The sequence below is a fragment of the Neorhizobium sp. SOG26 genome (assembly GCF_003491345.1).
GTDB lineage: Bacteria > Pseudomonadota > Alphaproteobacteria > Rhizobiales > Rhizobiaceae > Neorhizobium > Neorhizobium turbinariae.
In genome coordinates, this window is record NZ_CP025512.1 from 2,581,261 (window position 1) to 2,633,827 (window position 52,567).

Genomic DNA, 52,567 nt, shown 5'->3' on the forward strand with positions numbered 1-52,567 from the left:
ATTGTGAAGAATGGCGAAATCACAGCAAGGGAAGCAACCAACACACCAGCTCCCAGCCCCAAAAACAGCGCGGCGAGATAAGCCGAAACGGCGGACTGCACGTCAGAGGGCCAGGGGTCGTCGCCAAGAACGAGCAGGACACCGATCATGAAGACCAGCGTCAGAATACCCCCGATGGCCTCCAGGTATGCCCTGGCGAAGACGATATCGAGGAGCCTGACTATCGGGAAGGACATCATCTGGCGGTTATTGACTACTGAAACAGCCATGTAGCGAGAGACATACGAAAACAGGAGCGTCGGCACCAGGCCTGTCGCGAAGAACACGTTCAGGCTCTCACCATAGGGCGCGCGCCGGCCGGTGAAATTATAGATGGCCAGGAGCACAAGCATATGCACCAGGGGCCAGAGAGACGTAACAAAAAACCCCAGGCCGTGATTAAAAAACCGGGTCCGGATGTCTCTCAGAACGACCGCCGTCATCACATGGTACTTCTGGGAGAACGCTTGCCGCAGGGTATTCGCACCCTTCTTGTGTGCCAGTGCCGTCATAGACCATTCCGTCTTGCCTGATCGAGGGGCCTCCGTCGAAGGGTGACCGCCCGCTGCGTATCCGTTACCCGTTTGTCATGAATATGAACAGCATCTTCATAGGGGCGGCGAATTTCAATAGGGCCGTCGCTGCGACCTGCCCAACGGTACCCATGCTCGCATTGGAGGTGACCGCGGGTATTTTCCTGTTGCCGGTCGCCGTCCTGGCTTCGGCGTTCGGCTATCTTGATGTTTCGTTGATCATCCTGTCCGGAGGGGTTTCGCCATAGGCCACGGCGTGCTGCATCGGGTGCAGCGACGGGTGAAACAAGCCCGGAAGGATGAGGGTGACCGATAAACCATCCTGCTCAAAGTAGAGTTCAGGATTGGCGGCGCGACAGGAAGTCCACGGTGCCGGTGCTAGCCTCCAGCTGCTCCACTCCGAGCGGCGTTAAGCGCGGCGGTTCCTCTGGGGTGCAGAACCCGAAGGCGGTCAGTTGCATCAAGCAGATCATCTGAACGACGCCGGTTCGCCGCGGGACCTGGCCGGCAACCATGCGTAACGTTTCGATCTCTTCGGGAATCAACTCAGTCATCAGTTCCTCCACGGCCTAGATAGGCTCGCGGCGACCCCAGTCAATTCCACATCATCGGAGAACATCATGAACGTCACCGTACAAGCGGTGCAGCGGTCAATGGTGGGCGAGGGTGAATCGCTGCTTGCGCCTATGCACGAGCGGTGTCTTGCGACGCTGCATGATCTGGGTACGGCGAGCTTCGTAAGAAGAGAGTGCGGTTTCCTCTTCGAACTGCCGCTGATAAGCGCGGGACCGGAGCCAGATCGATGCCCCAACCATCAGCACAAGCGCGGCAATAGCGCCTGCGAACACTGAAAGTACGACGAGCAACGTAGTCATAGGCTCCACCTGGGATTTGTCTCGTCATCTAACAATACCAAACACGCCGTTTTGTTCACGGCAGCACTTCTATCCTGCCTCTACATCTAAAGGACGAACATCATGACTGTGCCCATCACGGCGCAGCAAATCCGCACGGCTTCCAAGGCCGCGGGGAGTGCTGCCAACCTGCAATCTGTTTTGACCTCTCTCGATCGATACGGTGCCGATGTTGGCCTCGATCGCCTGCACCGCCTGGTTCACTACCTCGCGCAGCTCATGCACGAGAGCGGGAGCTTCAAGTTCGACAAGGAGATCTGGGGCCCGACGCCAGCGCAACAGCGGTACGATACGCGCACCGATCTCGGCAACACGCCTGAGAAGGATGGCGACGGATTCCTGTACCGTGGCCGTGGCGCGATCCAGATCACCGGCAAGTCGAACTACACGCAGTTCCGCGATTGGTGCCGAAAGAAGGGCTATAACCCGCCTGACTTCGTGGCTCAGCCGGACTTGGTGAACACCGACCCGTGGGAAGGGCTTGTTCCGATCTGGTATTGGACGACGCGCAACCTCAACACCTGGGCTGACCAGAACGACATCGAGACGATCACCAAAAAGATCAACGGCGGCAAAAACGGCCTTGCTGACCGGATCGACTATTACGGCCGGCTGGCGCTGGTCGTTTGCGGCTACTCGCCCGACGCCTCTGGCGCCAAGGCATTCCAGCGCGCTGCAGGGTTCGTTGGTGACGCTGTTGACGGCGACGTAGGCCCAAAGACACGCGCGGCGCTGCACAAGGCGCTACTGGCCCGATCTGCGGTCTCTGGAGCGGAGGAAGTCCGTTCGGCTCCGGTGGTAGAGGAAACCACGGTTGAAAAGCCGGTCGTTCCGGAGACGGTCGAAAAGCAGGTGAAGAAGAAGTTCAACCTGTTCGGCTGGGTGAGCGCGATCTTCTCGGGCGGCGGTCTCGGCGCCCTTGGTCTTGCCGGCATGAACTGGCAGGCGATCGTCGCGCTCGGGGGCGTGGTCATCATCGCCTTCGTGGTGGTCATCCTGCTGCGCCAGAAGATCATCGCAGCCATCAGGGATGTCCGCCACGCGGTGGAGGAATAGATGCTCTCCACGCCTCGCATCACCGGCCTGTTGGCCATCATCGCCATCTTGAGCCTCGTCGTCCTCTGGATCTATCGCGAGGGCGGCGAGGACGTTCGCAACTCCATCGAAAGGCAGAACAATGAAGCCGGTGACCTCTCCGATCGTGCTCGCATCGAGTTTGACATGTGCCTTGATAGCGGCGGGGTGTGGAGCAACAGCACCCGCAAGTGCGCCAGGCCTCCGGCGCGTCGTGGGAACTGATCTCATCGGCGCCCGCGGTGCAACGCCTGCTGATGAACGGAAGATCGGCCGGACGGTCGCCGGCATCTGCGCCGCCTCGATCTGGACCAGGGACGAGTGCCGCCGGCACGACGAGGCGGTTAAGCCGTGAACGGGGCAAGGAGAGGCACCCGGCAGTGCCAGCTGCGGGGCGGCCGAGGTGAGTAGGGGGATCCACCTCGACCGCCTGCTCGGTTTTTTCATGCGCGCGCCGAGCAACCGATCCTGGAACTTAAAGGGAGGTTTGATCAACGCCAACTTCGGTTGGTGCCCCCCTTAAATAAGAGGGGGTCTTGTGCCGTACTGAGTATGTAAGGGTTTGCTCGCGCGGAAAGTGCGGAAAACGAAGAAGCGCGTGCATCCCCCAAGAGCACGCGCTTCCCACGAAACCGAGGCTCTTCTGGGCTCGGTCATTCAGATGGTACCCCAGTCGAATAGGACGGCATTTGCATCGAAAGATTTAGAGGGGGGACTTCGAAGTCGTGACAGGTGGTCGAGTGGCGCGTCCGAAGGAGATTGCCTTTCCCAAGATGGCGGCACACAAACGTGCTGGATCGTTTTCCCCGCGCTGGACTGCAAGCTGTCTGATACACCTGCAATGCATTGAATGGAGAAGTCGTAGATCCCGATCAGGGTAAGCCCTTCGAGCTAAGACGCGGCGCATAAGCAGGCAGGGTCCTTGCCGTGTCGTTACCACTGGTGGCGGCTCCCTCACCTAGCAGCAGTGCATCTTGCGCGAATTTTGCGAAGATAAGCCGCGCTTGCTCTGTAGGGAGACGACGTCGAAGAACCGCAGAACAGGCGTTGCGCGCTGCGAGGTAGAGCTCGTCTCGCTCGCCGGCGAACCGGTTGGAGAGGAAAGAGAGAGCCTCTGCAGGGTTAGCGACCGCCTCCCGCCTGTATGAGCTTAGCCGCAAGACTATGGGAGCAGACCAGTCAGCCCAATGCGGGTCTACCACCGATAGATCCACTTTCCACTTCCGTCGCTGAGACATGATTCAAACCTCCGACCGCAGAAATCATGGAAACTGAAGCTTGTGCTAGCCTCGCTCACCTGCAGGTCGGGTTGTTCTAGTGGCTCTTTCTGACTTGGATCTCGCTCTCGTACGCCGCGAGGAAGAACATCTTCGCCGTCTCGTGGTCCGCCTCAAGGCGTAATGCTGCGCAACAGATGCTGATCGCTCTGGAGCAAGCAGGGTTTGTGACGGTGAAGTTTTCTCGCATGTAGCGAACCGCCTCTGCCGGCCCAGTGATCTGGCGAACACGTGTCTTCTCAACAAGGTTCACCGGCGGGTGCCATCGTCCGTGAAACAGCACAGGAATAATCTGCGACATATCTTTCCCCCTTAGCTCATCTGCGTAAGCTCGAAGGGAATATTCCGCTTTTCTACAATGAACGCGAGTCTCACCTGACTACCTCTTTTGGTGCAGAGGGCAGCCCGCAGGGCAAGGACGGTGGCTTAACAGATGCTGAAATGGCGCTGGTAACTGCCAGGTCACGATCGCTCACGCGCGTGCCCAGGCGCTTGAGGAACCTCGGCCTCGGGAGGTTGCTTACGTTCTGAGCACCGGGCGGCATGAACATTCGGGTACTGCCGTGACCAAAATGGCGGGGATCGTATAAAGCAAAGGAGAGCCACCCTGGCGGGGGTAGCTCTCCTTCAAGCCTCATTGGAGGTGAGGTTTGATAGCCGAACCGGTTGGGTGGTTGGCTGAAAACAAGATAGCTCGACTTCGCCATGCCGGGTATCGTTTCAAACGCGGTACAGGCTACCTAAAAAGAAGAAGGGCCCAGCCGTTTTTTCCGCCTGAGCCCAAAGCTGTTTGATACGTCTTCAGGATGCATCATGCCGAGACGATTGTAGTCACCCAGCCGGGCCAAAATTGCAGGATGGGCAAGCGGGTCAGGCCAAGACGTAAGCCTCTATTGCCGCTGACATGAACATCTCGCGAGCTTCCTCAATGGAGGAGGCTCGTCTCGCAGCTGCCTCGCATCGTAGGAGCGCCAGTTCGAAATAAAGACCTGAATTGTGAGGCCATCGGTGCTCCAAGCACTCGATGGCCTCTACCGGGCCTGGGATTGGCTCAGGTAGCCCATAACCGATCCTGATGGTGACCGGATACTTCCAGTGCCGTTCTGCGATGATCTCCTGCATTTGTTTCTCCGCCAAAGGAGAGCGCGTAGGGGCGCGTGCCATGCCACTGAACACGCGCTCCCTACAAGTCGAGGCTCTTCGCTGCTCGGCTGCGTCATAATCGTACGCTTCTACGGTAACGCGGCAACCTGACCGAAAGCGGTATTATCTTGGCATGCGGGCACGCCACTGCGCAGGGCACGAGAGCTGAGGGTTGGTCAAAGCAAAAAGAGAGCCACCCGGCGGGGGCAGCTCTCCTTCGTCATCATTGGAAGCTAGGTTCAATTGCCGACCGGTTGGGTGGTCGGCTGAAGACAAACTATCCTGCTTTACTCATCCAAGGCACCGCTACAAACGCTGTAGCAGCTTCGGCACAATGAAGAGAGGGACCCAGCCGTTTTTCCCGTCTGAGCCCCCAAAGCTGTTGGATACATCTTTAGGCTAGGTTAAATTAGCATTTAGTCAATTAAACCATTTGGTCTACCTCGGCCATTTTTCTCCATCATTTGAAACAAAATCGGTCACGGATAATGTGCGAATGACATTGCCATCGGCATTGACGATATCGACCCGATCGAACGGAACAGGTTCGCCGCGAGCCTTCATCTCACCAACGATTTCGGACAGAGAGGTTGCAATCTCTGCAACAGCTTGATCTTCAGAAGAAAATTCAAGCCCATCTCGATCGATCACAGAGTCCAGCGCCCCATGGGCGTGGATAAAGTATTTCATCTAGCAAGTATCTTTCCAGGCAACTGGTGCTTGCCGACTCGGGCTTCACCGAACGTGAGAAAGCGACTGCATCGTGGCGTTTAGATGTCGCCCACGATGCGAGTGCGGGTCAGTTCACCGTCTTGCCGCTCACCTTCAGCACTGAAGCAAACAGCGTGGACAGATCGGGCGGCCGGTTTGGGTCTGCGTTCCAGTCTGCATCAAGGCAGCACTGAGGGCATGGCATGCCGGCGCCACCGCAGCCGCAAGCCTTGGGGCCATGCCATGGCTTGGTGGAGTGGAACTCGCATACAAACCCGGTTCCTCTGCAACGATGACAGTTCGCCATCTCTGACCTCGTGAGCTTCCATGAACGAACCAACATACACGGCGGCCGGCAGTATCGCGGCTGCAACGGGGCGATGCTCGCCGTCGAGAAGGTTGAAGATGGGCGCGTGTTCTACCGGATCAATGGAACCCGAACCAGAACATCAATGGAGCTATGCGCGTTCGCGCCAATCATGAAACACCAACTGAAAAGCGAGGCAGATGGCAGGCCAGAACGATGAAGTGCTGCGCGCTCTGGGGCGGCTGGAGGAAAGCGTCAGGTTGCTACGTGAGGACTTCCAGGAAGAGAAGTCCGCAGCCCGCGAAAGCCGAGCGGCCATCCATACGCGCCTGGACAGGCAGCAGGACGATCTTTCTCACCTTGAGACGACTGTCGTGCTGAGCGGCCAGACTGTCGCCCAGCAGCGAGACGTGATCGTCGGCCTCAAGGAGACTGTGGAGAAGGACATCCGCCCGACGATCGATGAAGTGAAGGACATCAAGCGTCTCGGCAAGACGGCGTCCTTCATCTTCGTCAGCCTTGGGTTCACAGCCGGCGGTGTGTTCTTTACCTTCTGGGACAGCGTGAGGCCTTGGCTCGGGAAGATCCTGATCCGCTAACTGTGCCGGCCCTACCTCAAAAGGCGTAGTTGCCTCATCTGTACGGTCGCGTACATTCGCAATCGGCGGACCATAGTTGCGTATCAGCCCGCTGCGCCCCAATTGGGGTGCAGCGGGCTTTTCTGTCCCCAACGTGGTTTAGCGCTGTCTGGTCTTGATTGTCTGCATCAGGGCGTCGAGCTCGGCGCCGGCGCCCAGCATCAGGTTATCGGCAACTTCGACGATGCCGGAGAGGGCCTCCGCCTCTTGCCATCCTGCCCGCACCGCAGCCTCGGCCGTGACATCGTCAGGGACCTACTCAGCTTCTCCAGCGTCAACATGTCCATAGGACCCGTCCAACGCATTATATCGGGTAAGAATGGGCTGGACACATTTCCGAAAAAGCTAGTGATTGCGTGGGCGGAACGAGTGTCCAGAAACTGGCTAAATGGTTGACGCTAAATAATTCAGGTATGCCGGCACGGGGCACCAAAAAACGCATTGCAAGCCAAACACTTGCTATGTTTTCAATGACTTGATCTTCCATCTGCTACAGCGACTTGCTACATCGCAGGGAATGGAAGACATGACTGCATACCCTTGGTTATTCCTCCGAAACCGCACCTACTACCTTCGCGCTCCGGTGCCCGCAGACATTCGTGAGTCGCTGGGAAAGTCTCAGGTGTGGAAATCTCTCAGGACAAGCGACCGCCGAACGGCAATCGATCGGCTCCGCCAAGAGAGTGCGGTGGTCATGGCATTCTTCGAGAAAGAGCGGCACAGACAAGCTCGACGTAACGCTCCCCCTCTTGCAGAACTCTCGGAAGCTCAGATCAAGCTCGCCGCCGACATGTATTTTGCGCATCTCCTGGAGGAGGACGAAGAACTACGGCTCAGTGGTTTCGAAGGAGAGAGCTTTGAGGAGTTTGCGGAGTGGCTAGATGTTCTGGATGAGGAAAACCGTGCCGAATTCGCTCGCGGGATGATTTCAGAATTTTTTTTGGAAGAGGCCGCTGAAGTTCTCACTTGGGATACCGTTGACCTGCGACTGGTGGACGACTCCCCGAGCTGGATCAGGCTCGTAAGGGCGATATACGCGGCCAGGATCAAAGCTGACGAGATGATCAGACGCCGGAACCGTGGTGATGTAATAGAAACGCCGAAACCAGTTGCAGCGATAGAGAAGCAACCGGCTAAGCCGACCCTGGAAGATGCGAAGCAGTTCTACATCAACGAAAAGGTTTCTGGCACCGAGTTCGCTCAGAAAAAGCGAAAGAACCGCCTTGAGGCGCTTATGAGGACGGTGAAGGCCGCTCTCGGTGACGTGCCATGTTTACCAGATTGGACGGTGGACGATGCTTATAAGGTCCGCGACTACATGCTCAACAAGGGAACGCTAAAAGCGTCCTCCGTTCGCCGCGAACTCAATGACCTCAAAGGCATCTTCTCGCTTTATAAGGAGAAGAAGCTGAGGAGCATGGATAACCCGTTTTCCGGTCTGGACCTCCCGAAGAGCGCGGTTTCGGACAAGGACGCACGAGAACCGTTGCCCGCTAATGTACTTAACGCCACTCGTGCATTAGTTTTGGAGAGGGCAAACCCTGATCTTAAGCTGATCTGGCGGCTTCTCGAAGGGACAGGCTGTCGTTTGGCTGAGGTCACTGGTTTAAGACGACAAGACATCGTTCTTGATGTCCAGTGTCCTCATTTGCGTATCATCCCACATGAAGGAAGAATGCTTCTTCGAGACGCGATGTGCCTCTGGTTGGGGATGCACTCATAGCCGCGAAGGAAGCGCATTGCTCTTCAGAGGGAAGCCAGTATGTGTTCGCTCGATACTCTGGCCCAGGAGGGCCTAACACCGCCTCGCAGTCGCTGATGAAATGGCTAAGGAAGGTCAGCACCGACCCACTTCATGCGGTACATTCACTACGCCACAACATGGCCGACAGATGCGACCTCCCTGGCGTCCATCCCACCGACAAGGCAGCCATCCTCGGTCATCTCGCTGGCGGAGCCAGTGAGAAACACTACGGTTCCTCCGCTGTTAAGTTGGTGAGCGTGACAAGAGCCATGCGGCGGGCCTTCGGCATAGATGAAAGCGGCGACTGATTGACTTCATTGCAGAGCCGAGGCTCCCCAACCATCTCTACCTATTGACTGTACCGCCCGCTCTTATGTTTTATTTTGATTTCGCTATTGAATTCCGTCCACAAAAGGCGATCTGCAGCCGATGAGGTTCACGTCCGAAATCCTAACGCAGATACTCGAAGAAGGCCGCCTCGCAGCGGTGTTCGGACGATCGACTGCAGCCAATCCCTACATCGATGACATGAACAACGAACGCCTGGACGCTTGGCTTGAGGGTTACAGAGCCGTTCAAAGGCCAAAAAAGTGATGGTTTGTCTCCGCCGCTGATGTTTGCGAGGAAACAAGGTCACCTCGTAGTCGCGTTGCTGCTCGACCGCCCGGAGACGTTGCCCTGCTGAAGACGACTGTTCTTCAAGTTGCATCGTTGGTGTGCGCACCGCCTTCAGTACGGAACGAGTTCACGCAGTGTCTGTCTGCTCGTGCCCACCGGATGAGCGAATATCATTGTCTGCGCGTTCGCCAACATCCCGGAACCGAACCAACTTGCCGCGTTTCTCGTCCCATAGAACAAGCCTGACACAACGTAAGCTGTCTTTGAGGGTGACCCGTCCGATGGCAGCAAGCTCCGGATGTTGCTCCAGCACTTCGGGCAGCCTATAGTAGGGAATACGGCTCGACAGATGATGCACGTGATGTATCCCGATGTTGCCTGTGAGCCATCGCAAAACCAGCGGCAGATCGTAATGAGACGCGCCGTGAAGGGCCGCACCGGGAAAGTGCCAGTCTTCTTCGTTCCTCCAGTGCGTCTCCTCAAACTGATGCTGAACGTAGAACAGCCATATGCCGGCCGCCCCCGCCAGCAGCACGATTGGCAGATGGGTGGCCAGGAAGGGTCCTATACCGATGATCCAGGCCAACAGGATGACCATAAGCGCAGCGGCGAGGTTGGTCCCCATGGTCGACACCCAAGGCATCGCCCCTGAACGCATCAACCCGAACGGGAGTCGTTGCTTCAAAAGGAAGATCCAAATCGGCCCTAATCCGAACATCACGAGTGGATGCCGATAAAGCCGGTAAGCCAAGCGCCGCCACCAGGACAAAGCGCGATATTCGGCTACGGTGAATGTCGTGATGTCGCCAATGCCACGCTCATCCAGGTTCCCGGCTGATGCATGGTGGATGGCGTGCGTACGCCGCCAATAATCATACGGTGTAAGTGTGAGAACACCAAGACCGCGCCCGGTCCAGTCATCGAGGCTGCGGCGGGCGAAAAAGGACCCGTGGCCACAATCGTGCTGGATTGTAAACAGCCGTAACAGGAAGGCTGCGGCTACAGGAACCACGAGGATGAGAACGAGCCAAAACTCGTTAGACGCGCAGATATAGGCAAGCAACCAGAAGATTCCGAAAGCGCTTGCTGTAACGAACAGTTCAAAGGTGCTGCGGCGAACATTGGGCTGTCGATACCGAGACAGCGTTTTCATCCAGGCGGAGGCGTCGAGGTCGGATGGCCTCGACGTTTGACGTACAGCGATATTCATTGCGTCAGACTATTTGTGTTTCTTGCCTGAGCCGGTCGCTCCGCTGGTATCCTTGACTTGGCTTCCCAGAGTTGGGGGCACTATCGTTGCGCTCTTATCCTTCGGCTTTCTAATCTCGCGGTTGCTTCTTACTTGGCCCTTAGCCATAATCTTTTCCTCTGCGTGAGTGGATGTGCAGTCGCCAGCACGCTCGATGTTCATCTCGAGGCGGCCTGTCCGCACAGGTGTGCTTTCTAGGTTCTTGGGTATGATACGAGCCGCTCAGAGAGGGCGTGTCACCAAGCCGATCGAGAACGATGACGACTGGAACAGCATCGGAAGCTCCAAGCGTATGGTCCGAGACCGTTGGCTCAATATGGCCGGAGCCGCCTCATGAAGAAGCACCTCACCTGCGAGGACGTTCTCGCGATAGCCAAAGTCGCTAACACTGACGAGGTTTCGATCTAGTCGGAGGCTGGAAGACATGTCGTCCTCCTTTCATTGGGGCCAAGCGATGAGCCTGATGCGGCAGCGCCCGGACAATGGCTACCGAAGGGCCTGACTGTATATAACATCGCCATCGTGTGCAATGGACGCCTGCCTCACCGAGAAACCGGCCGAACCCGCTTCGGACGGCACGTGATCACAATGAGGCGGAGGTGTAACTATCCTGAATTGCGTCCGCGCTGTCGTCGCCAACACCAAGGAGGCTGATGAGCGCGCTTCTTTCCGGGCCAAACGGTTTCTGGTTCAGAAACTCCGCAACGGGCATTTGTGTCTGGTGGCCGCCCGAGGGCTCGTTCGCTTTATGGAGAACGAGAGCTTGTTGATTGGCTTCGTCGGTTAGCAGGAACCATTGGTCCCCATTGGGGCTGGAAGCAAACTGCTGAAGGTTATGCATGGGGCTAGGTTCCTCAGGGAAATAGAGTCGGTTCCGGCTGCTATAGCGAAGAGCGCGATTGCTCCTGATCCCTGGCAAGAGCCTCATCAAGAGCAGCTTCCGTTACGGCGACGGCTTCGGTAAAGGCACCCGACGTCAACATGATCGTCAGCGTGCGGTGGTAACCTTCCCACATGACATCGAGAGGCTCCTCGACAATCTGGACATCGAACTCGCCCGGTCCATGTACCTTATCCATTCCGGGCAGCAGGAAGGGGCTCTGGAACGTGACCCGCCTGAAACTTGTCTTGGTGTTCATGAGGGTATCCTCGGCCGAGGCTGAGAAGCTATCTCAGATCGGCGGCTTTGAGAGTGTAGGTCATGCCGTGTTTCGGATTGTAGAGCTTCAAGGCAATCTGCTGGATTTTGGTGCGAGCAGCATCAAAGGCACGCAAGTAATCTTGTTCTGACAGCCTCGTTGTTGATTTGCACTGAGAGCTGACCCGGGATTTGCGCCGAGAAGTGACCCGCCTTAGGTATCGTCCGTCGTGGTTGGGGTGGTCAAGTTCCTGCGTTTCTCCTTCGTAGTTTTGGGCTCATGGGCTGAACTGTTTTTGAAGCGGAAGCTGTCGTTTCCGGTTTCGAGGATGTGGCAATGATGTGTGAGCCGGTCGAGCAACGCGGTGGTCATCTTGGCATCGCCAAAAACGCTGGCCCATTCGCTGAAGCTCAGGTTGGTGGTGATGATGACGCTCGTGTGCTCGTAGAGTTTACTCAGTAAATGGAAGAGCAGCGCACCGCCTGAAGCACTGAACGGCAGGTAACCGAGTTCGTCCAGGATGACGAGATCGGAGTGTGCCAGGCGGTTGGCGATCTGCCCTGGTCGGCCTTGGGACTTCTCTTGCTCGAGCGCGTTGACCAGTTCCACGGTCGAGAAGAACCGAACTCGCTTGTGATGATGTTCGATAGCCTGGACACCAATTGCCGTGGCGATATGCGTTTTGCCCGTGCCGGGGCCGCCGACCAGGACGATGTTGTTGGCGTCGTCGAGGAAGTCGCAGCGATGAAGCTGACGCACCAGCGCCTCATTGATCTCACTGCTGGCGAAGTCGAAGCCGTTCAGATCACGATAGGCTGGAAAGCGTGCCGTCTTGAGCTGGTAGGCGGTCGATCGAACTTCGCGTTCCGCAGTCTCGGCCTTGAGAAGCTGCGACAGGATCGGGATTGCCGCCTCGAACGCCGGCGATCCTTGCTCCGTGAGCTCGCCGACGGCCTGGGCCATGCCGTGCATCTTCAGTTGCCGCAACATGATGACGATAGCGCCGCTTGCCGGATTATGACGCATGGCGAGCCTCCGTCTTTCTCAGCGCATCGTAGCGTTCGACATTGGCCTTGGGCTCGTTGATGAGCGTCAGGGCCTGAGGGGCGTCAATGGTGGGCGGTGTGAAGGATTTGCCGTCGACGAGGCGATGCAGCAGGTTCAGCACGTGGGTCTTCGTGGGGACGCCGGACTTCAGTGCCATGTCCACGGCCGACAGGATGGCCTGTTCGTCGTGCTGGAGGACCAGCGCCAGGATATCGACCATCTCGCGGTCGCCACCCGGCTTCTTCAGGAGGTATTGCTGCAAGGCTCGGAATGCGTCCGGTAGCTCAACGAACGGTGCACCATTGCGAAGAGCGCCCGGCTTGCGTTGCACGACCGCCAGATAATGCCGCCAGTCGTAGATCGTCTGTCCCGGTCGATCATGAGAGCGATCGATGACACGGCGGTGCTCACAGACGATCTGGCCCTCCGCGGCGACAACGATACGGTCCGGATAGACCCGGAGGCTCACCGGCCGATTGGCGAAGGATGCCGGGACACTGTAGCGATTGCGCTCCAGATGGACGAGGCAGGTCGGCGTGACCCGCTTGGTATACTCGACGAAGCCGTCGAACGGCCGGGAAACCGGCATCAATACCAAAGCTTCCTCAGCCCAGATGTCAGCGATGGTGCCGCGCATCTGGCCGTGTGGCGTCTGCGCCCACAATTCCTTGCAGCGCTGCTCCAGCCAGTCGTTCAACGCTTCCAGCGACGGAAAGCGCGGCGTGGGCTGCCAGAGACGATGACGGGCATCCTGAACGTTCTTCTCGACCTGTCCTTTCTCCCAGCCGGAGGCAGGATTGCAGAACTCGGGTTCGAACACATAGTGGCTGGCCATTGCCAGGAAGCGGATGTTGACGTCACGCTCTTTGCCACGGCCGACCTTGTCGATTGCCGTGCGCATGTTGTCGTAGATGCCGCGACCGGGGATGCCGCCGAAGACCCGGAATGCATGGTTGTGGGCGTCGAACAGCATCTCGTGCGTCTGCAAGAGATAGGCACGGACGATGAAGGCGCGGCTGTAACTCAGCTTCGTATGCGCCACCTGCAGCTTGGTGCGCTCATTGCCAATGATGGCCCAGTCCTCCGACCAATCGAATTGGAACGCTTCGCCCGGCTCGAAGGCCAGAGGCACGAACGTTCCGCGCCCCGTCGTCTGGAATTCCCTCTGCCGGTCTGCCTTCCATTCCCGGGCAAAGGCTGCAACACGGCAGTAGGAACCGTCATAGCCGAGGCTCACCAGGTCGGCGTGGAGCTGCTTCAGGGTGCGCTTCTGTTTGCGGCCCTTCTTGGATTCCGTCTTCAGCCAGGCCGACAGCCGATCTGCGAAAGGGTCGAGCTTGCTCGGTCGCTCCGGGACCTTGAACTTCGGCTCGACGCCGTCCAACCGCAGGTATTTGCGGACAGTGTTCCGGGACAGGCCGGTCCTGCGGCAAATCTCCCGAATCGAAAGATGCTCTCGAAAATGCCAGCGTCGGATTACGCTCAGTAACGCCATGTCGATCACTCCAAAGCCCCCGCTGAAACCTCGCGAGGGATGATTGAAACATGGGTCAAATCTCAGTGATAATTTCCCGCAATCCCGGGTCAGCTCTCAGTGCAAATCAACAGTTGCAGCCCTGATCTCCTCATAACACCAAATTTGCTCGGGGCTATGGGCTACGTTGTCCGCGACACCCTGAACATAGCATGGCCCGACCATGTGCCAAGGCGGGGTCGAAATGTTGGAGACGTAACCCACTTCCGTTCACTGATCCATGTAGAAGGAATGTCGAAGCACGGGACGTTCCTTGCATCATCGACCTTGGACCATGTCCAACGCTACAGACGGCTCCTCGAAGGGAAAGGCGTAAAGCGTCTCTATGTAGAGAGACCAAACACAGAGCGATCTTTAGTGAATGAGAAAGAAATCAAAGACTATCTAGTTAACAAGATGGGGTTCCACCCCGTCAACCCGGGTCTCCTGAAATTTTCTGAGCAGGTGGCTCTGTTCAAGGATGCGGAGGTGATAGTCGGCATCATGGGCGCAGCCATGACTAACGCTGTTTTCGCGAACGCGTCATGTCGTGTCGTGCATCTCGCTCCCGGCGGGTTCTCTGATACATTCTTTTACCTCCTGTCCCGGATTGTAGGGCAAGACTATATTGAAGTTCGCGGGTTCGGTGATCAAGTGGGCCGGGATACCGGGTTCTCAATCAATCTAGGTCACATCAAAGAAGCCTTGCTATAAAACCATGCCCTCCATCTGTGGCTGCATAAGCTCCGAGATTACTTCTTTCTGGATGTCAGCATGCGCTTTAACGCGCTACTCGGCAGGAAGGCTTTTCAACTCCTCCAACCGAGCTAGCACAGCTAAAACTGACCTGCTCCCCTGATTGTCCGCGTTTATAAGTTAGCTCTGTTCCTATTTTGGTCCTCTCTGGACCGGGTTGCAAACTCGTAAGGGGTTAAGCCGTCGAGGCTGGTATGCGGGCGGTTCAGGTTATAGTCGTTTCTCCAGTCTTCGATAATCTCCCTGGCGTGGCGGTAGCTGGTGAAGAGGTGTTGGTTGAGCATTCATCGCTTAGCCGACCATTGAAGCTTTCCACGAAGCCATTTTGCATGGGCTTACCCGGCGCAATGTAGTGCCACTCGACGGCGTGGTCCTGTTGCCATTTGAGGATGGCGTTCGATGTCAGCTCGGTGCCATTGTCCGAGACGACCATGCAGGGATACCCGATGCTGAGGGCGATTCTGTCCAACTCACGGCCGACACGCTCACCAGACAGCGAATTGTCGACCACCGTGGTAAGGCACTCCCGGCTGAAGTCATCGACAACGCACAGGATGCGGAACCGCCTGCCGTCGACCAGGGCATCCGAGACGAAGTCCAGGCTCCATCGCTGGTTCTGCCCTTGTGGGATCGTCATCGGCGCTCGGGTTCCCAAGGCGCGTTTGCGGCCGCCACGCTTGCGCACGGTCAGGCGCTCCTCCCTGTAGAGCCGATAGAGCTTCTTCCAGTTGATCTCGACGCCTTCCCGCCTGAGCAGAATATGCAGGCGACGATATCCGAAGCGACGCCTTTGGCTGGCCAGTTCCTTGAGCCTCGTTCGGATCGCGATATCATTGCCCCGCGTCGACCGATAGCGGAACACACGCGGATCGATATCGACCAGGCCGCAAGCCCGACGCTGCGAATAGCCCTTTTCCTTCATCGCCCAGGTCACGGCATTCCTCCTTGGACCGGGCTTCAGAAGTTTTTTGCGAGCATCTCCTTCAACGTCGATACATCAAGCATCGCGTCGGCCAGGAGGCGCTTCAGTTTGCCGTTCTCTTCTCCAAGAGCCTTCAACCGTTTGGCCTCGGCCACTTCCATGCCGCCATACTTCGAGCGCCACTTGTAGAAGGTCGCGTCGCTGACACCGTATTTGCGGCACAGCTCAACAGCCGAAAGCCCGGCCTGGCGCTCCTTCAAAATACTGATGATCTGCTCGTCGCTGAAACGGGAACGCTTCATTATCTGTCTCCTTCTCGGGAGAACAGACTAACCTCAAACCGAGGACATTCGAGGGGAGCAGGTCACGTCTCGTCGCAGATGAGAGACACCCCCTCAACATTTAACCGATCGGCGGTAGAAACACTGTCGGTCGTGCCAGGAGAGATGAACCTAAACCCGCCCTCTCCCGTGCAGCGTACTCTCGACTGGTCAACCGAGATGGAGCGGCTGATCTCCGCCCTGACCCTGTCCACGAACGCAAAGGCAGTGAAAGGCACTCTCACCGAGCTCAATGCCGTTGTTGGCAGCTTTGCCAACGGCGATATCGGCCTTGTCGTCACCGATGCGACTTTGGCGCCGGCGCTTCATCGACAGCAGGATACCGCTGCCTCCGCCGCCCATCTTCGAGAACGCCATGCTCGCGATCTGCTGCAGAACGCCCTTCAGGACATCGGACCACTTCTTGGTGCCGTTGACGGTAACGCCGTTGGGGAAGGTGATCCGATGCTGCACAGTCTCACCCGAGTCCATGAGCGTGCGCAGCAGGATGTCCGTGTCGCTGCCGGGGATATAGTTGATCTCGAACGAGGCTTCGCCGTTGTCGATCAGGCCGGCGATGTATTCGCGACGGCGGCCGGGGCTTTGCATGTGGGTCGTATCGATGCAATCGGCGACGACGCGGCCAGCGTCGCGGGGGTTGGCATAGGTGCAGAGGAAGACGGCGGCGCTGCGCCAGCCGCCGGCATCCATGATCGACTTGATGTCGATGCCCATGTCAGGGTGTCGTGCCGGCCGCAGGTGTGTGACGGCTTGTAGGTGATGCTGGCGCGCTTGCAGACTGCTGCTGTCCGCTCATTGACGGCGTGCCGGTTAGTGTAGCGGGACACCCGATCTTAAGGCTCCCTCCCCTCCGCCAGCTTGAAAAGCCGCGCGACCAGCTGGTCCGTCAGCCACCTTGTGGAGTTCCTGCATGTCTTCGTCTTCACGTGCAAGGCAGTCCGCCCGACCAGGTCGACATCCTTCCATCTCAGCGTGATAGCCTCCGAGACGCGGGCTCCGGTCTGGCTCATGAACAGGACGAGAACCGCGACGTGCGGAATGCCGTCTTTCGCGCAGTGCCGAACGAAGGTGTGCAGCCAAGCCTGCGAAGCCGCCTTCTTCCTCTTCGGCCTCTCCTCCTTGAAGTTTCGAATCCGGACCACCGGCCCCGAGCCTCGATCATAGGCGTGGTAACAGATGGCCCGAACCGGTGTGATGACGCATCTGTTCCTGATCGCATTCGTCTGGGTCGGGAAGATTGTCTTTGCCAACTCGCGAATGCCCGGCACGGGGCACCATCTCTCTCCATACTCTATTTTCCCGCAGCACCGCCTGCCGTGGAACCCGTTCACTTATCTGCATCTTTGCTTGCATTCTCCTGCGACTGCCATTTTAAATGGCAGTTCGGGATGGAGACTATGATGACGCAATGGTCCGTGCAGTGGTGGCGCTATCCGGGTTATGCCTTCGGTGTCCTCAGCAACGACAAGTCCTTCCGCAAGAACCCGCTGATCGGCCACCCCTATCTTAATGAACTCGGCCTGCACCGTGAGCGCGTGCGACTTGCTGCCGGCATTGCCCGCAACCGGCGAAAGTTTTTAGGGCGGTCGCTGGACCAGGCAGAGCGTGAGCAGTTCGAGCGCGACGGCTTCGTCATCCGCGAGAACGCGCTTGCCCCGGATGTCTTCGGGCGGATCCGTGAATTCCTCAAGAACGAGCCGCTGCCGGCGCGCGAGATGCGCCAGGGGCAGACGGTGACGCGGATGATCCCGATCGGGCCGCAGGCACTGCAGCGCCTTCCCGATCTCGCGCATTTTTCAAACAACCGGTCAATCGCCGACCTCGTGCGTTATGTCGGCGGCTGTGGCGGCGATCCGATCTACTACATCCAGACGGTGATTGCCGAGCCGGCACGCAAGGAAGCCGATCCACAGACGGCACTGCATGCAGACACCTTCCATTCGACCTCCAAGGCCTGGCTTTTCCTGGATGATGTCGGGCCGGAGGACGGACCCTTCGTCTTCGTGCCCGGCAGCCACAAGCTGACCCGGGAGCGGATCGAGTGGGAATACCGCCAGAGCCTGATCGCCAGCAATGATGCCCGCGCCCACCATGCCGACGGGTCATTCCGGATCACGCCAGAGGAATTGTCGAAGCTTGGCGACTACAGCCCGCGCAAGGTGACGGTGCCGGCGAATACCCTGGTGGTGGCCGACACCTATGCCTTCCATTCACGCGCCGTCAGTTTCCGGCCGACCGTGCGGGTGGAACTGCATGCCTACCATCGGGGCAACCCGTTCAACCCGTTGCCTTTATCGGGCATGAGCATGATCCCGGGCATCAAGGACCGCCGGCTCGACATCTTCCTTGCCATGTCCGACCGGAAGGCGAAGCGCGACGGCCGAATCCCGACGTGGCGCGACGTCGGAGAATGCACGGCCTACTCCGAGCCGCATATCTGACAGAGCATATAGGTTCTGGCGGAACGGTGATGTCCACAAGAGAGATGCACCGATCCGGGGCACTCTTCCTGACCTGGGGCAGTTTGCTCGCGCCCCGTTAACGCGAACGTAACCAGATTTTTTGACCGGCCTTTAACTAGGGCCACAATGATGGTGATGCTGGTCGCATGACGAAGCGACTGCGCAACTATCTGCTGGCCTGCGGCATCTCACTGGTAATGTGGGTAGCGATCCTTGCCGTGCTTTTCTGGCTGTTCTAGCGCAGGCTTGGCCGGGAAATCCGCAGGGAACGGAAAGGTCAGCGCTTCAACGAGCAGCGGCGCAAGTTCGGCCAGCTCGTAATCTTCAAATTCAGGCAAGTCTTCCGGCTCATTGCGGACGAACGGCGACATCAAGGCGCTCCTTTGGTAACAAAATACCATCGGACCAGGCCAAAGTACATCCATCATCCAAGCGGGTGTTGTCCGGCTGGGTCTATGCCGCCTTGGCGGTCAATTCGACTGTCGATTGGTTGATCCAGGTAACCCAGCATCCATACCCGAAGTCGCGAGGGATCATCAAGGTAGGGACAGGCAAGAAGCGATTGACCCTCGAGCCCCGCCAGCTCGCCTGCCTGGTAGGCGATCATGAACTGTTCGACGCTAAGCCCGAGCAAGGGCGACGATGGATCGTTCATTGACTGGCACCGCGTTAACCCATGTTGTGCGGTAGAAAACCGTCTGGGCCATAATAAGCAGGATGAAAGGCGCTTGCGCCACTCAATTCTTCAAGCGGCACCGGGAGAGCGGCGAGATATTGCAGTGGTGGTTAAAATACCGGGGCGGACGCATGAACGTTCGGCCCGGGTGGCAGAGCTGCTCAGTTCAGCAGGGCATACCCGCTGCAGATGATCCCCGCCCACATCACGACAGAAACTTCGGCTGCAAGAATCAGCCCCTTGGCTCGGTCAGTCATCGGCTCCTCCGGGCCAACCTCCTCGTTGGCTTGGCGATGAATCAATCACAGACTAGGTGATTTGTTCCCGCGCCGCATCCTTACTTCTCGTGGATGTTTATTCGACGCTGGCGGTTGCCATGCCGTCCGTTCCAGGTCCTGTGACAGCACCGTAGATGCTGAGCGTGCCCTGGATGGCGACAGCCCACATGGCGAGGGAAACACCAAAGGCAAGCAGGATGTTACGTAGCCGGGACGACATGAGAACTCCTTCAACACTGGCCTGATCGTGCCACAGGCGGCTTTTCGTCCGGTAAACGGCTTTGGTTAAATGCGGTTCAATCGCGCTTTCGCCCGAATCGGCATGAAAAGCTTCTCATGAAGATGTGTTCGCTTGGGGCCTGGGGTTTGGAGCGGCGCGGATTTACAGCGCGATCCGATCTGCTCTAAGTGAGCGCAAGGCCAAGTGGCCGGTGTCATCATCAGGAGAGGCCCATGGCCCTTTCAGCTTCCGCCACTCGCGCCCGATCAGGCTTCAACGCCGCAGTCGTCGTCACGCTCGGCATGGCGGTGACCGTCGGCGGCGCGCTCGCCTTCCAGCATATCGGTGGCTACATCCCCTGCGCGCTTTGTCTGCTGCAACGCGACCCGTATTACTTCGGCATCCCGGTCGGGATCGTTGCGATCGCCGCTTCCGTGCTCAATCTGCCAGGCTGGATCACCCGCGCGCTCCTCGTCGTGATCGGCGTGATGATGCTGGTGGGTGCCGGCATGGGCGTTTATCATTCGGGCGTCGAATGGGGCTTCTGGGAAGGACCGGCGAGTTGCGGCGGCGCAGCCGGCGTCACCACCAACGCCGGCAATCTCCTGTCCGACCTCAATACCGTGCATGGCCCGTCGTGCACGCAGGCCGCCCTTCGCATCCTCGGCCTGTCCTTTGCGGGCTGGAACGTGATCGCGAGCCTTATCCTCGCAGCCATCGCTTTCATGGGCGCAAAAAAGGCCGCATGACGCGGCCTATCCTGCGGTGATCGCAAAGCTGGCTCAGGGCTGCAGCTCGGTATCCCAGTAGAGATAGTCCATCCAGCTTTCGTGCAAGTAGTTCGGCGGGAAGAGACGCCCGTTGTTATGCAGATCCTGCACCGTCGGCTGGTAGGGCCTCTGGTGCGGGAACATGCCGGCCTGCTTTGGCAGCTTGCTGCCCTTGCGCAGATTGCAGGGCGAACAGGCCGCCACCACATTGTCCCAGGTCGTTTCCCCGCCGTGTGCCCGCGGGATGACGTGATCGAAGGTCAGTTCGTCATGGGCGCCGCAATACTGGCATTCGAACTTGTCGCGCAGGAAGACATTGAAACGTGTGAAGGCGGGATTGCGCGTCGGCTGCACATAGGTCTTGAGGCTGACGACGCTCGGCAACCGCATGGAAAAGCTTGGCGAGCAGACCGAATGTTCGTATTCGGCGATGATGTTCACACGGTCGAGGAAGACCGCCTTGATCGCGTCCTGCCAGGACCACAACGACAAGGGATAATAGCTCAGCGGCCGGTAGTCAGCGTTCAGCACGAGCGCCGGCAGGGCCTGCGGGGAGACTGCAATCGTCAAGTGACGCTCCTACCCGATTCGGCATCTGTATTTTCTATATTAGGTCCGCTGTTACAGGATTGTGAAGCCCAATAATGCAGGGCTTTTACTGCAAAGGTGATTCTGTGATCGGCGCCACCTGACGGCGCATTTCACTGGCGTAATAGGCCCAGAAAAGCCGGGCAGCGACCGAGCGCCAGGGCGTCCAAACCTCAGCCATCCGGGCAAGTTGCCTGGCGGGTGGACGCTCATCCATGGCAAAAGCATGGCGAACCGCTGCTTGCAGCGCCACATCGCCGGATGGGAAGACATCCGCATGCCCGCAGCAGAACATCAGGTAGACTTCAGCCGTCCAGGGGCCAATGCCGGGAAGCGAGGTCAAGGCCTTCAAGGCCTCGTCCGCCTCCATTGCGCCAACCGCTTCGAGATCGAAATGCCGGGCGACAAGCGCGCTCGCGAGGTGGGACAACGTCGCCGCCTTGGCGCGTGACAGCCCGAATGTGGCAATGACCTCCGGGGCAAGCGCCGCATAATGCTCGGCGGTTACCGGACCGGCAGCCGTGATCCTGCGCCAGATCGCATCGGCGCTCGCTCGCGAAACCATCTGCGACACGATGATCGATGCGATGCCTGCAAAGCCGGGCTCGTTCAGCCGAAGCGGCACAGGCCCTGCCCGCTCGATGATGGACACGAGCCGTGGGTCGAGCAACGCCAGTTCTTCCAGGCCGGCCCGGATGTCACTTTGGTCGCGGATGATCCTCTTCATCGCCGCACCTCCACTCCGAAACCCTTGCTCGCCTTGCCCTCTTTTGCCTGGGGCGTTTTCCGTGGCAGAAGAAACCATGCCAGCACATCCACGTCAAAAGCCTGTCTTCCGCTTTGCTCCGAGCCCAAACGGCTCGCTGCATCTGGGCCACGCATTGTCTGCCTTCCTGAACTTCGATTTGGCGCAGGAGAATGACGGGCGCTTCCTGCTCCGCATTGAAGACATCGACCGGACCCGCTGCACACCCGGATTCGAAGTGGCGATTTACGAGGACCTGGAGTGGCTTGGGCTCGATTGGGAGAAGCCTGTGCGCCGGCAGTCGGAGCATTTTCCGCTATACCAGTCCGCGCTGCAGTCCCTGATCGACCAAGGCCTCGCCTACCCCGCTTTCATGACGCGCGGCGAGGTGAAGGCGAAGGTGGCAGCCTTCGCGGCGGACGGAAAAACATGGCCACGCGACCCGGACGGCTCGCCGCACTATCCATGCGATGACCGTCGGATGAGCCGGGACGAGCGAGAGGCGCGGCAGAAAGGTGGGAAGACCTTTGCTTGGCGGCTCGACATGCAGGCGGCCGTGGCGCGGCTGAAGCAGCCGCTCTCCTGGATGGAAACGGGCTCAGGTTCGCAACAGGAGATCGCAGCCGATCCCGCAGCCTGGGGCGATGTCGTGCTGTCACGCTCCGATGCGCCCTCGAGCTACCACCTCTCCGTCGTCGTGGACGATGCTGTGCAGGAGATCACCCATGTCGTGCGCGGGCGCGACCTCTACCATGCCACCGCCGTCCATCGTCTGCTGCAGGAACTGCTGGGGCTTCCCGCGCCGATCTATCATCACCATCGCCTGATCCTCGGCACCGATGGCAGGAAGCTGTCAAAGAGCGAAGGTTCAACCGGACTTTCGGTTCTGAGGCATGAGGGCCGCACCCCCGCCGACATCCGCCGCATGGTCGGGCTCTAGCCCGTGATGGCGGGCGTGCCGTTCCTTGCGACGGCGCGAGAACACCGAATAGATCCGGTATTTCATCAGTGCGGCATTGAGTTCGGCGCCGAGCATGAAGATCACCCCGACCATGTAGAGGAAGATCAGCACCACCATGATCGAGGCGAGGCCCGCATAGGTCGCAGAGTAATTCGCAAAGGTCGAAAGATAGGTCGCAAAACCGAAGCCGAAGGCGGTCCAGACAACAACCGTCATCACCACGCCAGGCAAGACGTCGATCAGGCGTCGCTGCCCCGCCGGCAGCCATTTGTGCGAAAGCACAAGTCCGACGAGCAGCACGACGCCGGTGCCGATCAGCCCCCAATTGGCGATCGCGCTCAGGTCTTCCAGCAGTTCCGGAAAGCGTGTCTGCGCAAAACGGGCGGCAACGGGTAGCGCCACCAGCACGATGCTGATTGCCGCGAAAACCACGACGGCGGCAATGACATACCCGAGGCTGGCTAACCGGGTAACGTACCACGGCCGCGTTTCCGGCACGCGGTAGGCACGGTTCAGGGAGATGCGCAGGGCCTCGACACCGTTCGAGGCGAAATAGGCTGCTGCCAGCACCGACAGCGTCAGCAACCCGCCGCGCGGCATCAGCAGCACCCGCTGGATTTCCGAGGCAATCGGCTCGGCGATATCGGCCGGCCATGTATCGAAGAGCAGGTGGATGGCGGTCGCGGAAAAGTCGCCTGCCCCGAGGAAACCGGCAAGCGCGGTCCCGAAGATCAGGAATGGAAACAGCGCCAGCAGACCCGACAAGGCGACATGGCTCGCCATCGCCCACCCGTCATCCTCCGTAAAATGGCAGTAGGCATCCCAGACGACTTTGAACGCCAGCCTGTACCACCGGAAGGCGCGGATCTCTTCTGACAATGGGAACTCCGTTGTGACGACCTAGAAAATATGAAACTAGGGCATGAACACATAACAGAAAGCAGCAGCGAATGGACGACAACAGAACGATCATCGTTACCGGCTGTTCCTCCGGCATCGGCGCCTACTGCGCGCGTGCCCTGAAGGCAGATGGCTGGCGCGTCTTCGCCACTGTTCGCAAGGAGGCAGATCTGGCACCGCTCGAGGCTGACGGCATCGAAGCGCTGCTGATGGACTACACCAAGCCGGACACCATTGCGGCGCTGGTCGACACGGTCCTCGAGCGCACAGGCGGTCGGCTCGACGCACTGTTCAACAACGGCGCTTACGGGCAGGCCGGCGCTGTGGAGGATCTGACGACGGACGTCTTGCGGATCCAGTTCGAGACCAACCTGTTCGGCTGGCATGAGCTGACCCGCAGGCTGATCCCGGTGATGCGGGCGCAGGGCCATGGCCGCATCGTCAACTGCTCGTCGATCCTTGGCATCCTGCCCTATCGCTACCGCGGCGCCTACACGGCCTCGAAATATGCGCTCGAAGGGCTGACGATCACCATGCGGATGGAGCTTGAGGGCAGCGGCATAACGGTCAGCCTCATCGAGCCAGGTCCGATCGCCTCCAGGTTCACAGCGAATTCGCTCATCAAGATCCACGAGAATGTCGACCTTGAGGGCTCGGTCCATGCCGAACAATACAAGCGGCAATTGAAGCGGCTGGATGGACGCGGACCGGTCAGCCGTCATAAACTGGGACCGGACGCGGTGTATGACGTGTTGAAGCACGCCTTGACCGCACCGCATCCCAGGCCACATTATCTTGTAACCAAACCTGCAAAGCAGGGCGCCTTCCTGAAGAGAATTCTGCCGGCTGCGCTCTTCTACAAGCTCATGCGCCGGATCGATTGAGAAGATAGATGTCCAGTTTCACCACCGTACTGACCCTGATCGTCATGGGTCTTGTCGTGCTCGTGCTCATCCGCGGGCTTTTCAACATGCTCAAGGGCACTGACGCCAACAAGTCCAACAAGCTCATGCAGATGCGCGTGCTCTTGCAGGCGATAGCAATCGTGCTCATCATGCTCACGCTCTGGATCACGGGCGGCGGGCGCCCGACCTGATGTGATGGCGGGATGGTAAAGCTCAACAAGATCTACACGCGCACCGGCGACGATGGCACGACGGGCCTCGCCGCGGGACCTCGGCGCGACAAGCACGACCTGCGGGTCGAGGCCTATGGCACGATCGATGAAACCAATTCGACGGTCGGGCTTGCCCGTCTCCACACGTCAGAGATGGAAGAACTCGACCGGATGCTCTTCCGCATCCAGAACGACCTCTTCGATCTTGGCGCCGATCTTTCGACGCCCGATACCGGCGAGGTTCTGGAATACGAACCGCTGCGCATCATCGACGCGCAGACGGCGCGGCTGGAATCCGAGATCGATGAGCTCAACGCGCATCTTGATCCGCTGCGTTCCTTCGTGCTGCCGGGCGGCTCCCCGGCGTCCGCCTACCTGCATCTGGCGCGCACCGTGTCGCGCCGGGCGGAACGGCTGATGGTCGAGCTGTCACGGCACGAGATCGTCGGCAAGGCGGCGCTTGAATACATCAACCGGCTATCGGACTTCCTGTTCGTCGCGGCGCGTTATGCCAACGAAAAGGGCAAGGCCGACATTCTCTGGGTTCCCGGGAAAAATCGCTGACGAGAAGGCGGGAGAGGCAAGTCATGTTCATCCCCCTTCACGACGCCGTCGAGCTCAAATACATCCGCGTCCAGTATGTCACGATCGGCATCATCGTCGTGAACGTGCTGGCCTGGCTGTTCACGGCAATCGCCTCGCCGGAGGCGGTCGAACATGCATCGCTTGGCCTCGGCTTCATCCCCGCCGTCATCTTCGATTATGCGATCCTCGACCCGTCCCTGGTCATCGTGCCGGATGATGCGACCTTCATCACCTACGCCTTCCTGCACATGGACTTCTGGCACCTCGCCTCCAACATGCTGTTCCTCTGGGTCTTCGGGGACAATGTCGAGGATGCGCTTGGGCATATGCGGTTCTTGGTCTTCTACCTCCTCTGCGCCGCCGCGGGCGCTGCCGTCCACGGCTTCGTCGCACCCTCGGCGGAAGGGCCGCTGATCGGCGCGTCTGGCGCCATTTCCGGTGTGGTCGCCGCCTATTTCCTCCTGCATCCGCGGGTGCGGGTCTGGGTTCTCGTGCTTTTCCGTATCCCGCTGCCGCTTCCCGCCTTCATTCCGCTGGCGGCGTGGATCCTCCAGCAGTTCGTGATGCTGGCCCTCGATATGGACGGCGTGGTGTCCTGGGGCGCCCATGTCGGCGGCATCATTACCGGCGCCATTCTGGTTCTCGTGATGCGCCGCCCGGGCGTGCCGCTCTTCGACCGCGAGATCGTGACGCCGAAGGCCGTGATACCCAAATCTGGAGCCGCCAACGTCGTCACGGCCAGCGAATAGAACTATGAGAAAACCGCACAGCGCGGCGGGCGATTGGGCGTTGTATTCGCCTGAAAAATGCGTATCCATGTCGCCCACTGACAAACGAGGAACCGGCAAATATCGCAGTTTGCCGTGATTTTTAGTCAAGGAAGGACCCCATGAAGATCCTGGTGCCTGTGAAGCGCGTGGTGGACTACAACGTGAAGATCCGTGTGAAGCCGGATGGTTCGGGCGTTGAGCTGGCCAACGTGAAGATGTCGATGAACCCCTTCGACGAAATCTCCGTTGAAGAGGCGCTGCGCCTGAAGGAAGCCGGCAAGGCCGAGGAAGTCGTGGTTGTGTCGATTGGCCCGGCCAAGGCGGAAGAAACCCTGCGCACCGCGCTGGCCATGGGCGCCGACCGGGCGATCCTGGTGGAAACCGATGCCGTGGTCGAGCCGCTTGCGGTCGCCAAGATACTCAAGGGTGTCGTTGAAGCCGAACAGCCGGGCCTGATCATCGTCGGCAAGCAGGCGATCGATGACGACAGCAACCAGACCGGCCAGATGCTGGCGGCCCTCCTGGGCTGCGGTCAGGCAACCTTCGCCTCCAAGATCGAACTCGCTGCCGACAAGGCAACCGTGACCCGCGAAGTCGATGGCGGCCTGCAGACGATCGAAGTGAAGCTCCCGGCCGTTGTCACGACGGACCTGCGCTTGAACGAGCCGCGCTACGCTTCGCTGCCGAACATCATGAAGGCGAAGAAGAAGCCGCTCGACAAGAAGACCCCGGGCGACTTCGGCGTCGATACCGCGCCGCGCCTCACCGTGCTGAAGACCGAGGAACCGGGCGGCCGCAAGGCTGGCATCAAGGTGAAGTCGGTTGAAGAACTCGTCGCCAACCTCAAGACGGCCGGCGTGCTGTAACAACCCGGAAGAGATAGGAGAACATCATCATGGCCATTCTTCTTCTGGCAGAACACGACAACCAGAGCCTCAACGACCAGACCGCCAAGGCACTGACGGCGGCGACCCAGATCGGCGGCGACGTTCATGTGCTGGTGGCAGGTTCGGGCGCCCAGGCGGCTGCCGATGCGGCTGGAAAGCTTGCCGGCGTATCCAAGGTGCTGCTCGCCGATGACGCAGCTTATGCCAACAACCTGGCAGAGCCGCTTGCCGACCTCATCCTGTCGCTCGCCGGTTCCTACGACGTCATCATCGCCCCGGCCACGGCATCGGCCAAGAACGTCCTGCCGCGCGTTGCAGCGCTCCTCGACGTGATGCAGATCTCGGAAATCATCGAAGTCGTTTCGCCTGACACGTTCAAGCGCCCGATCTATGCCGGCAACGCCATCCAGACCGTGCAGTCGAGCGATGCCAAGAAGGTCATCACCGTACGTGGCGCGTCCTTCGCCGCTGCGGCAGAAGGTGGCTCGGCGTCGGTCGAAGCTGTCTCCGGCGGCTCCAACCCCGGCGTATCGAGCTTTGTTTCCGACGCGTTGTCGTCTTCGGAGCGCCCGGAACTGACGTCCGCCAAGGTCATCATCTCCGGCGGCCGCGCACTCGGCTCGGCTGAAAAGTTCCAGGAAGTCATCCTGCCGGTTGCCGACAAGCTCGGTGCCGCCGTTGGCGCATCGCGTGCAGCGGTCGATGCAGGTTACGCCCCAAACGACTGGCAGGTTGGCCAGACCGGCAAGGTGGTTGCACCGGCGCTTTACATCGCCGTCGGCATCTCGGGTGCGATCCAGCATCTCGCCGGCATGAAGGACTCGAAGGTCATCGTCGCGATCAACAAGGACGAGGAAGCTCCGATCTTCCAGGTGGCCGACTACGGCCTCGTTGGCGACCTCTTCGAAATCCTGCCGCAGCTCGAAAAGGCGCTCTGATTCCTCCTTTTCGCAGTTGCGAAAAGTTCTGGAAAATTAAGAGCCAGCGGAATAACAATCTTGCCGGGCTGCCATTCGCAGTCCGGCATTCTATTATCAATGCGCGCGCTAGTAATTTAAGCGCAGAAGACAAATCTCCGGGAGTGAAGCGATGAGTTCGGTCATCAAGAACATTGGCGTCATTGGTGCAGGCCAGATGGGCTGCGGTATTGCCCATGTCTCGGCACTCGCCGGCTACAAGGTGCAGATGTACGATCTGTCGAAGGACCGGATTGAAGCAGCACTGGCCACCATCAATGGCAACCTGGCGCGCCAGGTCTCCAACGGCAAGCTGTCGGACGAAGACCGCCAGAAGGCCCTGAAGCTCATTTCCGGCTCGGCCGACGTCAATGATCTCGCACCGATGGACATGGTCATCGAGGCTGCGACCGAAGACGAAAGCGTCAAGCGCAAGATCTATGCGCAGGTCTGTCCCGTGCTGCGCCCGGACGCGCTCCTTGCCACCAACACCTCCTCGCTGTCGATCACGCGGCTTGCTTCCGCGACCGACCGCCCCGAGCGCTTTATGGGCATCCATTTCATGAACCCGGTTCCGGTCATGAAGCTCGTGGAACTGGTGCGTGGCATCGCGACCGACGAGACCACCTTCCAGGCGGCCAAGGATTATGTCGCGGCGCTGGAAAAGACGGCAACAGTCGCCGAAGATTTCCCGGCCTTCATCGTCAACCGCATCCTGCTGCCGATGATCAACGAGGCGATCTACACGCTTTACGAAGGTGTCGGCTCTGTCGAGGCAATCGACACGGCCATGAAGCTTGGCGCCAACCATCCGATGGGCCCGCTGCAGCTTGCAGACTTCATCGGCCTCGACACCTGCCTGTCGATCATGCAGGTGCTGCACGATGGGCTGGCCGACTCCAAGTACCGCCCCTGCCCGCTGCTGGTGAAGTATGTCGAAGCTGGCTGGCTTGGCCGCAAGTCCGGCCGCGGCTTCTACGACTACCGCGGCGAGACGCCGGTGCCGACCCGCTAATCGGTTTTACACGCCGCCCTTGGCGGCCGCGATCAGCGCCTTGGCGTCCGGGCTATCCCAGGCGGCAGGGCCATTCATCGCCGAGATCAGGCAACCCTGTTTGTCCATGACCAGCGTCACGGGCAAACCGAAGGCGAGACCTTCCTTCTTCAGGGCATTGAAGACCCCCATCGAACTGTCGCGGTAATAGCCGAGCGCGTCGACGCCATATTCGGCCAGGAACGCCTTCGGCTTGTCGTCGCTGCCGGTGTCGATGTTGACGGTGACGACCTCGAAGTCTGCGCCTCCCATTTCCTTCTGGAGCGTATTGAGGGCCGGCATTTCCTCCCGGCAGGGGCCGCACCAGGTAGCCCAGAGATTGAGGAGCACGGTCTTGCCCGCGAAGTCGGCCGTCTTCAGATCCTGACCGTCCGGGCCCTTGAATGACAGGTCCAGCGGACGCGGCGGTTCAGCCGCCACCATGGCAGCCACCTCACCCTTGGAGAAGGCCGCAACCGACTTCACCTTGGTGACGGCACCCTCGCAGGCACCCGCCGATGCGACCAGCGACCCCTCGCCGCCATTGCCAGACCCCATATTCCTCACGTATACCGCCCCGGCGCCGGCGATTATTCCCAAAACCGCGGCAATCAAGATCAACCGGACGGAAGGAAGGCCGAAAGGTCTTTTGGTCGTCATCAACTACTCCAGGACTCGGATACTCATGGCCGACGGCACGAAGGACGCGACATCCTCCAACCAGATGTGGGGCGGGCGTTTCGCCTCAGGGCCGGACGCGATCATGGAGGAGATAAATGCCTCGATCGGTTTCGACAAGAAGCTCTACGCCCAGGACATCCGCGGCTCTATAGCGCATGCGGCCATGCTGGCTGAAAAAGGCATCATCTCGCACGAAGATAAAGACAAGATCGTGCAGGGCCTGAACACGATCATGTCAGAGATCGAGAGCGGCCAGTTCGAATTCTCCCGCAAGCTCGAAGACATCCACATGAACGTCGAGGCGCGGCTGGCAACGCTGATAGGCCCGGCGGCAGGACGCCTGCACACGGCCCGTTCGCGCAACGACCAGGTAGCGCTCGATTTTCGCCTCTGGGTGAAGGAAGAACTCGCCAAGACCGATCGCATGCTGACCGACCTGATCGCGGCCTTCCTCGATCGCGCCGAAGAACACGCCGATACCGTCATGCCGGGCTTCACCCATTTGCAGACTGCGCAACCGGTAACCTTCGGCCACCATTGCATGGCCTATGTGGAGATGTTCGGCCGCGACCGGGCCCGCGTGCGCCACGCGATCGACCACCTGGACGAAAGCCCGATCGGTGCGGCCGCGCTTGCCGGCACGCCCTACCCGATCGACCGCCACATGACGGCGAAGGCGCTTGGCTTCCGCGAGCCAACCCGCAACTCGATCGACACGGTATCCGACCGCGATTTCGCTCTGGAATTCCTGTCCGTCGCCGCGATCTGCGCGATGCACCTGTCGCGTCTGGCGGAAGAAATCGTCATCTGGTCGACGCCGCAGTTCGGTTTCGTACGCCTGTCCGATGCCTTCTCGACCGGCTCCTCGATCATGCCGCAGAAGAAGAACCCGGATGCCGCCGAACTGGTGCGCGCCAAGACCGGCCGCATCAACGGCTCGCTGGTCGCGCTGTTGACCGTCATGAAGGGCCTGCCGCTCGCCTATTCCAAGGACATGCAGGAAGACAAGGAACAGGTCTTTGACGCGGCCGAGAACCTTGAACTCTGCATCGCCGCCATGACCGGCATGGTGCGCGACATGACCGTGCGCGCCGACAAGATGCGGGCTGCCGCCGGCGCCGGCTTCTCCACCGCGACCGACCTTGCCGACTGGCTGGTACGTGAAGTGGGCCTTCCCTTCCGCGAAGCCCACCATGTGACGGGCCGCGCGGTGGCGCTAGCCGAAAGCAAGGGCTGCGACTTGTCGGAACTGTCGCTTGAGGAACTGCAGGCGATCAACCCGGCCGTGACGGATGCCGTCTTCAACGTGCTTTCGGTCGATGCCTCGGTTGCCAGCCGGCAAAGCTTCGGCGGCACGGCGCCATCCGAGGTACGCAAGCAGATCGCCTGGTGGCGCAACCGCAACTAGCGGCCACCCTGCCTCGATTAATGACTGCACAAGCGCGCGGAACTTCGCTATGAAGTTCCGCAGTCGCGCTCAACACAGGTTAACCGATGTCGAATTCCCTGGTCACCATCGCCCGCATCACCTTTGCGCTGAGCATCGCCGGCCTGGTTGCCGTCGGATGCGGCCGCAAGGGCGATCTTGACCGTCCGAGCACGCCTGTTGAACAGCAGAACATTCGAAAGAGCGCCAAGCCGGGTGAGCGTACGCAAGAGCCCGTTGCCGACAAGCCTTTCCTGCTTGACCCGCTTCTGTAAATCGCGAGCGCTATCGTGAACCATTTTCAATACATCGACGGCGTCCTGCATGCCGAAAACGTACCGGTGCCGGCCATCGCCAAGGCTGTTGGCACGCCGTTCTACGTGTATTCCACCGCGACGCTGGAGCGGCACTACAAGGTCTTCGCCGAGGCCTTCGCCGACGTCGACGCGATGGTCTGCTATGCGATGAAGGCGAACTCCAACCAGGCGGTGCTGAAGACGCTCGGCCGTCTCGGCGCTGGCGTCGATGTCGTGTCGGGCGGCGAGTTGCGGCGCGCGATCGCGGCCGGCATTCCGGCCAACCGCATCATGTTCTCCGGCGTCGGCAAGACCGTGCAGGAAATGGACCTGGCGCTTTCGATCGGCATCTACTGCTTCAACGTCGAGTCGGAACCGGAACTCGAGGTCCTGAACCTGCGTGCCGAGAAGATGGGCACCAAGGCGCATGTTTCCTTCCGCATCAACCCGGATGTCGATGCAGGCACGCATGCCAAGATCTCGACCGGCAAGAAGGAAAACAAGTTCGGCATCCCGTATGAGCGGGCACGCGCCGTTTACGCGCACGCGGCTGAACTGCCCGGCATCGAGGTGACGGGCATCGACATGCATATCGGTAGCCAGATTACCGAGTTGCAGCCGTTCGACCATGCCTTCCGCCTTCTGCGCGAACTGGTCGACGCACTGCGTTCGGACGGGCACCGGATCGACCACGTCGACATCGGCGGCGGGCTGGGCATTCCCTACAAGGACGACAACAACCCGCCGCCACTGCCCGACGCCTATGCGGAAACGGTGAAGCGGCAACTCCGCTCGCTTGAGTGCAAGATCGTCACTGAGCCGGGCCGCCTGATCGTTGGTAATGCCGGCATCCTGGTGACTGAGGTCATCTACGTGAAGGATGGCGGCGAGAAGAGCTTCGTCATCGTCGACGGCGCCATGAACGACCTGATCCGCCCGACGCTTTACGAGGCCTACCATATGATCCGCCCGGTCGTCGTGCCGCCCGCCGATGCGCCGCGCATCAAGGCCGACATCGTCGGCCCAGTCTGCGAAACGGGCGATTACCTGGCGCTCGACCGCGAGATGGCGCAACCGAAACCCGGCGACCTGATCGCGGTTGCCTCCGCCGGGGCCTATGGCGCCGTGCAGGCCGGCACCTACAATACCCGCCTGCTGGTGCCTGAGGTGCTGGTGAAGGGAGGCGAGTTTCACGTCATTCGTCCACGCGGCACCTATGACGAGTTGATCGGGCTTGACTCCACACCGGCCTGGCTCTCCTGACCATTAACGGGACGTTCACTTTTGCGGGAAAGCGCCTGAATTCGAAGGGCGCCACCCGATCTGCCCTCGTCTTCGCCACAAAGCTTGTTATCTTCAAGGTTTGTTTGCGCCGCCACGATCGGAGACGGATCGCATGAGCCTTGCCCGCAAAGGTGCATTTGAGAATCAGCCGGGTCTCGCACGCCGCGTTGCGCTGAAACGCTCCTTTGCAAGGATCGTCCTCACGGTCGAACGCGTCATGCCGCGGCTGTTGCTGCCGCTCGGCATCCTCGCGCTGTTCCTTTCCGTCGCTTGGTTCGGGATTTTCCGGTTCACGCCCGATTGGGTACGCTGGGTGGTGGTTGGCGGCTTCGGGCTTGCATTCCTGTTCTCGCTGCTGCCGCTGACGCGGCTTCACTGGCCGAGCCCGGATGAAGCCGACCGGCTTCTGGAAGAACGCAACAACCTGCCGCACCAGCCGGTGGCTGTACAGGAAGACCAGCCGGCTTTCGAAACACCGTTTTCGCGCGCGCTGTGGAAAGAACACCAGGTCCGCATGGCTGAGCGCATTGCAGCGCTGGACGCTGGCCTACCGCAGCCGGATATCGCGAGGCACGACCGCTTTGCGCTTCGCGCCGTGCCAGCGCTCGTTTTCGTGCTCGCGCTTGGCTACTCCTTCTCGAACGGCGGCGGGTCGACCGCCGACGCCTTCCGTCCGGCACCGCCGGCACCGAGCATCAACCCGGACCTGCGCATCGACGCCTGGCTGACGCCGCCATCCTATACCGGCAAGGCGCCGGTGTTCCTGACCGGCCAGCAGGCGAATGCCGATGTGCGGACGCTCTCCGTTCCGCAGAATTCTGCCTTGACGGTGCGTGTAACGGGCGGCGAAGGCGGTGAAGAAGTCGTCTTCCAGCCCAAGCAAGGTGGCGATCCGCTAACGCTGGTTACCGAAGAAGCCAAGAAGGCCGCCGAAGCCGCGGCCGAACAGCAGGCAGCCAACGCGCCGGCGGCTCAACAACAGCCGCAAACGGAACGACAGGGTGACCAGCCGCTTGCGCCGCGCACCTATGCCCTTAACGTCGCCGAAAGCGGCAGCCTGACGGCCAACGGCCAGACCTGGACCTTCGACATCATTCCCGACCGCCCGCCGGAAATCGCCTTCGACGGCCAGCCGCGCCGTTCGGTCAATGGCGCGCTTGAAATCGGCTTCACCGGCAAGGACGACTACGGCATTCGCGAGGCGCACGCGCTGATCGAACCTGTTGGCCCCGCTGATCCCGATGCAAAGCCGCTTTACCCGCTGCCGGAATACCGGCTGGACATGCCGCGCCAGAAGGGCCGCGAGGTGAAGGGACTGACGAGTCGCAGCCTGATCGAGCATCCGCTCGCCGGCAAGCGCGTCAAGATCACGCTTGTCGCCAAGGATGGCGCCGGACAGACTGGCCGCAGCCCCTCGCACGAGATGATCCTTCCGGCCCGCGGTTTCTCCGAGCCGCTCGCGGCCGCAGTGGCCGAACAGCGCCAGGTGTTCTCGCTCGATACGCGGCAGATGCCGCGCGCGATTGCGCTCAACGAGGCGCTCGCCCTGCGCCCGGACGAGACGATCCCCAACCTCAGCCACTTCCTGCTGATCCGTTCGGCACTTGGCCGCATGGAGCTCGCCCGCAACGACGAGCAGATGAAGCAGGCAGCCGACTACCTCTGGGAAATCGCTCTCGGCATCGAGGACGGAGATCTATCCGCCGCCGAACGTCGCCTGCGCGACGCGCAGCGGAACCTCTCGGAAGCGCTGGAGCGCAATGCTTCCGACGAAGAGATTGCCCAGTTGATGAAGGAACTGCGCGAAGCAATGCAGCAGTTCATGAACGAGCTTGCCCAGCGGATGCAGAACGCCCCGATGGCGCCGAACAACATGCAGGCACAGAACGTCATCCGGCAGCGCGACCTGCAGAACATGATGGACCAGATTGAAAACCTGGCCCGCTCCGGCAACCGTGATGCCGCCCAGCAAATGCTCAACGACCTGCAGCGGATGATGAACAACCTGCAGGCAGGGCGTCCCCAGCGCCAGCAGCAGGGGCAGCAGCAAACGAGCAAGATGCGCCAGCAGATCGACAAGCTGGGCGAGATCATGCAGGAGCAGCAGCGGCTGATGGACCAGACATTCAAGCTGGACCAGGCCCTGCGCGACCGCATGCAGCGTGGCGACCCGCAACAGGGCGATCAGGGCGGCGAAGAGCAGGGCCAGCAACAACAGGGCCAGCAGAGCCAGCAGGGCGATGGCCAGCAGAACACCGAGCAGATGACGGCCGAACAGCTGCGGGAAGCGCTGAAGAACCTGCGCGCCCAGCAGGAAGGCCTCGGCAAGAAGCTGGAAGAGCTGCAAAAGGGCCTGAAGGAGCTCGGCATGCAGCCGGGCGAAGGTTTTGGCAAGGCGCAGAGTGAGATGGGCAATGCCGGCAAGGCGCTTGGCCAGGGCCAAGGCCAGGAGGCCGTGCAGGGCCAGGGCAACGCGCTCAACGCACTGCGCCAGGGCGCCCAGAACATGATGCAGCAGATGATGCAGGCCATGCAGCAGGGCCAGGGCCAACCCGGCCAGGGTCGTGACGGCCAGGGCGAGGACATGACCTCGCAAGGTGGCCAGAATGGCCGCGATCCGCTCGGCCGGCCGCGGTCGACATCAGGTCTGGATTTCGGTGACCAGGTGAAGGTGCCCGACGAGATCGACGTGCAGCGGGCACGCGAGATCCTGGAAGCGATCCGCGAAAAGCTCGGCAATGCTTTGTCAGGCGACGCCGAGCGACAGTATCTGGAACGGCTGCTGGAGATCCGGTGACGTTGTAGGTGGCGGAGACCCGCAATCGCTGCCGCCTCACCCACAAAATCCATGACTTAGCTGAAGCCAAGTTCCAGAAATTGCAAGTGGGCCGGTCAGGACATCCCGACCCAGCAAGTCATCAAGCGGCCTGCGAATCGGTCTGCGCCAAAGCGGACGCGACCGCACGGCGAATATCAGGAAGTGCGAAGGGCTTCTGCACCACGTCGATGATCTTGGCAGACAGGTCCTCGGCGCGTTCGCGCTGTTCCGCATAGCCCGTCATTAGCAGGATCTTGAGGTCCGGGAACCGGTTGGACGCCTGGTGTGCCAGCTCGATACCGTCCATCACCGGCATGCGGATGTCGGACAGCAAGAGGTCGAACTGCTCTTCCTCGAGCCGTTCGAGGCCTTCGGCACCGTCACCCGCTTCGCGCGTCTCGTGGCCGTCCAGCCGCAACGCCCGTGCTACGAACATGCGCAGCGAATCCTCATCTTCGGTGATCAGGATTTTTGCCATGGCGATCTTGCTCCCTGCCCTGTTCGTGTTGGGAGCAACTGACCAGAGTTTCCTTTTCGAGGCGTAAACAGATCCTCGAACAGCCGCTGATGGTTAACGGCTGGTATGCAGGCTAGGCATCGCCCGTGACGACACCGACGAACGGCAACTCGCGGAATGCGTAGGCCACATCCATGCCATAGCCAACCACGAAATAGTCCGGGCATTCAAAGCCGACATAGTCTGCCTCGAGCTCTTCCTTGCGCTTTACGCTCTTGTCGAGCAGCACGGCGATCGACACATGGCGGGCGCCACGCTCGTAGAGCATCTCCTTGGCGAACTTCAGCGTGCGGCCGGATTCGAGGATGTCGTCGATCAGCAGCACGTCGCGGTCCTTCACGTCACTGTCGATATCCTTGACGATGCGCACGCCCTGCGAAACGGTTCCGGTGCCGTAGCTGGAAAGCGTGATGAACTCGACCTCGGGGGCAAGGCCCACGTCGTGCAGCGCACGGATCAGGTCGGCCGCGAAGATGAACGAGCCCTTGAGGATCGCGATGACCAGCAGGTCCTTGGTCGGGCCCTGCGCAATCTTCGACGCGATGTCACGATTGCGCTCCGCAATCTGCTCGGCAGTATAAAGCGGCTCGATGATTTTGCCGCGCACGACGGGCATGAGGTTCTCCTGCGTGTCCGTAAAATGCGGCGATACCACAATCAGGGGAAGAAGAGAAAGCCTCAGACGCCCTGTTCTGCAAAGCTGAGCCTCAGATCAGGCAGTTTTCCCCCAGGCTGCGGCACCCGAGCCGAAAATCCGCGGCTATGACCGCCTGCAATGGCGGTGGCCGGCGGCGAGATCAGCGTCGTCGTCAGGAGCTTTTCGCCAGACAGGAGTTCGGCGCGGATTGCGGGCATCTTCTGGCTGCCCTCGCTGCGGTTTTCGATGACCCCATTGATCAGGAGCACCTTCATGCCGTCAGCATCCTGAGGCGTCATCGTCACATGGGCGATGTTGAGCGCCGGGGTCTCTGCGGGTGCGGAGGAACCGTTGAACAGGAACGAGAAACCGCCTGCCGCGGCAAAGACCACGACGAAGACAAATGCCACGACCGCGGAGAACAAATCCGCCGGCATTCCCAGCAACGCCTTTTCGAGGGCATGGACGCGGCTCGGCTCCACCTTGTCATTCTGGACCTGCCGCGCCTCGCCTGCGCGCCGGTTGTCGTTATGGGAAGCATGCGGCTGCGGCGCCCGTGGGTCCCGCACCGTCACGAATTGCGCATCGACAACCTCGCCCCGGCGCGAACCGCTGCGCCGGGATCTGCCAACGGCATCCGGCGGCAGGATGTCCATCCGGATCACGTTCTTGGCTTGCTGGGTGCGAAAGGTGCTCATCGGGGCCCTCTTCGGCCCGCAACAACCTAAAGGTGGAGCGGGCATTGCAACGAATCCCGCCCAGTCGTAAATGGAAATGGTTAATGCTCCGGAAACATGGCCTGAAAAACGCCTGTTTCAGCGGCTGATTTACCTTCCGTTTACCCGCGTCGTTAAGAGATAACGATCATCAGAGTCTTCCAGAGCCGGGACTGCGTCATCCGTTGATTCATTTCGAAAATGTCGGTCTGCGCTATGGGATGGGCCCGGAAATTCTCCGGGACATGACATTCGACATCCCCAAGCGTTCGTTCCAGTTCCTGACCGGCCCGTCGGGTGCGGGAAAAACGACGTTGCTGCGCCTGCTGTTCATGTCGCTGAGCCCGACGCGCGGCATCATCCGCATGTTCGGCCGCGACCTGTCGCAGATCCCGAGCAACGAGCTGCCGATGCTGCGCCGGCGCGTCGGCATCGTCTTTCAGGATTTCCGCCTGCTCGAACACCTGACGACTTACGAGAACGTGGCCCTGCCGTTGCGCGTCAGGGGCAAGGATGAAAGCTCCTACCGCAGCGACGTGATCGAGCTTCTGAAATGGGTGGGGCTCGGTGAGCGTATCAATGTGCTGCCGCCGGTGCTTTCGGGTGGGGAGAAGCAGCGCGCCGCGATTGCGCGTGCGCTGATGGACCGGCCGGAAATTCTCCTTGCAGACGAGCCGACCGGCAATGTCGACCCGCCGATGGCACGGCGGCTGCTCAACCTGTTCCTTGAGCTCAACCGGCTCGGTACCGCCGTGGTGATCGCAACCCACGATCTCGGGCTGATGGACCAGGTCAACGCCCGGCGGATGATCCTCACCGAAGGGCGGCTTGATATCTATGAATAAGGCCCTTCGCCCCAAACGGCCAGCGGCAGCGCGGCAACCGGAGCAGCCGGCAACGACCCATTCTCAGGCCGCGCCGCAACAGCCGCGACGCACAGAGATGCGGGTGCGCCCGACCGCACCCATCCTGCCGCCGTCAAACATCCAGGGCAATGCGCTCATGGTGGTGATCGCCATCATGGCCTTTCTTGCCTGCCTCACGCTCGGTGCGGTCAGCATGGTGCGCGCCACCGCTTCCAGCTGGCAGAGCCAGATTTCCCGCGAAATCACCATCCAGATCAAGCCGGAAGAAGGCCTCGACATGGATGCGGCGCTGAAGAAGGCGCGCGAACTGGCGCTCACCTTCGTCGGCACCCGCGAAGGCACAATCATGGATGACAGCGCCACGGCGCGTCTTCTCGAACCGTGGCTCGGCGCCGGGCTGAACCTCGATGACCTTCCCGTGCCGCGCCTCGTCATCATCACCATCGATGAGCAGAACCCGCCCGACTTCGCTGCAATGCGCGATCTCCTGAAGACCGAAGTGCCGCAGGCCTTCCTCGACGACCATCGTACCTGGGTCGACCGGTTGGTCTCCATGGCCCACACGACGGTGCTGATCGGCACCGGCGTGCTTGTTCTCGTCTTCACGGCGATGGTCCTGACGGTGATCTTCGCCACCCGCGGTGCGCTGTCCGGCAACCGGCATATCGTGGAGGTGCTGCATTTCGTGGGTGCCGAAAGCTCGTTCGTGGCGGGCGAATTCCAGAAACACTTCCTGAAGATCAGCATCAAGGGTTCGGCGGCCGGTGGCGCGCTGGCCGCCGCCCTGTTTGCAATCGCCAATGTATGGCAGGCGAATTCGCTCGCAACACCCGAAAGTGACCAGGCGACAGCGCTCTTCGGAACCTTCACGATCGGCGTCACCGGCTACCTCGGCATCATCGCCACGATCGGCGTGATTGCGCTGCTCACGACGCTCACCGCCCGCTTCACGGTGATGCGGACGATCAACGAAATCGACCTCATCCGATCCGACCCTGCCCGTACCGATGGGCTGCCCGCTCCTTGAACCCATGCACCTCGGGCTATAACTTGGGGCTGTTCGCGCACGAATCTCCTCTCATGGATAGTGATGACTACGGCCCAGATGACACCAGATAACGGAGCACCGCCCCGCAAGCGGCCGGGCCTGTTTTCCCGCAGGGGCTGGCTGCGCTGGACCGCGCGCCGCATCATCATGGCCTCAATCGTCTTCGTTGCCATGCTGTTCGGCGGCTTCCTGTGGTTCGCCGATTCGGTGACCTCGCTGAAGGCGCCCGATGGCGTGAAGGCCGATGCGATCGTCGTGCTCACCGGCGGCTACCTGCGCATCGAGCAGGCGCTTGGCCTGCTGCGCGACGGATCTGGCCAGCGGCTGCTGATCTCCGGCGCCCACCCATCCACGACGCCGAACCAGATCCGCAAGGCAACGCAAGCCTCGTCGGACCTCTTCGCCTGCTGCGTCGACATCGGTTACGACGCAATCGACACGATCGGCAATGCCAGCGAGATCAGCCGCTGGATCCACGACCACGGCTACAAGTCTGTGCTGGTGGTGACCAACAACTACCACATGCCACGCAGCCTGCATGAACTGCGGCGCTCGGACCCGAACACCGAGTTCATCCCTTACCCGGTCATCAACTCGGACCTGACGCGCAAGGCCTGGTTCACGGAACCGGACGTGGTGCGCACCATGTTGTCGGAATACGGCAAGGTGGTCCTGACGACGATCCGCGACTGGCTTGGCATTGAGCGCGGCACCGGGCTCAGGACCGAGGAAAGCGCTGCCGCCAAGCACAAGAGCTAAGCGCCACCGACGCTTCTCTAGACATCGAAAGACGCTTTTTTCACAACCTGTTCTCGTGTAGGCACGCCTGAACAGAAGGATTTCCTGTTCATGCTGCTGCTGCGTTCGGTTCTCTTCAATATCGCCTTTTACGCCAACACCATCATCCGGATGATCGTGCTTTCGCCAATCTATTTCCTGTTGCCGCGCAAGGCCGCCTATCGCATCCCGAAGGCCTGGGCGTCATCCAACAGCTGGTTGATGGCTAAGATCGTTGGTGCGACCTTCGAGATCGAAGGCATGGAGAACATCCCGGATGAAGGCTGCATCTTCGCGCCGAAGCACCAGTCCGCCTGGGACACGTTTGCGCTTCTCCCCTACCAGCGCGACCCGGTCTACATCCTCAAGCGCGAACTGATGTGGATCCCGTTGTTCGGCTGGTATGTCGCCAAGCAGAAGATGATCCCGGTAAACCGCGGCGCCCGCGGCAAGGTCATGGTGGAAGTAATGAACCGCACCAAGGAGGAGATGAACGACGGGCGCCAGCTCATCATCTATCCGGAAGGCACGCGCCGGGCTCCAGGCGCCGAGCCTGCCTATCGCTACGGCATCGCGCGCATCTATCGTGACGTCCAAGTGCCTGTGGTGCCCGTCGTTGCGCATTGGGGCCTGTTCTGGGGCCGGCGCAAGCTCGTGAAGTATCCCGGCCACTTCAAGGTCCGCATCCTGCCGCCGATCCAGCCGGGGCTCGATCCTGATGAGTTCTACGCAAAGCTGATCGAGACTCTGGAAACCGAAAGCGACAGGCTGCTGGTGGAAACGGTCGAAGCCAATCCGCATCTTCCGCTGCCGCCGACGGCAGCCAAGCGCCTTGCCGAACTGAAGGCGCAGGCGACGACCTAAGCCGCGGGCGCCGCGACCGCCTGGCCAACGCTTTCCAGCCAAAGGTCCCGAATGCCCATCTGCTTCAGATGCGCGAGCGTGTTGAAGACATAGGCGTCATTCGGTCCGGATTGGCCCGCAGACAAACGCACGGTGAGCGCTGCATCCTCGATCGACAAAGCGCCGGCATACTGCACATGCTCGCGATCGACGACGTAACCGACCGCCCGCACCTGCCGACCGTCAGTCAGCGTCAGCGGCAGGAGCTTTTCCTTGTAGACGTTGGTGACGAGCTCGCGGCGCCGCAAATAATCGAGAACCTCTTCCCGGTCCCGCTCGTTCACACGGAAGGCAACGCCGCGGCACGAACCGCCACGATCGAGCCCCAAGACCAGCCCAGGCTGCTCCGGCGTCCCGCGGTGAACATAGGATCGCACGCACAGGGATCGACGAAAACCGAAGGCCCGCGCATGGGCCCTTTCCTCAAACGCGAAACCCGGATTCCACATCAGGGAACCATAGCCAAACACCCAGAATTCGTTCATATCGCTCGCTAAGCCGTCATCGAGAATCGAAGCCACCATTGGAGAACATCATGGCAGCGTCAAGCCGAACCGGCGTCAGCGGTAAACTGTGGCTGCTTGCCAGTGGCATCGTCCTTGTCATCGCGCTTTACACCGCCGGCTGGTTTTATGCCGCGTCGCTCCTGCGCGAAAAGACACTGGCGCTGCTGGGCAGCCAGGAGCAGCGTGGCATCTCGGCGATCTGCGACGATGCACAATATCGCGGCTACCCGTTCCGCATCGGCCTGTTCTGCTCGAAGGTTTCGGTGGATGACCGCCAGAACGGCATTTCCGCCACCTTCGGCTCGCTGCGTTCGGCGGCCCAGGTCTATGATCCAGGCCATATCGTGTGGGAGCTGGATTCACCGGTGGAAGTGCGCACCGGGCATGGGCTTGCCCTTTCCACCACCTGGGAAAACTTCCAGTCGAGCTTGATCGCCAAGCTGCGCGGCGTCGAGCGCACCTCGACCGTCATCGACGGGGCAAAGACCAGCATCACCTCGTCCGCCACTGGCCAGACATTCAACCTTGCCTCTGGGCATACGGAAATCCATCTGCGGCAGAACGGCAATGATCTTGATGCCGCCGTCAGCCTGCAGGACACGGACCTGATGGTGAAGGACATGCCGCAACTCCTGCCGCGCCTCACCGCCAACCTGGACGTGACGCTCATCAATCGCGCCGGCATGATCGACGGCAGCGACGCGAACGGCCTTGCGCTTTATGGGACTGAGGGCCAGATGCGCACGCTGTCCGCCGACATGGGCGACGGCAAGGTCATCTCCATCAGTGGCCCCTTCTCGTTTGACGAAGACGGGTACCTCTCGGGCCGCCTGAAGCTCAGGATCGAGCAGATCGACGCCTGGCGCGACAGTTTGAGCGAAGCCTTTCCGCAAATCGCGCCGATGCTCGGCACGGCCGGCAACATGCTCTCTGCACTAGGTGGCGGCAAGAATGCCTCACTCGACCTCAGCATCAAGCGCGGCAAAGTGTTTGCGGGCGGCTTCATCCAGATCGGCGAGATCCCGCCGATCTGATCTGCGCTACTTCTTGACCTCGAGCGCATGCCGGCCGAAGTCTGGCGCGTCGACATCCTGGCCCGCCTGGACAATCGAGCGGCGAATGGCGCGGGTGCGGGTAAAGAGTTCAAACAGCTTGTCGCCCTCACCCCAGCGGATTGCACGCTGTAGATAGGCGAGATCCTCGGAGAAGCGCGCCAGCATTTCAAGGATCGCGTCCTTGTTGTGCAGGCAGACGTCGCGCCACATGGTCGGGTCGGAGGCGGCAAGACGCGTGAAGTCACGGAAACCGGAGGCGGAATACTTGATGACTTCCGACTCGGTGACCGTTTCGAGATCGTCTGCGGTACCGACGATATTGTAGGCAATGATGTGCGGCAGGTGCGAAACGATGGCGAGCACCTTGTCATGGTGCTGCGGGTCCATCTCGTCGATCCGCGAGCCGAGTGCGGTCCAGAATGCCTTCAGCCGATCGAGCGCCACCTGGTCGGTATCCGGCAGCGGCGTGAAAATGCACCAACGATCCTTGAACAGCCCGGCAAACCCGGCGTCCGGGCCGGATTTTTCAGTACCGGCAAGTGGGTGGCCCGGGATGAAATGCACATGGCTCGGCATGTGCGGCGCCATCTGCGCGATCACCGACGCCTTGGTGGAGCCGACATCGGTGACAATGGCGCCGGGCTTCAGGCTGGCCGCGATCTGTTCGGCCACGGCACCAGAGGCACCGACCGGCACTGAAACGATGACGAGATCGGCATCGCGCACCGCCTCGGCGGCCGAGGGCTCGTAATGGGTCCCGAGTTCCAGTTCTTCGGCACGCTTCAGCGTGTCCGTGCTGCGGGTCGAGATCACCACGTCCCGCGCAAGGCCAAGCGCCCGCACGTCACGGGCGATCGAGGAACCGATCAGGCCGATGCCGATCAGGGCGATGCGATCGAAATGTACGGTGCTCATGCGCCCTTGCTCATGAACTCGCCCAGCGCTTCGATGACGCCGCGGTTGGCTTCTTCCGAACCGATCGTCATGCGCAGCGCGTTCGGCAGGCCGTAACCCTTCACGGCACGCAGGATGTAACCGCGGCTCGTGAGGAACTCATCGGCATCCGGCGCCCGCTTGCCGTCGACATCCGGGAAGTGGATGAGAACGAAGTTGGTCACCGACGGCGTCACCTTGAGGCCGAAGGAGGTGAAGGCCTGGGTCAGCTTGTCGAGCCAGAGCGCGTTGTGCTCCACGGACTGCTGCACGAATGCCTGGTCGCGGATCGCCGCGGCACCAGCCGAAATCGCCGGCGCGTTCATATTGAACGGGCCACGCACGCGGTTCAACGCATCCAGGATGCCGGTCGGGCCGTACATCCAGCCGATGCGCAGCGCCGCAAGGCCATAGACCTTGGAGAAGGTGCGCGTCATCACGACGTTCTTGGCCGACGAGACGATCTCGATGCCGGCTTCGTAGTCGTTCTTCCGTACATATTCCGCGTAAGCCGCATCGAGCACCAGAATGACGTTCTTCGGCAGCCCGGCATGCAGACGGCGGATTTCCGAGGCCGGCACGTAGGTGCCTGTCGGATTGCCCGGATTGGCGATGAAGACCATGCGGGTCTTGTCAGTCACGGCCGCGAGGATCGCGTCGACATCAACGGTGAAGTCCTTTTCCTTCACCTCCACCGGCTTGGCGCCCGAGCCCATGATCTGGATCTTGTAGACCAGGAAGCCGTGCTCGGTGATGATCGCTTCGTCGCCGGGGCCGAGGTAGACGTGGCAGAGCAGGCCAAGCAGTTCGTCCGAACCGTTGCCGCACATGATGTTTGCAGCGTTGAGGCCGTGGACGGAGGCGATCGCCTCGCGCAGCATGGTGGCCTGGCCATCCGGATAAATTTCCAGGTTGCCGGCGGACTGGCGGAATGCGTCGATTGCCTTCGGGCTTGCACCAAGCGGCGTTTCGTTGGACGAGAGCTTGAACACCCGCGCCACGCCGGGAGCATGTTCCTTGCCGGGCACATAGGCGGCAATATCCAGAATGCCTGGACGCGGAACGGGCTCACTGCTGACGATGTTCATGGGATCAACCTTTACCGGAAGGGCTTGTGCGATAATCCAGTCGGATTAAAGCCGAAAGCCGCCTTTGTCGAGAGGATCCCGCAGCCGCTACCGCATGCGTGTCGTGGGCACGCCGCGTGGCGCAAGCACCGGCACGAAGACACGCCGTGATGCGCGCGCCGCCACCGGCAGCCCCTGGTAAAGCCGCTTCTGCGCCTCAATGATGAGCACGCCGGAAAAAACCGGCCAGAAACGCTTGCCCATGCGCTCGAAAGCGTGGCGCAGTTTCAGCACGGCCCGGTTCTTGGACGGCGGGAAAAACAGTGCCTCGGCACTGGCACTCGGGGTGAAATTGGTTTCGCGCAGCAGCGAGGTCAGCTGGCGGCGCGAATAAGGCCGGCCCGAACCGAACGGCGTGTGCTCCATCCGCGCCCAGACCCCGCGGCGGTTCGGCACCACGATCACCAGGCGGCCGCCCGGCGCCAGCACCCGCCAGATCTCCTTCAACGTTTCACTGGGGCTCTCGGCAAATTCCAGGGAATGTACCATCAGGATGCGGTCGATCGATGAATCCGGCAGCGGCAGCTCTTCATCGAACACGAGTGCCGTGGAGGAGAGTTCTCCCACCGGCCAGTTCACCGCCCCCTGCCCGGCCGGCATGAAGGCGAAGGTGCGCTCGGTGTCGGCGCGGAAGCGATCGAGATAAGGCACCGCGTAACCCAGCCCCACCAGCCGTTCTTCCGGCAGCCGTGCCCACAGGCTCGACAGCGCCACGCCGATCGATTCCTCGGCGAGGCGGCCGAGGGGAGAATAGTAGAATTCGCGGAGATCGACGATATCGACTGACATCTACACAGGACTGGTTGGACTTCGGACACTCAGGGTCTACATTGTTCTCAAAAGCAATTTGAGCAATAGGGGCGATGTTGTGAAACCGCTTGAACTGGAAGTTTTCTCCTGCCGAAGCGATAACTATGGCGTCTTGGTTCATGATCCGGAAAGCGGGCTGACGGCTTCAATCGACGCACCGGAAGAGCAACCGATCCTGGATGCGGCCGCCCGTCGCGGTTGGAAAATCACCCACATCTTCACGACGCACCACCACGGTGACCACGTCGAGGCAAACCTGGCGCTGAAGGAGAAGTTTGGCCTGGAGATCATCGGGCCGGTGAACGAAGCGGTTGCGATTCCGGGCCTCGACCGCACGATGGCGGATGGCGACGAGTTCCTGTTCGGTGAGCATGTGGTACGCGTGCTGGAAACGCCGGGCCATACCGCGGGCCACATCTGCTACCACTTCCCCGACGACAAGATCCTGTTTGCAGCCGACACACTCTTCGCGCTGGGCTGCGGGCGCCTGTTTGAGCGGCCGGCGGCCGACATGTGGCACTCGCTCCAGAAGCTTGCCGTGCTCCCGGATGAGACGGCCATCTATTTCGGCCACGAATACACGCTCTCCAACGCCCGGTTTGCGCTGACCATCGATCCGGACAACCAGCGCCTGAAGACGCGTGTTGCGGAAATCGAAGCCAAGCGCGCCGCCAACGAGTTCACCATCCCGACCATGATGGGGCTTGAGAAGGAAACCAACCCCTTCCTGCGCGCTGCGGATCCGTCCATCCGCCGCAACCTCGTGATGGAAAGCAAGACCAACGAGGAGGTCTTTGCCGAGATCCGCAAGCGCAAGGACAACTTCTAAAGTGGACGCGCAGGAGATTATCCAAACGCTCGGCATGCAACGCCATCCCGAAGGCGGCTGGTATGTCGAAACATTTCGCGACGACAACGGCGGTGCCCGCGGCCATTCGACGGCGATCTATTACCTGCTCGAGAACGGCGACAGATCACACTGGCACCGCGTGCGCGATGCGGCGGAAGTCTGGCACTTCTATGCCGGCGATCCGCTGCTGCTGAAGACATCCGATGGCAAGACAAGCAAAAGCGTGACGCTTGGCATAAGCCTCGCAAAGGGCGAGCGGCCGCAGGCAGTCGTGCCGGCCAACGTGTGGCAGTCGGCCGAACCGCTTGGCGCATTCACGCTGGTCGGCTGTACGGTGGCGCCCGGCTTCGCCTTCAACAGCTTCGAAATGGCGCCGCCGGACTGGCAGCCCGAAGGCTGATCAGGCAGGCTGGCGTTCAGCTTTCGCAGGACGCAGCAGGTCGCGTGCCGCAAGCACGGCACCACCCGTGATGAGCAGGCATGCCACCAGGATCCGCCAGTCGGCCTGCGCAAATCCTGAAGCCACAAGAATGAGGGTCGAAAGCAGCGGTGCTGCATAACTCGCCGCACCGATGATCTGGATGTCGCCGTTCTTGACCCCGTAGTCCCAGGCATAGAAGGCTGCACCGACGGGCAGCAGCCCTAACCCTGCCACAGCCGCCCATTCGGCACCACTCGCCGGCCAGACGGTGGTCTCCAGCGCCATGTGGCAGACGAGCGAAAGAAGCGAGGTGGCAAGGCAAAAGCCGGTCACCACATCCGTCGAAACGCGCTTGAAGCTGCGTGTCATCAGCGAGTAACCGGACCATGTGAAGGCGCAGAGGAAGGCCGCGCCATAACCCAGCGTATAGGCGCTGTCGAAAGAAAGCCCGTTGCGGGATACGATTGCGATGGTGCCAAATAGCCCCGCCAGCGCGCCCGCCACATGATACCAGCGCAGCCGTTCGCCCGGCAGGAGAGCCGAACCGACCACGATGAGGAGCGGCCAGAGATAGGCGATCAGGCCCGCCTCCACCGCCGGCGCATTTCGCAGCGCCGTGAAATACAGGAAATGATAGCCGAACAACCCGCCGATGCCGGTGATCCATACTTTTGCCGGCTGTTTCAGGAGCGCGATGCGCTGCGGCCTGATGGCAAACAGGATGAGCCCCGGCAGGCTGCCGATCGCAAAGGTCATGGCGTTCATCTGGAACGGCGGGACCTTGCCGGAGGCGGCCGTCATCAAGGCAAGCAGTGACCACATCAAGATCGCCGTGAAGCCGATCAACGTCCCGCGAATTTTCACCCCTGCCCCCTCAGGCACCCATCCGTGCCTTCAACCGCCGTACCGGACGGCTGTCACGTAAACCGGCCCCATCCTCGTTGGGATCACCGCATAAACGGGAGCATATACATTTGCCGACTGGGCCTTGGCAAACCAGATCTCCATCGGCGTCCTGCTCAGGTATTCGATGTCGCTGCGGCCACGCCGATAGCCGGATTTCGGCTGGTAGCGGATGGAGCAGACGATCGCCTCGCCCTTGAAGCCTGCGGTGGAGAACTGCTTCGTACCCTTGCGTGTCAGCACCAGGTCCATGCGCGACTCGCCGTCATAGATCGGCAGCCGGCTCGGGCAGACCTTGGCGCTTGCCGGAAACACCAGGCCACTCAACGGATCAAGCACCGCACGCAGGTCCTTATCCGTCACCGGCACCCAGTTCTTCGGGTTGCGCGTCGGCTCCGGCTGGATGGTCGTCTGCGTGACGTTGCCGTTGCGGTACTGCACCTGGTAGACGCGCGTACGCCGCCCGGAGCTATAGACCAGGTGATATTGGTCCGCCTGCAGCTTGTCGGCTTGCATCCGGCCGCTCACGCTGGTTTCCGCCGAAACCTTGCTGATCAGGTTAGCGATGCCGGCAGACCGGAACGTCCCGTTGATCTTGTAGTCACGATCGCCGAACTCGCTCGAAAACGAGGCTTTCGCGATCGGCAGGATGCCGAGGCTGATATCGTATTCACTGACATGGCGAACTTCCGCCGAACCGAGCGGCGTGGCCACCAAGGCGGGCAGAAGCAGGAGCGCGGCAACGAAACGGCCTTTGAATTTCATGATTCCATCCGGGCTGCGGAGTCGCGACAGGCGTCTTCCTGCGGACATATAGACGGTGCATAATGGCAAGAAAATAGCGCTACGCGGCGCTGCCGGCCGGAATCTCTTCACCGCAAAACGAGGTTTTGGCTTGACGCGCCGGATCTCACTGACTATAGAACCGCAACTTTCCAATCAGGACCAGTTGGATCGGGCACCGGGCATTGCCTGGAAGGACCATCCGATTGCAGAAGAACAAAGGTGAATCCATGTCTCGTGTGTGCGAACTGACCGGCAAGGGCATCCAGACCGGCAACAACGTAAGCCACGCCAACAACAAGACCCGCCGCCGGTTCCTGCCGAACCTCTGCCAGGTCACGCTGATCTCCGACGCCCTCGGCCAGCGCTTCCGTCTGCGCGTTTCCGCACACGCCCTGCGTTCGGTTGAACACCGTGGCGGCCTTGACGCATTCCTGCTCAAGTCGAACGAGAACGACCTGTCGATGCGCGCCCGCCTTCTGCGCCGCCAGATCGCCAAGAAGACTGCAGAAGCTGCAGCTGCCTAATCGGCAAACACATCATTGGATTTTGGGGAAGGCTTGGCGGATAAAACCGCTCAAGCCTTTTCTCTTGGCTCCATAGGACTCCAACTGGTGGCATCACCCAGGATAAAAAAATGCTCCTGACCCGTTATACGCTTGTCTATGCCCTGCTGATGTCGGCGATCGTCGTCGCTTCCAACATCATGGTGCAATACCCGCTTTCCGGCACGCTTTTCGGAATTGCGCTCGGCGATCTCCTCACCTGGGGCGCCTTTACCTATCCCATCGCCTTCCTCATCACCGACCTGACGAACCGCCAGTTCGGCCCGGCAATTGCCCGCCGCGTCGTGTTCGTCGGCTTTGTCGTTGGCGTCGCGCTGTCCTTCTACGCATCGATGCCGCGCATCGCGATCGCGTCCGGCACGGCGTTCCTGATCGGCCAGCTTCTCGACATCTCGGTGTTCAACCGCCTGCGCCGCCAGACCTGGTGGCAGGCGCCGCTCGCCGGCTCGCTCATGGGCTCGGCCATCGACACGCTGCTGTTCTTCTCGATCGCCTTTGCGCCGGCCTTCGTCTTCATCGGTGCGAACGACGACTTTGCGATCGGCTGGGCGCCCATCCTCGGCGTCTTCTCGGCTGACGCGCCGCGTTGGCTCTCTTGGGCACTGGGCGACCTCTGCGTCAAGATGATCGTCGGCGTCGTGCTGCTGCTCCCCTATGGCGCGCTGATGAACGTGCTGAAGCCCATGCCGCAGGCAGCGAAGACCGCCTGAGCTCGCAACCGCTGGGCCGCTTTCTAGCGGTTCAGCCGGAACTCCAGCATGATGTTGCGCTGGATCATGTTGCCGTTGTCATCCGAGACGATGATCACATGCGGCCGGCCATCCGGGCCGGCAATCACATCCAGACCTTCCATGTTGTCGATGGCGTAGCGCATGTCTGCATCGAGCAGCACCTCGCCATCGACCACAGCACCGGGACGGATGTCTTCGCCCTTGAGCCTGCGGATGCGCATGCCGAGCCCGGTCAGGAAACTGAACCGGCGTTCGAGCAGCAGGAAGTCGCCATTCGGCAGGAAGGCGCCATCGGTCGCATTGTAGGGATCGTGGCGCACCACCTTGAAAACCCCCTTCAGCGGCCCCTCCAGGACTGCGGCAAACATGTTGCCCTTGTCGTCTAGGCTTTCTTCGGTGATGACGATCGGGGCGCCCCCGAGCGGGCTGTCCTTCGGCGACACGGCAACCGTTTCCATGCCGCCGTTCATCCGGAACTCGCGGCGCGGGATCGGCAGGGGAAGCGTCCGCAAAGGCCCGGACGCCTCAAAACCGGGATCCGGATAGACATCAACGCGGTGCAACTGCTCAAAGCTCACCAGCGCCTCGCCATCCCGTAGCGCCAGCCCCTCCGCATCCGTGTTGTATTTCGTGCCGATCCGCCCGCCGCGGATCCGCATGGGATCCACGCTAAGCTCTGCCAGTCCGGAAAGCCGACCCTCGCCGTCGCGGCGAATGCGACCGGTCAGCCAATGGCCCGTATCAAGCACGGAGACAAAACGCTCTCCGTCCCTTCGGAAGCGGATGCTGGACAGGGATTGCAGCCGACGATCCGGCGAGGTGAATTGCAGCCCGCCGAGGAACTCCAGATCACCGAACCGGGTCTGCCCACCCGGTGCAAACCGGTTGATGACACTGACCTGGACGGGGATATCTTCGCCGGCCGGCGCCACCGGAGAAGCAAAGCAGAGGGCGGCGACGGCGCAGAGCGCGAAACGGCTGAGCTTCAAGAACGGCCTCAGCTGGCCCGGCGCATGCGGCCCGCCGCAGGACCATTGTTTTCGGCAAAGAGTTCGGCAAGCTGCTCGGTCATCGCGCCGGCAAGCTCGTCCGCATCCACGATGGTGACGGCTTTGCGGTAGTAGCGCGTGACGTCGTGACCGATACCGATCGCCAGAAGCTCCACCGGCGAGCGGCTTTCGATCTGCTCGATCACGGCCCGCAGATGGCGTTCCAGGTAGTTCCCCGGATTGACCGACAGCGTCGAGTCATCCACCGGCGCACCATCCGAGATCATCATCAGGATCTTGCGCTGCTCGGGCCGGTGAATGAGCCGCTGGTGAGCCCACATCAGGGCCTCTCCGTCGATATTCTCCTTCAGAAGGCCTTCGCGCATCATCAGGCCGAGGTTGCGACGCGAACGGCGCCACGGGGCATCAGCGGACTTGTAGACGATATGGCGCAGGTCGTTGAGGCGGCCCGGTGTCGGCGTCTTGCCGGCGGCCAGCCACTTCTCGCGCGCCTGTCCGCCTTTCCACGCCTTGGTCGTGAAGCCGAGGATCTCGACCTTGACGCCGCAGCGCTCCAGCGTGCGGGCGAGGATATCGGCGCAGGTGGCGGCAACCGTGATCGGGCGACCTCGCATCGAGCCGGAATTGTCGATGACCAGCGAAACGACCGTGTCACGGAACTGCGTGTCCCGCTCCTTCTTGAACGAGAGCGGCTGCATCGGGTCGATGATCAGGCGCACGAGGCGGGCCGGATCGAGGTATCCTTCCTCAAGATCGAAGTCCCAGGAACGGTTCTGCTGCGCCATCAGGCGGCGCTGCAGGCGGTTCGCCAGGCGTCCAACGGCGCCTTGCAGGTGCGCCAGCTGCTTGTCCAGGAAAGCGCGCAGGCGATCAAGCTCGGCTTCGTCGCAAAGCTCTTCGGCAAGGATCTCCTCATCGAACTCCTGCGTGAAGATCTTGTAGTCGACCTTTTCGTTGAAGTCGTCGAACGGGCTGTTCGGTCGGCGGGTTTCGCCCGGCGTTTCGGAGTGTTCGTCGCTATCGTCCGACATGTCGTCGTCGGACATTTCAGCGCCGTCCATCTCCCCTTCTTCGAGTTCGTCGTCGGAGACATCGCTCTGTTCGGCGGGCTGCGCATCGGCGCCAGCCTCTTCCTCGACCTCTTCGTTCTCGGTCTCGTTCGAGCGCGGCTGCTCCTCGTCGTTCGGGTTCTCCATTTCCTCCGGCTCGGAGGTCTCGTCGGCGAATTCCTCCGCCATCTGCATGGAGGTGAGCATGTTGCGCACGAGCTTGCCGAAGGCCTGCTGGTCTTCGATCACGTTGCGCAGGTTGTCGAGGTCGCCGGCAGCCTTTTCTTCGATGAACGGCCGCCATAGGTCGAGCACCTTGCCGGCGCTGGATGGCGGCGCCCGGCCGGTCAGCTTTTCGCGCACGAGCATGGCGACCGCCTCGGCGATCGGCGCATCCTCCTGGCGTTCGATGCCGGAGAAGTTCGCCTTGGCGTATTTCTCCGTCTGCATCGCATTGAGGTTGGCGGCCATGCCGGCCATCCGCAACGCGCCGATCGACTCGACGCGCGCCTGCTCGACCGCATCAAAGACGACGCGGGCGTCAGCCCCTTGCGGCGACATGCTGGCATGCACATTGGTGTCGTGGCAGGCGAGCCGCAGCGCCATGGAGTCGCCGAGCCCGCGGGTAACCGCAAGCTCTTGCGCCGTCGGACGCTTGGAGATTTCAGGCAGGCGAATGCGTTCTCCGGCAAGGCCCGGGCGCTCATTGGCGAACGTAACCTCGACCTCGCTGTCGCCCGCAATCGAGCGGACGCAGCCGGTGATGGCACGGCGCAACGGCTCGGTATCAACCGGACCGCCAGCCTTCGCCTTCGAATTGTCTCCGCGACCTGCCAATGCTTTCGCCTTCCTCGCTTAGGCTCCGCGAACGATGTTTGCCGCGCTTTCCTTCAGCTCGACGCCAAAGGCCCGCTGATACTGTTCGGCAACCAGCGTGCGCT

The 52,567-nt window shown here is 60.8% G+C and carries 64 protein-coding genes and 2 pseudogenes (2 of these 66 running past the window's edge); 31 read left to right on the forward strand and 35 right to left on the reverse strand.

All coding sequences use genetic code 11. The features are described 5' to 3' along the window. The 3 genes from CYG48_RS12775 to CYG48_RS12790 form a co-directional block, all read right to left on the reverse strand. Positions 1 to 551 carry the 5' portion of an ABC transporter permease gene (locus tag CYG48_RS12775; RefSeq protein ID WP_245450340.1) on the reverse strand. 259 nt of this gene lie to the left of the window's left edge, so 551 of the gene's 810 nt are visible here — the first part of the coding sequence; it begins with the start codon at positions 549 to 551; its stop codon lies off the left edge, out of view. A gap of 359 nt (positions 552 to 910) precedes the next feature. Then, positions 911 to 1,126 (reverse strand): hypothetical protein, encoded by a 216-nt coding sequence (locus CYG48_RS12785; protein WP_118850726.1) that lies wholly within the window; start codon positions 1,124 to 1,126, stop codon positions 911 to 913. 96 nt (positions 1,127 to 1,222) lie between these two features. Further along, positions 1,223 to 1,447: a hypothetical protein gene (locus tag CYG48_RS12790; protein ID WP_150132722.1), complete on the reverse strand. Its 225-nt coding sequence runs from the start codon at positions 1,445 to 1,447 to the stop codon at positions 1,223 to 1,225. Positions 1,448 to 1,549: 102 nt separating this feature from the next. On the opposite strand from CYG48_RS12790, the gene CYG48_RS12795 reads away from it, so the two are divergent. The 3 genes from CYG48_RS12795 to CYG48_RS22650 are packed head-to-tail and all read left to right on the forward strand — an operon-like array spanning position 1,550 to position 2,915. Beyond that, on the forward strand, positions 1,550 to 2,542 hold the full coding sequence (locus CYG48_RS12795) for a glycoside hydrolase family 19 protein (protein WP_118850728.1): 993 nt from the start codon (positions 1,550 to 1,552) through the stop codon (positions 2,540 to 2,542). Beyond that, positions 2,543 to 2,785, forward strand: coding sequence for a hypothetical protein (locus CYG48_RS22530; protein WP_199925138.1), 243 nt, complete (start codon positions 2,543 to 2,545; stop codon positions 2,783 to 2,785). Beyond that, positions 2,688 to 2,915 (forward strand): hypothetical protein, encoded by a 228-nt coding sequence (locus tag CYG48_RS22650; protein ID WP_245450496.1) that lies wholly within the window; start codon positions 2,688 to 2,690, stop codon positions 2,913 to 2,915. Before CYG48_RS22530 ends, CYG48_RS22650 begins: the two co-directional genes overlap by 98 nt. 517 nt (positions 2,916 to 3,432) lie before the next feature. On the opposite strand, the gene CYG48_RS22900 is transcribed toward CYG48_RS22650, so the two are convergent. The 4 genes from CYG48_RS22900 to CYG48_RS12820 all read right to left on the reverse strand — a co-directional run bounded on the left by CYG48_RS22900 (position 3,433) and on the right by CYG48_RS12820 (position 5,670). Further along, positions 3,433 to 3,798 carry a DUF982 domain-containing protein gene (locus tag CYG48_RS22900; protein WP_118850729.1) on the reverse strand — a complete coding sequence of 122 codons (366 nt, stop codon included), beginning with the start codon at positions 3,796 to 3,798 and terminating at the stop codon, positions 3,433 to 3,435. A 76-nt stretch (positions 3,799 to 3,874) separates the two neighbouring features. Further along, complete coding sequence (locus CYG48_RS12810) at positions 3,875 to 4,138, reverse strand: DUF982 domain-containing protein (protein WP_118850730.1); 264 nt, start codon at positions 4,136 to 4,138, stop codon at positions 3,875 to 3,877. Between the two features lie 569 nt (positions 4,139 to 4,707). Then, positions 4,708 to 5,001: a DUF982 domain-containing protein gene (locus CYG48_RS12815; RefSeq protein WP_340162643.1), complete on the reverse strand. Its 294-nt coding sequence runs from the start codon at positions 4,999 to 5,001 to the stop codon at positions 4,708 to 4,710. Positions 5,002 to 5,418: 417 nt separating this feature from the next. Beyond that, positions 5,419 to 5,670: a DUF6894 family protein gene (locus CYG48_RS12820; protein WP_118850732.1), complete on the reverse strand. Its 252-nt coding sequence runs from the start codon at positions 5,668 to 5,670 to the stop codon at positions 5,419 to 5,421. Between the two features lie 528 nt (positions 5,671 to 6,198). Here CYG48_RS12820 and CYG48_RS12825 point away from each other — a divergent pair. Further along, positions 6,199 to 6,597: a DUF1515 domain-containing protein gene (locus CYG48_RS12825; protein WP_118850733.1), complete on the forward strand. Its 399-nt coding sequence runs from the start codon at positions 6,199 to 6,201 to the stop codon at positions 6,595 to 6,597. A 138-nt stretch (positions 6,598 to 6,735) separates the two neighbouring features. On the opposite strand, the gene CYG48_RS22780 is transcribed toward CYG48_RS12825, so the two are convergent. Beyond that, positions 6,736 to 6,861: a hypothetical protein gene (locus CYG48_RS22780; RefSeq protein ID WP_256371642.1), complete on the reverse strand. Its 126-nt coding sequence runs from the start codon at positions 6,859 to 6,861 to the stop codon at positions 6,736 to 6,738. 301 nt (positions 6,862 to 7,162) lie between these two features. Between CYG48_RS22780 and CYG48_RS22905 the strand changes: the two are divergent. From CYG48_RS22905 to CYG48_RS22910, 3 genes and pseudogenes are all read left to right on the forward strand, one after another. After that, a pseudogene (locus tag CYG48_RS22905) lies at positions 7,163 to 7,291 on the forward strand (DUF6538 domain-containing protein); the annotation flags it as partial. Positions 7,292 to 7,330: 39 nt separating this feature from the next. Next, positions 7,331 to 8,359, forward strand: coding sequence for a hypothetical protein (locus tag CYG48_RS12830; protein ID WP_150132723.1), 1,029 nt, complete (start codon positions 7,331 to 7,333; stop codon positions 8,357 to 8,359). A gap of 450 nt (positions 8,360 to 8,809) precedes the next feature. Next, the gene (locus CYG48_RS22910; protein ID WP_445304305.1) at positions 8,810 to 8,974 is read left to right on the forward strand and encodes a ribosome modulation factor; all 165 of its coding nucleotides are present in this window, start codon (positions 8,810 to 8,812) and stop codon (positions 8,972 to 8,974) included. A gap of 151 nt (positions 8,975 to 9,125) precedes the next feature. On the opposite strand, the gene CYG48_RS12840 is transcribed toward CYG48_RS22910, so the two are convergent. The 5 genes from CYG48_RS12840 to istA form a co-directional block, all read right to left on the reverse strand. Next, a complete protein-coding gene (locus CYG48_RS12840; protein WP_118850736.1) occupies positions 9,126 to 10,208 on the reverse strand; it encodes a fatty acid desaturase in 1,083 nt (360 codons plus the stop codon). A 622-nt stretch (positions 10,209 to 10,830) separates the two neighbouring features. Beyond that, complete coding sequence (locus CYG48_RS12855) at positions 10,831 to 11,088, reverse strand: hypothetical protein (protein ID WP_118850739.1); 258 nt, start codon at positions 11,086 to 11,088, stop codon at positions 10,831 to 10,833. A gap of 40 nt (positions 11,089 to 11,128) precedes the next feature. Further along, positions 11,129 to 11,386 carry a hypothetical protein gene (locus tag CYG48_RS12860; RefSeq protein WP_118850740.1) on the reverse strand — a complete coding sequence of 86 codons (258 nt, stop codon included), beginning with the start codon at positions 11,384 to 11,386 and terminating at the stop codon, positions 11,129 to 11,131. A 213-nt stretch (positions 11,387 to 11,599) separates the two neighbouring features. Then, positions 11,600 to 12,412, reverse strand: coding sequence for an IS21-like element helper ATPase IstB (istB, locus tag CYG48_RS12865; RefSeq protein ID WP_057352983.1), 813 nt, complete (start codon positions 12,410 to 12,412; stop codon positions 11,600 to 11,602). After that, the gene (gene istA / locus CYG48_RS12870; protein ID WP_118851503.1) at positions 12,402 to 13,928 is read right to left on the reverse strand and encodes an IS21 family transposase; all 1,527 of its coding nucleotides are present in this window, start codon (positions 13,926 to 13,928) and stop codon (positions 12,402 to 12,404) included. Before istA ends, istB begins: the two co-directional genes overlap by 11 nt. A gap of 156 nt (positions 13,929 to 14,084) precedes the next feature. Here istA and CYG48_RS12875 point away from each other — a divergent pair, with 156 nt between their 5' ends. Beyond that, the gene (locus CYG48_RS12875; protein WP_118850741.1) at positions 14,085 to 14,660 is read left to right on the forward strand and encodes a glycosyltransferase family 61 protein; all 576 of its coding nucleotides are present in this window, start codon (positions 14,085 to 14,087) and stop codon (positions 14,658 to 14,660) included. 155 nt (positions 14,661 to 14,815) lie between these two features. Here the strand turns inward: CYG48_RS12875 and CYG48_RS12880 are convergent. From CYG48_RS12880 to CYG48_RS12890, 3 genes and pseudogenes are all read right to left on the reverse strand, one after another. Continuing rightward, positions 14,816 to 15,926 (reverse strand): annotated as a pseudogene (locus tag CYG48_RS12880) (IS3 family transposase). 189 nt (positions 15,927 to 16,115) lie between these two features. Then, a complete protein-coding gene (locus CYG48_RS22535; RefSeq protein ID WP_199925140.1) occupies positions 16,116 to 16,679 on the reverse strand; it encodes a phage tail tube protein in 564 nt (187 codons plus the stop codon). 119 nt (positions 16,680 to 16,798) lie between these two features. Then, positions 16,799 to 17,296, reverse strand: a complete 498-nt coding sequence (locus CYG48_RS12890; protein ID WP_150132724.1) for a tyrosine-type recombinase/integrase — start codon at positions 17,294 to 17,296, stop codon at positions 16,799 to 16,801. A 69-nt stretch (positions 17,297 to 17,365) separates the two neighbouring features. On the opposite strand from CYG48_RS12890, the gene CYG48_RS12895 reads away from it, so the two are divergent. Next, on the forward strand, positions 17,366 to 18,406 hold the full coding sequence (locus tag CYG48_RS12895; protein WP_199925141.1) for a phytanoyl-CoA dioxygenase family protein: 1,041 nt from the start codon (positions 17,366 to 17,368) through the stop codon (positions 18,404 to 18,406). 209 nt (positions 18,407 to 18,615) lie between these two features. Here CYG48_RS12895 and CYG48_RS12900 read toward each other — a convergent pair whose 3' ends face one another. From CYG48_RS12900 to CYG48_RS22540, 3 genes are all read right to left on the reverse strand, one after another. After that, on the reverse strand, positions 18,616 to 18,798 hold the full coding sequence (locus tag CYG48_RS12900) for a hypothetical protein (RefSeq protein WP_118850744.1): 183 nt from the start codon (positions 18,796 to 18,798) through the stop codon (positions 18,616 to 18,618). Between the two features lie 53 nt (positions 18,799 to 18,851). Then, positions 18,852 to 19,082: a ribosome modulation factor gene (locus CYG48_RS22300; protein ID WP_150132725.1), complete on the reverse strand. Its 231-nt coding sequence runs from the start codon at positions 19,080 to 19,082 to the stop codon at positions 18,852 to 18,854. A gap of 375 nt (positions 19,083 to 19,457) precedes the next feature. Further along, positions 19,458 to 19,601, reverse strand: coding sequence for a hypothetical protein (locus tag CYG48_RS22540; protein ID WP_199925142.1), 144 nt, complete (start codon positions 19,599 to 19,601; stop codon positions 19,458 to 19,460). Positions 19,602 to 19,834: 233 nt separating this feature from the next. On the opposite strand from CYG48_RS22540, the gene CYG48_RS12905 reads away from it, so the two are divergent. Then, the gene (locus CYG48_RS12905; protein WP_118850745.1) at positions 19,835 to 20,350 is read left to right on the forward strand and encodes a disulfide bond formation protein B; all 516 of its coding nucleotides are present in this window, start codon (positions 19,835 to 19,837) and stop codon (positions 20,348 to 20,350) included. A 33-nt stretch (positions 20,351 to 20,383) separates the two neighbouring features. Here the strand turns inward: CYG48_RS12905 and CYG48_RS12910 are convergent, their stop codons facing one another. Further along, positions 20,384 to 20,941 (reverse strand): HNH endonuclease, encoded by a 558-nt coding sequence (locus CYG48_RS12910; protein WP_118850746.1) that lies wholly within the window; start codon positions 20,939 to 20,941, stop codon positions 20,384 to 20,386. Positions 20,942 to 21,026: 85 nt separating this feature from the next. Next, complete coding sequence (locus CYG48_RS12915; protein ID WP_245450341.1) at positions 21,027 to 21,686, reverse strand: DNA-3-methyladenine glycosylase family protein; 660 nt, start codon at positions 21,684 to 21,686, stop codon at positions 21,027 to 21,029. Positions 21,687 to 21,762: 76 nt separating this feature from the next. Here CYG48_RS12915 and gluQRS point away from each other — a divergent pair, with 76 nt between their 5' ends. Further along, the gene (gluQRS, locus tag CYG48_RS12920) at positions 21,763 to 22,644 is read left to right on the forward strand and encodes a tRNA glutamyl-Q(34) synthetase GluQRS (protein WP_118850748.1); all 882 of its coding nucleotides are present in this window, start codon (positions 21,763 to 21,765) and stop codon (positions 22,642 to 22,644) included. On the opposite strand, the gene CYG48_RS12925 is transcribed toward gluQRS, so the two are convergent. Next, positions 22,573 to 23,544 carry a YihY/virulence factor BrkB family protein gene (locus CYG48_RS12925; RefSeq protein WP_118850749.1) on the reverse strand — a complete coding sequence of 324 codons (972 nt, stop codon included), beginning with the start codon at positions 23,542 to 23,544 and terminating at the stop codon, positions 22,573 to 22,575. The two genes, gluQRS and CYG48_RS12925, sit on opposite strands and share 72 nt — an antisense overlap. A gap of 71 nt (positions 23,545 to 23,615) precedes the next feature. On the opposite strand from CYG48_RS12925, the gene CYG48_RS12930 reads away from it, so the two are divergent. The 7 genes from CYG48_RS12930 to CYG48_RS12960 all read left to right on the forward strand — a co-directional run bounded on the left by CYG48_RS12930 (position 23,616) and on the right by CYG48_RS12960 (position 28,895). Further along, complete coding sequence (locus CYG48_RS12930) at positions 23,616 to 24,449, forward strand: SDR family oxidoreductase (RefSeq protein ID WP_118850750.1); 834 nt, start codon at positions 23,616 to 23,618, stop codon at positions 24,447 to 24,449. 8 nt (positions 24,450 to 24,457) lie between these two features. Beyond that, positions 24,458 to 24,661 (forward strand): twin transmembrane helix small protein, encoded by a 204-nt coding sequence (locus CYG48_RS12935; protein ID WP_118850751.1) that lies wholly within the window; start codon positions 24,458 to 24,460, stop codon positions 24,659 to 24,661. A 12-nt stretch (positions 24,662 to 24,673) separates the two neighbouring features. Continuing rightward, positions 24,674 to 25,246 carry a cob(I)yrinic acid a,c-diamide adenosyltransferase gene (locus tag CYG48_RS12940; RefSeq protein WP_118850752.1) on the forward strand — a complete coding sequence of 191 codons (573 nt, stop codon included), beginning with the start codon at positions 24,674 to 24,676 and terminating at the stop codon, positions 25,244 to 25,246. A gap of 23 nt (positions 25,247 to 25,269) precedes the next feature. Next, the gene (locus tag CYG48_RS12945; RefSeq protein WP_118850753.1) at positions 25,270 to 26,016 is read left to right on the forward strand and encodes a rhomboid family intramembrane serine protease; all 747 of its coding nucleotides are present in this window, start codon (positions 25,270 to 25,272) and stop codon (positions 26,014 to 26,016) included. 140 nt (positions 26,017 to 26,156) lie between these two features. Continuing rightward, the gene (locus CYG48_RS12950; protein ID WP_118850754.1) at positions 26,157 to 26,903 is read left to right on the forward strand and encodes an electron transfer flavoprotein subunit beta/FixA family protein; all 747 of its coding nucleotides are present in this window, start codon (positions 26,157 to 26,159) and stop codon (positions 26,901 to 26,903) included. Positions 26,904 to 26,932: 29 nt separating this feature from the next. Beyond that, positions 26,933 to 27,862: an electron transfer flavoprotein subunit alpha/FixB family protein gene (locus CYG48_RS12955; protein WP_118850755.1), complete on the forward strand. Its 930-nt coding sequence runs from the start codon at positions 26,933 to 26,935 to the stop codon at positions 27,860 to 27,862. Between the two features lie 151 nt (positions 27,863 to 28,013). After that, positions 28,014 to 28,895 carry a 3-hydroxybutyryl-CoA dehydrogenase gene (locus tag CYG48_RS12960; protein WP_118850756.1) on the forward strand — a complete coding sequence of 294 codons (882 nt, stop codon included), beginning with the start codon at positions 28,014 to 28,016 and terminating at the stop codon, positions 28,893 to 28,895. A gap of 6 nt (positions 28,896 to 28,901) precedes the next feature. On the opposite strand, the gene tlpA is transcribed toward CYG48_RS12960, so the two are convergent. Continuing rightward, complete coding sequence (gene tlpA / locus CYG48_RS12965; RefSeq protein WP_118850757.1) at positions 28,902 to 29,573, reverse strand: thiol:disulfide interchange protein TlpA; 672 nt, start codon at positions 29,571 to 29,573, stop codon at positions 28,902 to 28,904. Between the two features lie 25 nt (positions 29,574 to 29,598). Here tlpA and argH point away from each other — a divergent pair, with 25 nt between their 5' ends. From argH to CYG48_RS12985, 4 genes are all read left to right on the forward strand, one after another. Continuing rightward, positions 29,599 to 31,002 (forward strand): argininosuccinate lyase, encoded by a 1,404-nt coding sequence (gene argH, locus CYG48_RS12970; protein ID WP_118850758.1) that lies wholly within the window; start codon positions 29,599 to 29,601, stop codon positions 31,000 to 31,002. 86 nt (positions 31,003 to 31,088) lie between these two features. Continuing rightward, positions 31,089 to 31,295, forward strand: coding sequence for an LPS translocon maturation chaperone LptM (gene lptM, locus CYG48_RS12975; protein ID WP_118850759.1), 207 nt, complete (start codon positions 31,089 to 31,091; stop codon positions 31,293 to 31,295). A 15-nt stretch (positions 31,296 to 31,310) separates the two neighbouring features. Further along, positions 31,311 to 32,579 carry a diaminopimelate decarboxylase gene (gene lysA, locus CYG48_RS12980; protein ID WP_118850760.1) on the forward strand — a complete coding sequence of 423 codons (1,269 nt, stop codon included), beginning with the start codon at positions 31,311 to 31,313 and terminating at the stop codon, positions 32,577 to 32,579. 133 nt (positions 32,580 to 32,712) lie between these two features. Further along, positions 32,713 to 35,397 (forward strand): TIGR02302 family protein, encoded by a 2,685-nt coding sequence (locus CYG48_RS12985; RefSeq protein ID WP_118850761.1) that lies wholly within the window; start codon positions 32,713 to 32,715, stop codon positions 35,395 to 35,397. Positions 35,398 to 35,518: 121 nt separating this feature from the next. Here the strand turns inward: CYG48_RS12985 and CYG48_RS12990 are convergent, their stop codons facing one another. The 3 genes from CYG48_RS12990 to CYG48_RS13000 all read right to left on the reverse strand — a co-directional run bounded on the left by CYG48_RS12990 (position 35,519) and on the right by CYG48_RS13000 (position 37,270). Next, entirely contained in the window at positions 35,519 to 35,896 is a 378-nt protein-coding gene (locus CYG48_RS12990; RefSeq protein WP_118850762.1) for a response regulator, read from the reverse strand. A 112-nt stretch (positions 35,897 to 36,008) separates the two neighbouring features. After that, on the reverse strand, positions 36,009 to 36,551 hold the full coding sequence (hpt, locus tag CYG48_RS12995) for a hypoxanthine phosphoribosyltransferase (RefSeq protein ID WP_118850763.1): 543 nt from the start codon (positions 36,549 to 36,551) through the stop codon (positions 36,009 to 36,011). Between the two features lie 62 nt (positions 36,552 to 36,613). Next, complete coding sequence (locus CYG48_RS13000; protein ID WP_118850764.1) at positions 36,614 to 37,270, reverse strand: hypothetical protein; 657 nt, start codon at positions 37,268 to 37,270, stop codon at positions 36,614 to 36,616. Between the two features lie 203 nt (positions 37,271 to 37,473). Between CYG48_RS13000 and ftsE the strand changes: the two genes are divergently transcribed. The 4 genes from ftsE (at position 37,474) to CYG48_RS13020 (ending at position 40,843) form a co-directional block, all read left to right on the forward strand. Then, the gene (gene ftsE / locus CYG48_RS13005) at positions 37,474 to 38,133 is read left to right on the forward strand and encodes a cell division ATP-binding protein FtsE (protein ID WP_118850765.1); all 660 of its coding nucleotides are present in this window, start codon (positions 37,474 to 37,476) and stop codon (positions 38,131 to 38,133) included. A gap of 97 nt (positions 38,134 to 38,230) precedes the next feature. Further along, a complete protein-coding gene (locus CYG48_RS13010) occupies positions 38,231 to 39,181 on the forward strand; it encodes a cell division protein FtsX (protein ID WP_199925297.1) in 951 nt (316 codons plus the stop codon). Between the two features lie 63 nt (positions 39,182 to 39,244). Further along, on the forward strand, positions 39,245 to 39,961 hold the full coding sequence (locus CYG48_RS13015; RefSeq protein ID WP_118850767.1) for a YdcF family protein: 717 nt from the start codon (positions 39,245 to 39,247) through the stop codon (positions 39,959 to 39,961). A 90-nt stretch (positions 39,962 to 40,051) separates the two neighbouring features. Then, the gene (locus tag CYG48_RS13020) at positions 40,052 to 40,843 is read left to right on the forward strand and encodes a lysophospholipid acyltransferase family protein (protein WP_118850768.1); all 792 of its coding nucleotides are present in this window, start codon (positions 40,052 to 40,054) and stop codon (positions 40,841 to 40,843) included. Here the strand turns inward: CYG48_RS13020 and CYG48_RS13025 are convergent. Further along, the gene (locus tag CYG48_RS13025) at positions 40,840 to 41,406 is read right to left on the reverse strand and encodes a gamma-glutamylcyclotransferase (RefSeq protein WP_245450342.1); all 567 of its coding nucleotides are present in this window, start codon (positions 41,404 to 41,406) and stop codon (positions 40,840 to 40,842) included. The two genes, CYG48_RS13020 and CYG48_RS13025, sit on opposite strands and share 4 nt — an antisense overlap. An 11-nt stretch (positions 41,407 to 41,417) precedes the next feature. Here CYG48_RS13025 and CYG48_RS13030 point away from each other — a divergent pair, with 11 nt between their 5' ends. Beyond that, complete coding sequence (locus CYG48_RS13030) at positions 41,418 to 42,422, forward strand: DUF2125 domain-containing protein (protein WP_118851648.1); 1,005 nt, start codon at positions 41,418 to 41,420, stop codon at positions 42,420 to 42,422. Between the two features lie 6 nt (positions 42,423 to 42,428). Here CYG48_RS13030 and CYG48_RS13035 read toward each other — a convergent pair whose 3' ends face one another. From CYG48_RS13035 to CYG48_RS13045, 3 genes are all read right to left on the reverse strand, one after another. Beyond that, entirely contained in the window at positions 42,429 to 43,358 is a 930-nt protein-coding gene (locus tag CYG48_RS13035) for a prephenate/arogenate dehydrogenase family protein (protein ID WP_118850769.1), read from the reverse strand. Further along, positions 43,355 to 44,464, reverse strand: coding sequence for a histidinol-phosphate transaminase (gene hisC / locus CYG48_RS13040; protein ID WP_118850770.1), 1,110 nt, complete (start codon positions 44,462 to 44,464; stop codon positions 43,355 to 43,357). Before hisC ends, CYG48_RS13035 begins: the two co-directional genes overlap by 4 nt. Before the next feature lie 87 nt (positions 44,465 to 44,551). Beyond that, entirely contained in the window at positions 44,552 to 45,292 is a 741-nt protein-coding gene (locus CYG48_RS13045) for a class I SAM-dependent methyltransferase (RefSeq protein WP_118850771.1), read from the reverse strand. A 79-nt stretch (positions 45,293 to 45,371) separates the two neighbouring features. Here CYG48_RS13045 and gloB point away from each other — a divergent pair, with 79 nt between their 5' ends. Both gloB and CYG48_RS13055 read left to right on the forward strand, forming a co-directional pair. Then, positions 45,372 to 46,142, forward strand: a complete 771-nt coding sequence (gloB, locus tag CYG48_RS13050) for a hydroxyacylglutathione hydrolase (RefSeq protein WP_118850772.1) — start codon at positions 45,372 to 45,374, stop codon at positions 46,140 to 46,142. A gap of 1 nt (position 46,143) precedes the next feature. Beyond that, positions 46,144 to 46,563 carry a cupin domain-containing protein gene (locus tag CYG48_RS13055; RefSeq protein ID WP_118850773.1) on the forward strand — a complete coding sequence of 140 codons (420 nt, stop codon included), beginning with the start codon at positions 46,144 to 46,146 and terminating at the stop codon, positions 46,561 to 46,563. Here the strand turns inward: CYG48_RS13055 and yddG are convergent, their stop codons facing one another. Together yddG and CYG48_RS13065 are read right to left on the reverse strand one after the other, a co-directional pair. Beyond that, a complete protein-coding gene (gene yddG / locus CYG48_RS13060; RefSeq protein ID WP_118850774.1) occupies positions 46,564 to 47,448 on the reverse strand; it encodes an aromatic amino acid exporter YddG in 885 nt (294 codons plus the stop codon). Positions 47,449 to 47,478: 30 nt separating this feature from the next. Then, a complete protein-coding gene (locus CYG48_RS13065) occupies positions 47,479 to 48,252 on the reverse strand; it encodes a DUF3108 domain-containing protein (RefSeq protein ID WP_118850775.1) in 774 nt (257 codons plus the stop codon). A 248-nt stretch (positions 48,253 to 48,500) separates the two neighbouring features. Here CYG48_RS13065 and rpmB point away from each other — a divergent pair, with 248 nt between their 5' ends. Next, positions 48,501 to 48,797 (forward strand): 50S ribosomal protein L28, encoded by a 297-nt coding sequence (rpmB, locus tag CYG48_RS13070; protein ID WP_118851649.1) that lies wholly within the window; start codon positions 48,501 to 48,503, stop codon positions 48,795 to 48,797. Between the two features lie 110 nt (positions 48,798 to 48,907). Beyond that, positions 48,908 to 49,546, forward strand: a complete 639-nt coding sequence (locus tag CYG48_RS13075) for a queuosine precursor transporter (RefSeq protein WP_118850776.1) — start codon at positions 48,908 to 48,910, stop codon at positions 49,544 to 49,546. A 23-nt stretch (positions 49,547 to 49,569) separates the two neighbouring features. Here CYG48_RS13075 and CYG48_RS13080 read toward each other — a convergent pair whose 3' ends face one another. The 3 genes in view from CYG48_RS13080 to cobS are tightly spaced (at most 18 nt apart) and all read right to left on the reverse strand, a layout consistent with a single transcriptional unit that may run on beyond the window. Beyond that, on the reverse strand, positions 49,570 to 50,556 hold the full coding sequence (locus CYG48_RS13080) for an esterase-like activity of phytase family protein (RefSeq protein WP_118850777.1): 987 nt from the start codon (positions 50,554 to 50,556) through the stop codon (positions 49,570 to 49,572). Positions 50,557 to 50,564: 8 nt separating this feature from the next. After that, positions 50,565 to 52,463: a cobaltochelatase subunit CobT gene (cobT, locus tag CYG48_RS13085; protein ID WP_118850778.1), complete on the reverse strand. Its 1,899-nt coding sequence runs from the start codon at positions 52,461 to 52,463 to the stop codon at positions 50,565 to 50,567. Positions 52,464 to 52,481: 18 nt separating this feature from the next. After that, positions 52,482 to 52,567, reverse strand: partial view of a cobaltochelatase subunit CobS gene (gene cobS / locus CYG48_RS13090; RefSeq protein WP_118851650.1) — the 3' portion only. Its footprint extends 907 nt past the window's final position; only the last 86 of its 993 coding nucleotides appear in the window; the start codon falls outside the window, past its right edge — the gene reads right to left on this strand; it ends in the stop codon at positions 52,482 to 52,484.

Excerpts from the sequence above, each read along its gene's own strand:
- CYG48_RS12785 (WP_118850726.1), bottom strand. The coding sequence starts at position 1,126 with ATGACTGAGTTGATTCCCGAAGAGATCGAAACGTTACGCATGGTTGCC.
- CYG48_RS12790 (WP_150132722.1), bottom strand. The coding sequence starts at position 1,447 with ATGACTACGTTGCTCGTCGTACTTTCAGTGTTCGCAGGCGCTATTGCC.
- CYG48_RS12795 (WP_118850728.1), top strand. The coding sequence starts at position 1,550 with ATGACTGTGCCCATCACGGCGCAGCAAATCCGCACGGCTTCCAAGGCC.
- CYG48_RS22530 (WP_199925138.1), top strand. The coding sequence starts at position 2,543 with ATGCTCTCCACGCCTCGCATCACCGGCCTGTTGGCCATCATCGCCATC.
- CYG48_RS22900 (WP_118850729.1), bottom strand. The coding sequence starts at position 3,798 with ATGTCTCAGCGACGGAAGTGGAAAGTGGATCTATCGGTGGTAGACCCG.
- CYG48_RS12810 (WP_118850730.1), bottom strand. The coding sequence starts at position 4,138 with ATGTCGCAGATTATTCCTGTGCTGTTTCACGGACGATGGCACCCGCCG.
- CYG48_RS12815 (WP_340162643.1), bottom strand. The coding sequence starts at position 5,001 with ATGGCACGCGCCCCTACGCGCTCTCCTTTGGCGGAGAAACAAATGCAG.
- CYG48_RS12820 (WP_118850732.1), bottom strand. The coding sequence starts at position 5,670 with ATGAAATACTTTATCCACGCCCATGGGGCGCTGGACTCTGTGATCGAT.
- CYG48_RS12825 (WP_118850733.1), top strand. The coding sequence starts at position 6,199 with ATGGCAGGCCAGAACGATGAAGTGCTGCGCGCTCTGGGGCGGCTGGAG.
- CYG48_RS12830 (WP_150132723.1), top strand. The coding sequence starts at position 7,331 with ATGGCATTCTTCGAGAAAGAGCGGCACAGACAAGCTCGACGTAACGCT.
- CYG48_RS22910 (WP_445304305.1), top strand. The coding sequence starts at position 8,810 with ATGAGGTTCACGTCCGAAATCCTAACGCAGATACTCGAAGAAGGCCGC.
- CYG48_RS12840 (WP_118850736.1), bottom strand. The coding sequence starts at position 10,208 with ATGAATATCGCTGTACGTCAAACGTCGAGGCCATCCGACCTCGACGCC.
- CYG48_RS12855 (WP_118850739.1), bottom strand. The coding sequence starts at position 11,088 with ATGCATAACCTTCAGCAGTTTGCTTCCAGCCCCAATGGGGACCAATGG.
- CYG48_RS12860 (WP_118850740.1), bottom strand. The coding sequence starts at position 11,386 with ATGAACACCAAGACAAGTTTCAGGCGGGTCACGTTCCAGAGCCCCTTC.
- istB (WP_057352983.1), bottom strand. The coding sequence starts at position 12,412 with ATGCGTCATAATCCGGCAAGCGGCGCTATCGTCATCATGTTGCGGCAA.
- istA (WP_118851503.1), bottom strand. The coding sequence starts at position 13,928 with ATGGCGTTACTGAGCGTAATCCGACGCTGGCATTTTCGAGAGCATCTT.
- CYG48_RS12875 (WP_118850741.1), top strand. The coding sequence starts at position 14,085 with ATGGGCTACGTTGTCCGCGACACCCTGAACATAGCATGGCCCGACCAT.
- CYG48_RS22535 (WP_199925140.1), bottom strand. The coding sequence starts at position 16,679 with ATGGGCATCGACATCAAGTCGATCATGGATGCCGGCGGCTGGCGCAGC.
- CYG48_RS12895 (WP_199925141.1), top strand. The coding sequence starts at position 17,366 with ATGACGCAATGGTCCGTGCAGTGGTGGCGCTATCCGGGTTATGCCTTC.
- CYG48_RS12900 (WP_118850744.1), bottom strand. The coding sequence starts at position 18,798 with ATGTCGCCGTTCGTCCGCAATGAGCCGGAAGACTTGCCTGAATTTGAA.
- CYG48_RS22300 (WP_150132725.1), bottom strand. The coding sequence starts at position 19,082 with ATGAACGATCCATCGTCGCCCTTGCTCGGGCTTAGCGTCGAACAGTTC.
- CYG48_RS22540 (WP_199925142.1), bottom strand. The coding sequence starts at position 19,601 with ATGTCGTCCCGGCTACGTAACATCCTGCTTGCCTTTGGTGTTTCCCTC.
- CYG48_RS12905 (WP_118850745.1), top strand. The coding sequence starts at position 19,835 with ATGGCCCTTTCAGCTTCCGCCACTCGCGCCCGATCAGGCTTCAACGCC.
- CYG48_RS12915 (WP_245450341.1), bottom strand. The coding sequence starts at position 21,686 with ATGAAGAGGATCATCCGCGACCAAAGTGACATCCGGGCCGGCCTGGAA.
- gluQRS (WP_118850748.1), top strand. The coding sequence starts at position 21,763 with ATGCCAGCACATCCACGTCAAAAGCCTGTCTTCCGCTTTGCTCCGAGC.
- CYG48_RS12930 (WP_118850750.1), top strand. The coding sequence starts at position 23,616 with ATGGACGACAACAGAACGATCATCGTTACCGGCTGTTCCTCCGGCATC.
- CYG48_RS12935 (WP_118850751.1), top strand. The coding sequence starts at position 24,458 with ATGTCCAGTTTCACCACCGTACTGACCCTGATCGTCATGGGTCTTGTC.
- CYG48_RS12940 (WP_118850752.1), top strand. The coding sequence starts at position 24,674 with ATGGTAAAGCTCAACAAGATCTACACGCGCACCGGCGACGATGGCACG.
- CYG48_RS12945 (WP_118850753.1), top strand. The coding sequence starts at position 25,270 with ATGTTCATCCCCCTTCACGACGCCGTCGAGCTCAAATACATCCGCGTC.
- CYG48_RS12950 (WP_118850754.1), top strand. The coding sequence starts at position 26,157 with ATGAAGATCCTGGTGCCTGTGAAGCGCGTGGTGGACTACAACGTGAAG.
- CYG48_RS12955 (WP_118850755.1), top strand. The coding sequence starts at position 26,933 with ATGGCCATTCTTCTTCTGGCAGAACACGACAACCAGAGCCTCAACGAC.
- CYG48_RS12960 (WP_118850756.1), top strand. The coding sequence starts at position 28,014 with ATGAGTTCGGTCATCAAGAACATTGGCGTCATTGGTGCAGGCCAGATG.
- tlpA (WP_118850757.1), bottom strand. The coding sequence starts at position 29,573 with ATGACGACCAAAAGACCTTTCGGCCTTCCTTCCGTCCGGTTGATCTTG.
- argH (WP_118850758.1), top strand. The coding sequence starts at position 29,599 with ATGGCCGACGGCACGAAGGACGCGACATCCTCCAACCAGATGTGGGGC.
- lptM (WP_118850759.1), top strand. The coding sequence starts at position 31,089 with ATGTCGAATTCCCTGGTCACCATCGCCCGCATCACCTTTGCGCTGAGC.
- CYG48_RS12985 (WP_118850761.1), top strand. The coding sequence starts at position 32,713 with ATGAGCCTTGCCCGCAAAGGTGCATTTGAGAATCAGCCGGGTCTCGCA.
- CYG48_RS12990 (WP_118850762.1), bottom strand. The coding sequence starts at position 35,896 with ATGGCAAAAATCCTGATCACCGAAGATGAGGATTCGCTGCGCATGTTC.
- hpt (WP_118850763.1), bottom strand. The coding sequence starts at position 36,551 with ATGCCCGTCGTGCGCGGCAAAATCATCGAGCCGCTTTATACTGCCGAG.
- CYG48_RS13000 (WP_118850764.1), bottom strand. The coding sequence starts at position 37,270 with ATGAGCACCTTTCGCACCCAGCAAGCCAAGAACGTGATCCGGATGGAC.
- CYG48_RS13010 (WP_199925297.1), top strand. The coding sequence starts at position 38,231 with ATGCGGGTGCGCCCGACCGCACCCATCCTGCCGCCGTCAAACATCCAG.
- CYG48_RS13015 (WP_118850767.1), top strand. The coding sequence starts at position 39,245 with ATGACTACGGCCCAGATGACACCAGATAACGGAGCACCGCCCCGCAAG.
- CYG48_RS13020 (WP_118850768.1), top strand. The coding sequence starts at position 40,052 with ATGCTGCTGCTGCGTTCGGTTCTCTTCAATATCGCCTTTTACGCCAAC.
- CYG48_RS13025 (WP_245450342.1), bottom strand. The coding sequence starts at position 41,406 with ATGGTGGCTTCGATTCTCGATGACGGCTTAGCGAGCGATATGAACGAA.
- CYG48_RS13030 (WP_118851648.1), top strand. The coding sequence starts at position 41,418 with ATGGCAGCGTCAAGCCGAACCGGCGTCAGCGGTAAACTGTGGCTGCTT.
- CYG48_RS13035 (WP_118850769.1), bottom strand. The coding sequence starts at position 43,358 with ATGAGCACCGTACATTTCGATCGCATCGCCCTGATCGGCATCGGCCTG.
- hisC (WP_118850770.1), bottom strand. The coding sequence starts at position 44,464 with ATGAACATCGTCAGCAGTGAGCCCGTTCCGCGTCCAGGCATTCTGGAT.
- CYG48_RS13045 (WP_118850771.1), bottom strand. The coding sequence starts at position 45,292 with ATGTCAGTCGATATCGTCGATCTCCGCGAATTCTACTATTCTCCCCTC.
- CYG48_RS13065 (WP_118850775.1), bottom strand. The coding sequence starts at position 48,252 with ATGAAATTCAAAGGCCGTTTCGTTGCCGCGCTCCTGCTTCTGCCCGCC.
- rpmB (WP_118851649.1), top strand. The coding sequence starts at position 48,501 with ATGTCTCGTGTGTGCGAACTGACCGGCAAGGGCATCCAGACCGGCAAC.
- CYG48_RS13075 (WP_118850776.1), top strand. The coding sequence starts at position 48,908 with ATGCTCCTGACCCGTTATACGCTTGTCTATGCCCTGCTGATGTCGGCG.